Source organism: Streptomyces mashuensis (assembly GCF_014654785.1).
Taxonomy (GTDB): domain Bacteria; phylum Actinomycetota; class Actinomycetes; order Streptomycetales; family Streptomycetaceae; genus Streptomyces; species Streptomyces mashuensis.
The window spans coordinates 634,096-691,766 of the sequence record NZ_BNBD01000001.1; the positions used below are offsets into that span (position 1 = coordinate 634,096).

Annotated in this window: 55 protein-coding genes, 1 tRNA gene and 2 pseudogenes (2 of these 58 only partly in view); 31 read left to right on the forward strand and 27 right to left on the reverse strand. The window is 70.1% G+C overall.

Translation table 11 applies throughout. The annotated features are described in order from the left end of the window. The 3 genes in view from ispG to IE305_RS02475 are tightly spaced (at most 48 nt apart) and all read left to right on the forward strand, a layout consistent with a single transcriptional unit that may run on beyond the window. A protein-coding gene (gene ispG, locus IE305_RS02465) for a flavodoxin-dependent (E)-4-hydroxy-3-methylbut-2-enyl-diphosphate synthase (protein ID WP_190127671.1) crosses the window boundary here: on the forward strand, positions 1 to 35 show its 3' portion. Its footprint begins 1,114 nt before the window's first position; 35 of the gene's 1,149 nt are visible here — the last part of the coding sequence; its start codon lies off the left edge, out of view; its stop codon occupies positions 33 to 35. 48 nt (positions 36 to 83) lie between these two features. Next, positions 84 to 2,033, forward strand: a complete 1,950-nt coding sequence (gene dxs / locus IE305_RS02470) for a 1-deoxy-D-xylulose-5-phosphate synthase (RefSeq protein ID WP_190127672.1) — start codon at positions 84 to 86, stop codon at positions 2,031 to 2,033. Next, complete coding sequence (locus IE305_RS02475) at positions 2,030 to 3,466, forward strand: aspartate aminotransferase family protein (RefSeq protein WP_190127673.1); 1,437 nt, start codon at positions 2,030 to 2,032, stop codon at positions 3,464 to 3,466. Before dxs ends, IE305_RS02475 begins: the two co-directional genes overlap by 4 nt. A gap of 67 nt (positions 3,467 to 3,533) precedes the next feature. Here the strand turns inward: IE305_RS02475 and IE305_RS02480 are convergent, their stop codons facing one another. Beyond that, entirely contained in the window at positions 3,534 to 4,352 is an 819-nt protein-coding gene (locus tag IE305_RS02480) for a tyrosine-protein phosphatase (RefSeq protein ID WP_190127674.1), read from the reverse strand. A gap of 246 nt (positions 4,353 to 4,598) precedes the next feature. Here IE305_RS02480 and IE305_RS02485 point away from each other — a divergent pair, with 246 nt between their 5' ends. After that, entirely contained in the window at positions 4,599 to 5,354 is a 756-nt protein-coding gene (locus IE305_RS02485) for an SGNH/GDSL hydrolase family protein (RefSeq protein WP_190128178.1), read from the forward strand. Between the two features lie 66 nt (positions 5,355 to 5,420). Here the strand turns inward: IE305_RS02485 and IE305_RS02490 are convergent, their stop codons facing one another. After that, the gene (locus IE305_RS02490) at positions 5,421 to 5,882 is read right to left on the reverse strand and encodes an ATP-binding protein (protein WP_229890438.1); all 462 of its coding nucleotides are present in this window, start codon (positions 5,880 to 5,882) and stop codon (positions 5,421 to 5,423) included. A 152-nt stretch (positions 5,883 to 6,034) separates the two neighbouring features. Between IE305_RS02490 and IE305_RS02495 the strand changes: the two genes are divergently transcribed. From IE305_RS02495 to IE305_RS02505, 3 genes are all read left to right on the forward strand, one after another. Continuing rightward, entirely contained in the window at positions 6,035 to 6,901 is an 867-nt protein-coding gene (locus IE305_RS02495; protein ID WP_190127675.1) for a Sco1979 family transcriptional regulator, read from the forward strand. 5 nt (positions 6,902 to 6,906) lie between these two features. Further along, positions 6,907 to 7,170 (forward strand): DUF397 domain-containing protein, encoded by a 264-nt coding sequence (locus IE305_RS02500; RefSeq protein WP_190127676.1) that lies wholly within the window; start codon positions 6,907 to 6,909, stop codon positions 7,168 to 7,170. A gap of 139 nt (positions 7,171 to 7,309) precedes the next feature. Continuing rightward, positions 7,310 to 8,158: an SAM-dependent methyltransferase gene (locus tag IE305_RS02505; protein WP_268255852.1), complete on the forward strand. Its 849-nt coding sequence runs from the start codon at positions 7,310 to 7,312 to the stop codon at positions 8,156 to 8,158. 4 nt (positions 8,159 to 8,162) lie between these two features. Here the strand turns inward: IE305_RS02505 and IE305_RS02510 are convergent, their stop codons facing one another. Beyond that, on the reverse strand, positions 8,163 to 8,753 hold the full coding sequence (locus tag IE305_RS02510; protein ID WP_373311495.1) for a carboxymuconolactone decarboxylase family protein: 591 nt from the start codon (positions 8,751 to 8,753) through the stop codon (positions 8,163 to 8,165). Between the two features lie 75 nt (positions 8,754 to 8,828). Between IE305_RS02510 and IE305_RS02515 the strand changes: the two genes are divergently transcribed. Next, complete coding sequence (locus IE305_RS02515; protein ID WP_190127677.1) at positions 8,829 to 9,476, forward strand: alpha-ketoglutarate-dependent dioxygenase AlkB family protein; 648 nt, start codon at positions 8,829 to 8,831, stop codon at positions 9,474 to 9,476. Between the two features lie 88 nt (positions 9,477 to 9,564). Further along, positions 9,565 to 10,731 carry an MBL fold metallo-hydrolase gene (locus tag IE305_RS02520; protein WP_190127678.1) on the forward strand — a complete coding sequence of 389 codons (1,167 nt, stop codon included), beginning with the start codon at positions 9,565 to 9,567 and terminating at the stop codon, positions 10,729 to 10,731. A 9-nt stretch (positions 10,732 to 10,740) separates the two neighbouring features. Here the strand turns inward: IE305_RS02520 and IE305_RS02525 are convergent, their stop codons facing one another. Together IE305_RS02525 and IE305_RS02530 are read right to left on the reverse strand one after the other, a co-directional pair. After that, positions 10,741 to 13,236, reverse strand: a complete 2,496-nt coding sequence (locus IE305_RS02525; protein ID WP_190127679.1) for a DUF6185 family protein — start codon at positions 13,234 to 13,236, stop codon at positions 10,741 to 10,743. A 35-nt stretch (positions 13,237 to 13,271) separates the two neighbouring features. Further along, entirely contained in the window at positions 13,272 to 13,652 is a 381-nt protein-coding gene (locus tag IE305_RS02530; protein WP_190127680.1) for a hypothetical protein, read from the reverse strand. Between the two features lie 156 nt (positions 13,653 to 13,808). Between IE305_RS02530 and IE305_RS02535 the strand changes: the two genes are divergently transcribed. After that, complete coding sequence (locus tag IE305_RS02535) at positions 13,809 to 14,660, forward strand: chitosanase (RefSeq protein ID WP_190127681.1); 852 nt, start codon at positions 13,809 to 13,811, stop codon at positions 14,658 to 14,660. Positions 14,661 to 14,684: 24 nt separating this feature from the next. Here the strand turns inward: IE305_RS02535 and IE305_RS02540 are convergent, their stop codons facing one another. Beyond that, the gene (locus tag IE305_RS02540) at positions 14,685 to 17,948 is read right to left on the reverse strand and encodes an amidohydrolase family protein (protein ID WP_373311496.1); all 3,264 of its coding nucleotides are present in this window, start codon (positions 17,946 to 17,948) and stop codon (positions 14,685 to 14,687) included. Positions 17,949 to 18,224: 276 nt separating this feature from the next. Between IE305_RS02540 and IE305_RS02545 the strand changes: the two genes are divergently transcribed. Further along, a tRNA-Pro gene (locus tag IE305_RS02545) sits at positions 18,225 to 18,298 on the forward strand. Positions 18,299 to 18,494: 196 nt separating this feature from the next. Here IE305_RS02545 and IE305_RS02550 read toward each other — a convergent pair. Together IE305_RS02550 and IE305_RS32760 are read right to left on the reverse strand one after the other, a co-directional pair. Next, the gene (locus IE305_RS02550) at positions 18,495 to 19,712 is read right to left on the reverse strand and encodes a tyrosine-type recombinase/integrase (RefSeq protein ID WP_190127683.1); all 1,218 of its coding nucleotides are present in this window, start codon (positions 19,710 to 19,712) and stop codon (positions 18,495 to 18,497) included. Next, a complete protein-coding gene (locus IE305_RS32760; RefSeq protein ID WP_229890440.1) occupies positions 19,712 to 19,978 on the reverse strand; it encodes a helix-turn-helix transcriptional regulator in 267 nt (88 codons plus the stop codon). Before IE305_RS32760 ends, IE305_RS02550 begins: the two co-directional genes overlap by 1 nt. A gap of 453 nt (positions 19,979 to 20,431) precedes the next feature. On the opposite strand from IE305_RS32760, the gene IE305_RS02560 reads away from it, so the two are divergent. Continuing rightward, a complete protein-coding gene (locus IE305_RS02560; RefSeq protein ID WP_229890442.1) occupies positions 20,432 to 21,319 on the forward strand; it encodes a restriction endonuclease in 888 nt (295 codons plus the stop codon). Between the two features lie 111 nt (positions 21,320 to 21,430). Further along, entirely contained in the window at positions 21,431 to 22,312 is an 882-nt protein-coding gene (locus IE305_RS02565; RefSeq protein WP_190127684.1) for a DUF5655 domain-containing protein, read from the forward strand. A 22-nt stretch (positions 22,313 to 22,334) separates the two neighbouring features. On the opposite strand, the gene IE305_RS02570 is transcribed toward IE305_RS02565, so the two are convergent. From IE305_RS02570 to IE305_RS02660, 19 genes and pseudogenes are all read right to left on the reverse strand, one after another. After that, a complete protein-coding gene (locus IE305_RS02570) occupies positions 22,335 to 23,114 on the reverse strand; it encodes a transposase (RefSeq protein WP_190127685.1) in 780 nt (259 codons plus the stop codon). Between the two features lie 101 nt (positions 23,115 to 23,215). Next, positions 23,216 to 24,146 (reverse strand): annotated as a pseudogene (locus IE305_RS02575) (transposase). Positions 24,147 to 24,359: 213 nt separating this feature from the next. Beyond that, positions 24,360 to 26,219, reverse strand: a complete 1,860-nt coding sequence (locus IE305_RS02580) for a hypothetical protein (protein ID WP_190127686.1) — start codon at positions 26,217 to 26,219, stop codon at positions 24,360 to 24,362. A gap of 403 nt (positions 26,220 to 26,622) precedes the next feature. Continuing rightward, complete coding sequence (locus tag IE305_RS02585; RefSeq protein ID WP_190127687.1) at positions 26,623 to 27,570, reverse strand: hypothetical protein; 948 nt, start codon at positions 27,568 to 27,570, stop codon at positions 26,623 to 26,625. A 356-nt stretch (positions 27,571 to 27,926) separates the two neighbouring features. Next, a complete protein-coding gene (locus IE305_RS02590) occupies positions 27,927 to 29,051 on the reverse strand; it encodes a DnaB-like helicase N-terminal domain-containing protein (protein ID WP_190127688.1) in 1,125 nt (374 codons plus the stop codon). Next, a complete protein-coding gene (locus tag IE305_RS02595) occupies positions 29,048 to 30,853 on the reverse strand; it encodes a type IV secretory system conjugative DNA transfer family protein (protein WP_229890444.1) in 1,806 nt (601 codons plus the stop codon). The genes IE305_RS02590 and IE305_RS02595 overlap by 4 nt, the downstream gene beginning before the upstream one ends. A 340-nt stretch (positions 30,854 to 31,193) precedes the next feature. Then, positions 31,194 to 31,568, reverse strand: coding sequence for a hypothetical protein (locus tag IE305_RS02600; protein ID WP_190127690.1), 375 nt, complete (start codon positions 31,566 to 31,568; stop codon positions 31,194 to 31,196). Between the two features lie 142 nt (positions 31,569 to 31,710). Further along, entirely contained in the window at positions 31,711 to 32,127 is a 417-nt protein-coding gene (locus tag IE305_RS02605) for a hypothetical protein (RefSeq protein WP_190127691.1), read from the reverse strand. Positions 32,128 to 32,219: 92 nt separating this feature from the next. Then, positions 32,220 to 32,717 carry a hypothetical protein gene (locus IE305_RS02610; protein ID WP_190127692.1) on the reverse strand — a complete coding sequence of 166 codons (498 nt, stop codon included), beginning with the start codon at positions 32,715 to 32,717 and terminating at the stop codon, positions 32,220 to 32,222. Between the two features lie 158 nt (positions 32,718 to 32,875). Continuing rightward, positions 32,876 to 33,328: a hypothetical protein gene (locus IE305_RS02615; RefSeq protein ID WP_190127693.1), complete on the reverse strand. Its 453-nt coding sequence runs from the start codon at positions 33,326 to 33,328 to the stop codon at positions 32,876 to 32,878. 71 nt (positions 33,329 to 33,399) lie between these two features. Next, the gene (locus IE305_RS02620) at positions 33,400 to 34,398 is read right to left on the reverse strand and encodes a hypothetical protein (RefSeq protein ID WP_190127694.1); all 999 of its coding nucleotides are present in this window, start codon (positions 34,396 to 34,398) and stop codon (positions 33,400 to 33,402) included. A gap of 162 nt (positions 34,399 to 34,560) precedes the next feature. Next, positions 34,561 to 35,115 carry a hypothetical protein gene (locus IE305_RS02625; RefSeq protein WP_190127695.1) on the reverse strand — a complete coding sequence of 185 codons (555 nt, stop codon included), beginning with the start codon at positions 35,113 to 35,115 and terminating at the stop codon, positions 34,561 to 34,563. A gap of 11 nt (positions 35,116 to 35,126) precedes the next feature. Then, positions 35,127 to 36,640, reverse strand: a pseudogene (locus IE305_RS02630) (putative type IV secretion/conjugal transfer ATPase). Positions 36,641 to 36,672: 32 nt separating this feature from the next. After that, complete coding sequence (locus IE305_RS02635; protein ID WP_190127696.1) at positions 36,673 to 37,152, reverse strand: DUF6238 family protein; 480 nt, start codon at positions 37,150 to 37,152, stop codon at positions 36,673 to 36,675. 31 nt (positions 37,153 to 37,183) lie between these two features. Beyond that, positions 37,184 to 38,653, reverse strand: coding sequence for an SCO6880 family protein (locus IE305_RS02640; RefSeq protein ID WP_190127697.1), 1,470 nt, complete (start codon positions 38,651 to 38,653; stop codon positions 37,184 to 37,186). A 154-nt stretch (positions 38,654 to 38,807) separates the two neighbouring features. Next, positions 38,808 to 40,274, reverse strand: coding sequence for an SCO6881 family protein (locus IE305_RS02645; protein ID WP_190127698.1), 1,467 nt, complete (start codon positions 40,272 to 40,274; stop codon positions 38,808 to 38,810). Between the two features lie 33 nt (positions 40,275 to 40,307). Beyond that, entirely contained in the window at positions 40,308 to 41,012 is a 705-nt protein-coding gene (locus IE305_RS02650; RefSeq protein ID WP_229890445.1) for a hypothetical protein, read from the reverse strand. After that, a complete protein-coding gene (locus tag IE305_RS02655; protein ID WP_373311517.1) occupies positions 41,012 to 41,326 on the reverse strand; it encodes a DUF6112 family protein in 315 nt (104 codons plus the stop codon). The genes IE305_RS02650 and IE305_RS02655 overlap by 1 nt, the downstream gene beginning before the upstream one ends. A 233-nt stretch (positions 41,327 to 41,559) precedes the next feature. After that, positions 41,560 to 42,717, reverse strand: a complete 1,158-nt coding sequence (locus IE305_RS02660; RefSeq protein ID WP_190128185.1) for a C40 family peptidase — start codon at positions 42,715 to 42,717, stop codon at positions 41,560 to 41,562. A gap of 513 nt (positions 42,718 to 43,230) precedes the next feature. Between IE305_RS02660 and IE305_RS02665 the strand changes: the two genes are divergently transcribed. The 18 genes from IE305_RS02665 to IE305_RS02750 all read left to right on the forward strand — a co-directional run. Then, positions 43,231 to 43,992, forward strand: coding sequence for a DNA-methyltransferase (locus IE305_RS02665; RefSeq protein WP_190127699.1), 762 nt, complete (start codon positions 43,231 to 43,233; stop codon positions 43,990 to 43,992). Positions 43,993 to 44,123: 131 nt separating this feature from the next. Beyond that, a complete protein-coding gene (locus tag IE305_RS02670; protein ID WP_190127700.1) occupies positions 44,124 to 44,744 on the forward strand; it encodes a DUF4913 domain-containing protein in 621 nt (206 codons plus the stop codon). A gap of 25 nt (positions 44,745 to 44,769) precedes the next feature. Next, positions 44,770 to 45,231, forward strand: a complete 462-nt coding sequence (locus tag IE305_RS02675) for a hypothetical protein (RefSeq protein WP_190127701.1) — start codon at positions 44,770 to 44,772, stop codon at positions 45,229 to 45,231. Then, the gene (locus IE305_RS02680) at positions 45,228 to 45,884 is read left to right on the forward strand and encodes a DUF3631 domain-containing protein (RefSeq protein ID WP_190127702.1); all 657 of its coding nucleotides are present in this window, start codon (positions 45,228 to 45,230) and stop codon (positions 45,882 to 45,884) included. Before IE305_RS02675 ends, IE305_RS02680 begins: the two co-directional genes overlap by 4 nt. Beyond that, positions 45,881 to 46,573: a hypothetical protein gene (locus IE305_RS02685; RefSeq protein WP_229890446.1), complete on the forward strand. Its 693-nt coding sequence runs from the start codon at positions 45,881 to 45,883 to the stop codon at positions 46,571 to 46,573. The genes IE305_RS02680 and IE305_RS02685 overlap by 4 nt, the downstream gene beginning before the upstream one ends. Positions 46,574 to 46,612: 39 nt before the next feature. Further along, positions 46,613 to 47,407, forward strand: a complete 795-nt coding sequence (locus IE305_RS02690; protein ID WP_190127703.1) for a hypothetical protein — start codon at positions 46,613 to 46,615, stop codon at positions 47,405 to 47,407. A 139-nt stretch (positions 47,408 to 47,546) separates the two neighbouring features. Next, on the forward strand, positions 47,547 to 48,026 hold the full coding sequence (locus IE305_RS02695) for a hypothetical protein (RefSeq protein ID WP_190127704.1): 480 nt from the start codon (positions 47,547 to 47,549) through the stop codon (positions 48,024 to 48,026). 38 nt (positions 48,027 to 48,064) lie between these two features. Beyond that, entirely contained in the window at positions 48,065 to 48,487 is a 423-nt protein-coding gene (locus IE305_RS02700) for a hypothetical protein (RefSeq protein WP_190127705.1), read from the forward strand. Between the two features lie 10 nt (positions 48,488 to 48,497). Then, positions 48,498 to 48,905 carry a hypothetical protein gene (locus IE305_RS02705; protein WP_190127706.1) on the forward strand — a complete coding sequence of 136 codons (408 nt, stop codon included), beginning with the start codon at positions 48,498 to 48,500 and terminating at the stop codon, positions 48,903 to 48,905. Between the two features lie 13 nt (positions 48,906 to 48,918). After that, positions 48,919 to 49,857, forward strand: coding sequence for a winged helix-turn-helix transcriptional regulator (locus IE305_RS02710; RefSeq protein ID WP_190127707.1), 939 nt, complete (start codon positions 48,919 to 48,921; stop codon positions 49,855 to 49,857). A 274-nt stretch (positions 49,858 to 50,131) separates the two neighbouring features. Then, complete coding sequence (locus IE305_RS02715; RefSeq protein WP_190127708.1) at positions 50,132 to 51,886, forward strand: MSCRAMM family protein; 1,755 nt, start codon at positions 50,132 to 50,134, stop codon at positions 51,884 to 51,886. An 84-nt stretch (positions 51,887 to 51,970) separates the two neighbouring features. Continuing rightward, the gene (locus tag IE305_RS02720; RefSeq protein WP_190127709.1) at positions 51,971 to 52,474 is read left to right on the forward strand and encodes a CAP domain-containing protein; all 504 of its coding nucleotides are present in this window, start codon (positions 51,971 to 51,973) and stop codon (positions 52,472 to 52,474) included. A gap of 332 nt (positions 52,475 to 52,806) precedes the next feature. Beyond that, entirely contained in the window at positions 52,807 to 53,541 is a 735-nt protein-coding gene (locus IE305_RS33415) for an SPDY domain-containing protein (protein WP_268255853.1), read from the forward strand. Between the two features lie 306 nt (positions 53,542 to 53,847). After that, on the forward strand, positions 53,848 to 54,213 hold the full coding sequence (locus IE305_RS02730; RefSeq protein WP_190127710.1) for an SPDY domain-containing protein: 366 nt from the start codon (positions 53,848 to 53,850) through the stop codon (positions 54,211 to 54,213). A 45-nt stretch (positions 54,214 to 54,258) separates the two neighbouring features. Beyond that, positions 54,259 to 54,537 carry a hypothetical protein gene (locus IE305_RS02735; protein ID WP_190127711.1) on the forward strand — a complete coding sequence of 93 codons (279 nt, stop codon included), beginning with the start codon at positions 54,259 to 54,261 and terminating at the stop codon, positions 54,535 to 54,537. Next, positions 54,474 to 55,334 (forward strand): SPDY domain-containing protein, encoded by an 861-nt coding sequence (locus tag IE305_RS02740; RefSeq protein WP_190127712.1) that lies wholly within the window; start codon positions 54,474 to 54,476, stop codon positions 55,332 to 55,334. The genes IE305_RS02735 and IE305_RS02740 overlap by 64 nt, the downstream gene beginning before the upstream one ends. Positions 55,335 to 56,678: 1,344 nt before the next feature. Next, positions 56,679 to 56,918: a hypothetical protein gene (locus tag IE305_RS02745; RefSeq protein WP_190127713.1), complete on the forward strand. Its 240-nt coding sequence runs from the start codon at positions 56,679 to 56,681 to the stop codon at positions 56,916 to 56,918. 58 nt (positions 56,919 to 56,976) lie between these two features. Then, a protein-coding gene (locus tag IE305_RS02750; protein WP_190127714.1) for a helix-turn-helix transcriptional regulator crosses the window boundary here: on the forward strand, positions 56,977 to 57,671 show its 5' portion. 442 nt of this gene lie beyond the right edge of the window; the window shows 695 of its 1,137 coding nt (coding positions 1–695); its start codon is at positions 56,977 to 56,979; its stop codon lies off the right edge, out of view.

Here is a 57,671-nt window from a genome sequence, read left to right on the forward strand (position 1 = left end):
CCCGCTCCGGGACCCCCGCCGTCACCGTCCACTGACCGGCGGGAGCGAGACCACGAGCCAGACATCGAGGAGGAGGGGCCGGAGTGTCGTTGCTGGAGAACATCCGCGGTCCGCACGACCTGAAGGCACTGGACGGCGAGGAGCTGACCGACCTCGCCGAGGAGATCCGTCACTTCCTGGTCCACGCCGTGGCCCGCACCGGCGGGCACCTCGGGCCCAATCTCGGCGTGGTCGAGCTGACCATCGCCCTGCACCGCGTCTTCGACTCGCCCGCCGACAGGATCCTGTGGGACACCGGCCACCAGGCGTACGTCCACAAACTCCTCACCGGCCGCCAGGACTTCTCCAAACTGCGCGCCAAGGGCGGCCTGTCCGGCTACCCCTCACGGGCCGAGTCCGAGCACGACGTCATCGAGAACAGCCACGCCTCCACCGTCCTGAGCTGGGCCGACGGCCTCGCCAAGGCCAACGAGGTGCTCGGCCGCTGGAACCGGCACGTCGTCGCCGTCGTCGGTGACGGCGCCCTCACCGGCGGCATGGCCTGGGAGGCGCTCAACAACATCGCCGCCGCCCGCGACCGGCAACTGATCATCGTCGTCAACGACAACGAGCGCTCCTACGCGCCCACCATCGGCGGCCTCGCCGACCACCTGGCCACCCTGCGCACCACCGACGGCTACGAACGCCTGCTGTCCTGGGGCAAGGAGCTCCTCGACCGCACCCCCGTCGTGGGCCGTCCCCTGTACGAGTCGCTGCACGGCGCCAAGAAGGGCTTCAAGGACGCCTTCGCGCCCCAGGGCATGTTCGAGGACCTCGGCCTGAAGTACGTCGGGCCCATAGACGGGCACGACATCGCCGCGGTCGAGTCCGCGCTGCGCCGCGCCAAGCGCTTCCACGGCCCCGTGCTCGTCCACTGCCGTACGCAGAAGGGCCGCGGCTACGCGCCGGCGCTGGAGGACGAGGCCGACCGCTTCCACACCGTCGGCATCACCGACCCCCGCACCGGCGAGCCGCTCCGGCCCTCCGCCGGCACGTCGTGGACATCGGTCTTCGGCGACGAGATGGTGCGGATCGGCACCGAACGACCCGACGTCGTGGCGATCACCGCCGCCATGATGGGCCCGGTCGGGCTGCAGAAGTTCGCCGCCGCCCACCCCGGCCGCGTCTGGGACGTCGGCATCGCCGAGCAGCACGCCGCGACCTCCGCGGCCGGCCTGGCCACCGGCGGCCTCCACCCGGTCGTCGCCGTCTACGCCACGTTCCTCAACCGCGCCTTCGACCAGGTGCTGATGGACGTCGCCCTGCACAAGTGCGGCGTCACGTTCGTCCTGGACCGGGCCGGCGTCACCGGCACCGACGGGCCCAGCCACAACGGCATGTGGGACCTGTCCGTCCTCCAGGTCGTCCCCGGCCTGCGCATCGCCGCGCCCCGCGACGCCTCCCAGCTGCGCGCGCAGCTGCGCGAGGCCGTCGGCGTGGACGACGCCCCCACCGTCGTCCGCTTCCCCAAGGAGGACGTCGGCCCCGACATCCCCGCGGTCGGCCGCGTCGGCGGGATGGACGTCCTGGCCCGGCCCGGCACCGGCGACGAGGACGTCCCCGGTGCCGAGGGCGCCGACGTGCTGCTGGTGGCCGTCGGCACCATGGCCGGCGTCGCCCTGGAGGCCGCCGAGCTGCTCGCGGCCCGCGGCGTGACCTGCACCGTCGTCGACCCCCGCTGGGTCAAGCCCGTCGACGCCGCGCTGCCCGCCCTGGCCGCACGCCACCGCATGGTCGCCGTGGCCGAGGACAACAGCCGTACCGGAGGCGTCGGCTGGGCCGTGGACCAGGCCCTCCGCGACGCGGGCGTCGACCTGCCGGTCCGTACCTTCGGCATCCCCGAGCAGTTCCTCGCGCACGCCAAGCGCGCCGAGGTGCTCGCCGACATCGGGCTCACGCCCGCCGAGATCGCCGGGCGGATCAGCGCCGCCCTGCGCACCACGGAGCCCCGCCGGCGGGCCTCCGTGGCCGTGAAGGAGAACGACGACGCATGACGGCAGAGACCACCACCCCCGACGCCGGCCCCACCCCCACGGCGCGGCGTCCCTCCTTCGACCTGGCCCGGCTGCTGGCCGAGCGCGGCGCCGAACGGTACGAGCTGCACACCCGCCACCTCAACCACCAGCTGCCGCGCATGCTGCGCACCATCGGCTTCGACAAGGTCTACGAACGGGCCGAGGGCGCCTACTTCTGGGACGCCGACGGCCAGGACTACCTCGACATGCTCGCCGGCTTCGGGGTGATGGGCCTGGGCCGCCACCACCCCGTCGTCCGCAGGGCACTGCACGACGTCCTGGACGCCTCACTGGCCGACCTCACCCGCTTCGACTGCCCGCCGCTGCCCGGCCTGCTCGCCGAGCGGCTGCTCGCCCACACCCCGCACCTGGACCGGGTGTTCTTCGGCAACAGCGGCACCGAGGCCGTCGAGACCGCGCTGAAGTTCGCCCGCTGCGCCACCGGCAGGCCCCGCGTCCTCTACTGCGAGCACGCCTTCCACGGCCTCACCGCCGGCTCCCTCTCCGTCAACGGGGAGGGAGGGTTCCGCGACGGCTTCGGCCCGCTGCTCCCCGACACCGCCGTACCGCTGGGCGACCTGGACGCGCTGGAGCGCGAGCTGCGCCGCGGCGACGTCGCGGCCCTCGTCGTCGAACCGGTCCAGGGCAAGGGCGTGTTCCTGCCCCCGCCCGGCTGGCTGCACGCCGCCCAGGAGCTGCTGCACCGGCACAAGGCGCTGCTCGTCGCCGACGAGGTGCAGACGGGCCTGGGCCGCACCGGCGAGTTCTTCGCCTACCAGCACGAGACGGGCGTCGAGCCCGACCTGGTCTGCGTGGCCAAGTCCCTCTCCGGCGGCTACGTGCCCGTCGGCGCGACGCTCGGCAAGGACTGGATCTTCAAGAAGGTCTACTCCTCCATGGACCGGGTCCTCGTCCACTCGGCGAGCTTCGGGTCCAACGCGCAGGCGATGGCCGCGGGCCTGGCGGTCCTCGCCGTCATGGAGGACGAGGGCATCGTCGCCAACGCCCGCACCACCGGCGAGCTGCTGCGCTCCCGCCTGGCGGCGCTCACCGCCAAGTACGAGCTGCTGCACGACGTCCGCGGCCGCGGCCTGATGATCGGCATCGAGTTCGGCCGGCCCTCGTCGCTGCGCCTGCGCAGCCGCTGGACGATGCTGCAGGCGGCCCGCAAGGGCCTGTTCGCGCAGATGGTGGTGGTGCCGCTGCTCCAGAAGCACCGCATCCTCACCCAGGTCTCCGGCGACCACCTCGAAGTGATCAAGCTGATCCCGCCGCTGATCATCGGGGAGAAGGAGGTGGACCGCTTCGTGGACGCGTTCACCGCCGTGATGGACGACGCGCACAACGGCGGCGGCCTGATGTGGGACTTCGGCCGCACCCTGGTGAAGCAGGCGGTGTCGGGCGGGCGCTGAGCAGGCGGCGCTGAGGCGCGGTGCGCGCGGAGGGGCCGGCGCCGGCCCCTCCCGTACCCGCCCCCGGTCAGTCCGTGAGCAGGTTGCGCCGCAGCCGCTCGCGGGTCTCCGGGGCCAGGCCCAGCCCCTCGGCCAGGTACTTCTCCGTACCGCCCCAGGTCTCCTCGATCGCCGCGAACGCCGCCGCCAGGTACTCCGCGCGCGCCTCGAACAGCGGCGACAGCAGCTCCAGCGCCTCCGGGGAGCCGTAGCCGTCGGTGTCGTCTCCGCGCCGCACCCGGTAGCGGCGGTGCGGGGCGTTGGACTCCAGGTAGTCGGCCTCGATGACGTCGCGGCCGGCGCCCAGCGCCAGCAGCGTCACCGCCACCGTCAGCCCGGCCCGGTCCTTGCCCGCCGCGCAGTGCATCAGCGCGGGCACGGCGTCGTCGGCCAGGGCGTGCAGTACCTGGCTGTGCGCGGCCGTGCGGGTGGTGATGATCTCCCGGTACGAGTCGCACATCCGGCCCGCCGCCCGGCCCTCGCCCAGCACCGACCGCAGCTGCTCGGTGCCGCCCTCGCGCACCATCCGCCAGAACTCGCTGCCGTCCGCCGGGTCGCTCAGCGGGATGTTGACGTTCCGCACCCCCGCGAGGGCGACGTCCGGCCCCTCCAGCGCGATGTCGGCCGCGTTGCGGAAGTCGAAGACGGTGTGCAGGCCCAGCGAGTCCAGGAAGGCGGCGTCCGTCTCGGTGGCGTGCGCCAGGTGGCCGCTGCGGAACAGCACCCCCGGCCGCACCCGCCGCCCGCCGGCGACCGGCAGGCCGCCGAGGTCGCGGAAGTTGCGCACTCCCGTGAGGCCCGCCTCGGGGCCGGTTTCGGTGGACGGGACGTGCGGCGTCTGCGTCACGGGGGAGCTCCTCGGGTCTCTGGGGCGGGTCCGGCGGGTCTGGCGGGTCTCCGGGGCCGACGCGTCATCGTATTCCTGCCGTATTCCTGCCGGCCCGTATCCATCGGGGTGGGATACATCACGGCACGTCAACCCCTGGTTACGGTGGCGTAGGTCACTCCGCAAGGTGAAAGATGTACCGACGTGGCAGGCGATTCGTATTCTTCGACTACTTCGGGCACTCCGGCTTCTTCCAGTGCTCGCACGATCGGGTCGTACGCGGCCGTGGGGGACAGCTTCACCGAGGGCGTGGGGGACCCGGGGCCCGACGGCACCTTCATCGGCTGGGCCGACCGGCTGGCCGTCCTCCTCTCCGACCAGCGTCCCGAGCACACGTTCCGGTACGCCAACCTCGCGGTGCGCGGCCGGCTCCTCGACCAGATCGTCGAGGAGCAGGTCCCCCGGGCCAAGGAACTGGCCCCGGACCTCGTGACCTTCTGCGCCGGCGGCAACGACATCCTGCGCCCCGGCAGCGACCCCGACGACGTGGCCGCGCGCTACGAGGCCGCCGTGGCCGACCTGCGCGCCACGGTGGGCACGGTGCTCCTGTGCACCGGCTTCGACACCCGCGGCGTCCCGGTGCTGCGCCACCTGCGCGGCAAGATCGCCACCTACACCGCCCACGTCCGCGCCATCGCCGACCGGCACGACTGCCCCGTGCTCGACCTGTGGTCGCTGCGCTCGGTGCAGGACCGGCGGGCCTGGAGCGAGGACCGGCTGCACCTCTCCGCCGACGGGCACACCCGCGTCGCGCTGCGCGCCGCCCAGGTGCTGGGCCTGACCGTGCCGACCGACCCCGACCAGGCGTGGCCGGACGAGGACCGGCGCTCGCCCGCCGAGATGCGCTGGGAGAACATCCACTGGGCCCGCGAGCACCTGGTGCCCTGGATCGGCCGCCGGCTGCGCGGCGAGTCCTCGGGCGACAACGTCGAGCCCAAGCGCCCGGACCTGCTGCCGCTGTAGCAGGACGTACGGGGGCGCCGCCGCGAGCCACCGCGGCGGCGCCCCCGTTGCTGCGTCGCCCGCTGCTTAATGGGCCGGCGGCTCCTGGCACGGCAGCTCGGCCCACACCACGCGGCCCCGCCCGCTGTCGCCCGGCAGCACGCCCCAGGCCCGGGACAGCGCGCCCACCAGCAGCAGGCCGCGCCCGCTCTCCTCGTCCGCGGCGCTGCACCGCGCCCGCGGCTCCGTCGGTGCCAGCCCCTGGTCGGCGACCTCGATGCGCAGCGCGGCACCGCTCAGCCGCAGCTGGCAGCTGACCTTGTCGCTGTCGGTGTGCCGCACCGCGTTGGTGACCAGCTCGGAGACCACCAACTGCGCGTCGTCACACGCGACATCGTCCATCCCCCACTCCCGCAGCCGGGCGCGGACGCGCTGCCGCGCCTCCGCCACCGAGGCGTTGAGGGCCGGGAAGTGGAAGGCGTCCTGCAGACGGCCGGTGAGGACGCCGCCGCGGAACCCTAGTGAGGGTGCGTCGTAGGAGGGGAGCACTCCGCAACTATGTGCGATAGGACTCAGCTATGGCAAGGTTCAGTCTGTAAATTGCAGAATCGCAAGGACAGCCTGTCGGAACAACAGTCTGTTGGGTCAGCAGACTGCATGGCACACTGCTGGCACGGAACAGCCGGTGGAGGGGGTGGACAGTGGCGGACTCGCGGCCGGCGGGCGCCCCGACGGTCCTGCGGGTCGTGCTCGGCAAGCGCCTGCACGACCTGCGGGAGAAGGCCGGTCTCTCCTACGAGGAGGCCGGCCGCGCCCTGGACGTCACCCACGCCACGGTCCGGCGCATGGAGAAGGCCGAGGTCGGCCTGAAGATCCCGTACGTGGAGAAGCTGCTCCGCGTCTACGGGGTCACCGACCCGGCCGAGACCGACGCCTTCCTCGCCCTCGTCCGTGAGGCCAACAAGCCCGGCTGGTGGCACCGGTTCCGCGACGTGCTGCCCGACTGGTTCAGCGCGTTCGTCAGCCTGGAACAGGAGGCCAACCTCATCCGGGCCTACGAACCGCACTACGTCCCCGGCCTCCTGCAGACCGAGGACTACGCCCGCGCCGTCCTCCGGGCGGGCATGCCGCACGCCCGCGAGGCCGACGTCGAGCGCGCCGTCGCCGTGCGCCGCGAGCGCCAGGCCCTGCTGACCCGGGACCGGCCGCCGCTGCTGTGGGTCGTCATGGACGAGACGGTGCTGCGCCGCCCCATCGGCGGCCCGGACGTCATGCGCGCCCAGATCGACCGGCTGATCGAGGCCGCCGAGCTGCCGCAGGTGCGACTGCAGTTCATGCCCTTCGCCGCCGGCCCCCACCCGGCGATGTACGGGCCCTTCCACATCTTCCGGTTCCCCCTCCAGGAACTGCCGGACATCGCGTACGCCGAGAACCTCGTCGGAGCCTCGTACTTCGACCAGCGCGACGACGTGTCGTCCTTCCTGGAGGCCCTGGACCGCATGTGCGCGCAGGCCGCGCCGGCACACACCACCAAGGCGATCCTGGGTGGCATTCGTAAGGAGATCTGAACCATATGGATCCGGACCGCGTCTACAACGGCATGCCCGCCACGGACCTCGGCACCGAGGGCTGGAGCAAGCCGTGGAGCGGCGGCAACGGAGGCAGCTGCGTCGAGGTGATGCGGCTGGGGGACGGCCGCGTCGCGGTGCGCCAGTCCACCGACCCCGACGGCCCCGCACTGATCTACACGCACGGCGAGATGGCGACCTTCATCCGCGGTGCCAAGGCCGGCGAGGCCGACTTCCTGCTGGCCGCACCGGGTGTGCGCGCCGAGTGACGCGCGTGGAGTTACGCGCGTCGACCGACGCGCGCCGACCGGTGCGCACGGCCGGCCGGGCCGCGGCGGGGGGACAGCGACGAGAGGGGACAACGGCGTGAACGAGCACGGCACCGACGGCCCGGGGGGCGTTCCGGCGATCCCGGCGGCGGCCTTCCCACTGGAGGGCTTCGCGGCGGAGGAGATCGACACCAGCAGGCCGCACCCGGCCCGCATGTACGACTACTACCTCGGCGGCTGGGACAACTACGAGGTCGACCGGACGGCGGCCGAGCGCGTCATCGCCGCGCACCCGCAGGTACGCCTGTCGGCCCGCGCCAACCGGGCCTTCATGGGCCGCGCGGTGCGCGACGCGGTGGCGTCCGGCATCCGCCAGATCATCGACATCGGCACCGGCATCCCCACCTCGCCCAACACCCACGAGCTCGCGCGCGAGCTCGACCCCCGCGTCACCGTCGCCTACGTCGACAACGACCCCATCGTGGCCACCCACGCCGGGGCCAAGCTCACCGGCGCCGGCGGCGCCGGCTTCGCACTCGCCGACGTCCGGGACCCGGAAACGATTCTGCGGCACCCGGTCGTCCGCGAACTGATCGACTTCGGCGAGCCGGTGGCGCTGCTGCTCGTCGCCGTCCTCCACTTCGTCAGGGACGAGGAGGACCCGGCGGGCATCGTCGCCGCCCTCGGCGACGCCCTGCCCGCGGGCAGCCGGCTCGTGCTCTCGCACGCCACCGGGGAACCGTACGAGGGCTACGCCGCCGGCCGCACCGACCATGCCGCCCGCGACGGCGTCGTCGACGTCTACAAGAACGCCACGGCCACCCTCAACCTGCGCGGCCGGGCCGCCGTCGAGCGGCTCTTCGGGCCCTTCGAGCTCCTCGACCCGGGAGTGGTCCGGGTGCCGCTGTGGCGCCCGGACGGACCGGTCCCGGACCCCGAGGAGCTCAACAACACCATCTTCTACGGCGGTGTGGGGCGGAAGGGCTGAACCGTCAGGCGGGCGGGGTGCGGTGGGCGGGCCGGGCCGGGACGTCGCAGCTGTCCTTGAAGCCCTGGCTGGTCAGCCCCAGCGCCGAGTTGACGCGCGAGCGGAAGTTCTCCACCGCCACCATCGCCGTCAGCTCCACCAGCGCCTCGTCGCCGAGGGCGGTGCGCAGCCGGTCCGTCAGGGCGTCGTCCACGGTGGGCGGGGTGGCCGTCATCGCCTCCGCGTACTCCATGACGTCCCGCTCCAGCGGGGTGTAGACGTCGCTGTCGCGCCAGAACGGCACGTCGTGCAGCTTCTCGTGCGACATGCCGTTGCGGCGGCCCTCCCAGTAGCCGAAGTCCATGCACCACGAGCAGCCGATCGCCGCCGACGACGCCATCACCGCGAGGTCCTTCAGCCCGCGGTCCAGCTTGTTCCAGCGCGCCAGCGACTTCTCGAAGCGCGCGTCGGTGAGCAGCACGCGGCGGTGGTGCCCCAGCGCCAGCAGCGGCTCGATGACCTTGCCGTAGGCGCGCCTGCTGTAGCCGGCGACGAGCCGGTTCAGCAGGGTGCGCGGCGGGTCGAGGGGGATACGGGCCATGGTGCCGACCTCCAAGGTGACGAGGGTGCGTTGCTTTCGCCCGTACGACGCACCGGACGCCCCCGGATGTGACATGCGTAGCCTGGCGGCATGGACGGCGAGCTCTTCCCACGGCCTCCGGCGGAGATCGCGCCGGGCGCGGTCCACGTCCCCGGCTGGCTGGACACCGCCGCCCAGCACCGCCTGCTGGCGGCCTGCCGCGCCTGGGCCCGGCCCCCGGCCGGCCTGCGCACCGTCCGCATGCCCAGCGGCGGCGAGATGTCCGTCCGCACGGTGTGCCTGGGCTGGCACTGGTTCCCCTACGGCTACGCCCGCACCGTCGTCGACGGCGACGGCGCACCCGTGAAACCGTTCCCGGCCTGGCTGGACGACCTGGCCCGCGACGCCGTACGGGCCGCCCACGGAACCGGCCCGGGCCCGGACCCGTACGACATCGCACTGATCAACTTCTACGACGCGGGCGCCCGCATGGGCCTGCACCGCGACAGCGACGAGAAGTCGCCCGCCCCCGTCGTCTCCCTCAGCCTCGGCGACACGTGCGTCTTCCGCTTCGGCAACACCCGTACCCGGACCCGCCCCTGGACCGACGTGGAGCTGCGCAGCGGCGACCTGTTCGTCTTCGGCGGTCCGTCCCGCCTCGCCTACCACGGCGTCCCCCGCACCTTCCCCGGCACGGCGCCCCCGCACCTCGGGCTGCGGGGCAGGCTGAACATCACGCTGCGGGTGAGCGGGCTGTAGGGGGCGGGGGAGGGGCGGGCGTGGGGGCGGGCGTCGGGAAGATCCACACGGCACCGATAATGAAGACCCCCGACGCCCTGGAGGTGCCGTGTCCGGCTCCCGGCCCACCCGCCCGCGCTCGCCGCTCGACTCCCTGCGCCCGGCCGCCTTCGGCGCCGACCCGACCGGGGAGCGCCTGGCGCGCATCAGGCGGTCGCCGCACTTCGCCGATGGCGCCTTCGTCAACCCCGAGGGCCCCCGCCGCACCCCCGCCGGGTCCATGCTGCGGCTGCTGCCCGGCTACTTCAGCGCCGAGGAACGCCGCCGCCGCGCCCCCGCCCAGGCCGTGCCCGTCCACCCCACCACCGTCGCCGACCTCGCCCGGCCCAGCGCCTCGGGGCTCCGCCTCACCTGGATGGGCCACTCGACGGTGCTCGCCGAGATCGACGGCGCCCGCATCCTCCTCGACCCCGTGTGGTCCGAGCGCTGCTCCCCGTTCCCCTTCGCCGGACCGCGCCGGCTGCACCCCGTACCCGTACCGCTCTCCGAGGCCGGCCGCCCCGACGCCGTCGTGATCTCCCACGACCACTACGACCACCTGGACATGGCCACGGTACGGGCGCTCGCCCGCACCGGCACCACCTTCGTCGTCCCGCTGGGCGTCGGCGCCCACCTGGAGCACTGGGGCGTGCCCGCGGCCCGCATCACCGAACTCGACTGGCACGAACAGACCGAGGTCGCCGGCCTCACTCTCACCGCCACCCCGGCCCGCCACTTCTGCGGCCGCGCCCTGCGCAACGCCCAGCACACGCTCTGGGCCTCCTGGGTGATCACGGGCCCGGACCACCGCGTGTTCCACAGCGGCGACACGGGCTACTTCCCCGGCTTCGCGGACATCGGCGACCGGCACGGGCCGTTCGACGCGACGATGATCCAGGTGGGCGCGTACTCCGACCTGTGGCCCGACATCCACATGCGCCCGGAGGAGGGCCTCCGGGCCCACACGGACCTCCAGTGCGGCGACGCGACGACCGGCGTGATGCTCCCCATCCACTGGGGCACGTTCAGCCTGGCCCCCCACCCGTGGGCGGAACCGGCGGAGGGCAGCGTGGCGGCGGCGGAGAAGCACGGGGCGCGTGTGGTGGTACCGCGACCGGGCCAGCCGTTCGAGCCGGCGGAGGGGCTGCTGCTGGACCCGTGGTGGCGGCCGGGGACGGTGGAGGTGGCGGTGGGGACGGGGGCTACGGGGGAGTTGGGGTTGGTGGGGGACAGGTGATGCACGCGGTCACTTGGTCACAGCGATGATCTGACTCCAGATGGTCACCACGGCCACCAACTGCGCGAAGAGGAAGGCGAGCTGTCCGGAGAGCCCGTGCACGTGGTAGATCGAGGCCAGCAGGCCGAGGCGCCTCATCCAGTAAGGGCGTTCCCGGCTGAACGTGTCGGTGTCCATCCACATGCTCGTCAGGGTCAGCACCATGAGCATCAGGATGATGGACAGGACCTGCTCGCCCAGCTGCTGGTGGCCGATACCGAGATCCAGCCCGGCCACCACACCGATGGGGACGAGCCAGGCGACGAACAAGTAGAAGGCCCGTACGGGCCCGCGTTCCCCAGGGAGCACGCGCCACAACGCACCCAGGACGAGTCCGGCGCCGGCGAAGGACATCTCCTGAGCCAGGAACGTGCCCGCGGTGTCCGGAATACCGACCGGCGAATTGAGGGTGTGAGCCCAGTGGTGGGGCCCGTAGGCCTTCGCGTACCAGGCGGTGACCATGCTCGGGAGGATGCCGAAGAGAGCCGCCCAGCGAGCGGCGTTGAGGGCGTTCTCCCACCACCGTGGGTGTGGACCCCAGCCGAGAGCGACGTCCACCATGGACACGGAGTCCGGCAGGCAGTTGTGGCGGCACCGACCGGGGCGCCAGTCGTGCAGGGAGCGGAGTTGCTCCTCCAGGCCGTGTCTGTCGGCATCCCCCTTGCGCCCGTGGTCGACGAGGTGGAGCTGGTGGAGCAGGTCCCGGCACTTGCGGGCGTCGTCCATCAGCCGCTGGGTCCCGGCCGGGGTGCTCAACTCGGCGACGACACAGTCCTTCTCCGCCTTGTGGCTCACCCGGCCCAGAACCGACCATCTGCGTCCCACCTTCACCATGGCGTAGAGCGCGGCCATGTTCAGCGGCAACCACAGGCCGTACAGGGCTGCCACGCTGCCTGCGAACAGGGCCGACCTCAGCGCCACGATGATGGCGAAGACGCCGGTGACCAGCAGGAGATCCACCCCTTGTGGTCCGAGGGACGTGTCCGGTCTGGTCCGCGAACTGCTGTGCAACAGCGCCACAAGGGCGATCCCCGTCAGCATCCAGGTGTAGGCGTACACCCACTGCGGTCCCCTGGAGGCGAAGTCCGCGAGTTGCCGGCCGAGAGCGCCCGTGTAGCCGGACCCGAAGAGCGCCCGCGCCTGCCCCAGCCAGTCGGCGCGTTCCCACATGAATTCGAAGGCGAGGAGGCGGCAGGCCACCAGCAACGCTGCCAGGACGGCGAGTGACGACCCGATGACGGCGATGCGGCGGAGAGGATGCCTGACCCCGCTTCCCCACGCGGCGCCGCCCAGTTTTCCCTCGCTCGCAAAACGCCAGGCCCAGGCGGCGATGGCGGTCAGCCACAGCCACAGCGCGGACAGGTTCAGCAGGACCAGCCCGACAATGGCCGAGGTCGTCGGCGGGACGGTCGGCGTGAGGTTCCACTCCAGGCCGAAGAGGTGGGGAGCCGCGATGACCAGCAGGCCGAGCGCCGCCGCCGAAGTGGTGGACGCGACGATCGCATGGCGTGCCTTGATGCCGTTGCGGCTGTCATCGGCGCCCTGCATGAAGGACGACCACGGCTTTGCCAGCAGGACAAGAGCAAGACCCGAGGCAATGACGATGAGGGCTCTCCAGGAATGCACGCCGGAGGACGAACGAAGGAGCAGCAGGAGGGTGAGGCCAAGCGCTGCGCTCAGCCCGGCCCATTGCAGAACCGTGTTCGTCAGAGCCCGGGTGGCGGCCTTTTCGGGGGTGCCTTCGGCCTTCCGGCGAAAGCGCCATGCCGACGTGGCGATCACGCCGGATGCGGAGATCCACCAGGAGACGATGCCCAGGGAACCGATCCAGGCGACATGGGGGCTCAGCTGTGGGGCGAAATCCTGCGGCGGTACCAATCGGGCTTCGACGGGTGGAGGATGGTTCTTCCATGCTCTGCCGTGCCGGTCGATGTCCGCTTCCCCGGCGGGACGGGCAGCGCTGATGCCGAGGCCACCCGGGTCGACCTCGATCCTTTCCCAGGACGCCCCGGTCAAGGTTCGCGGTGCTTGAAGGGCGGCTTTCCAGTCATGGTCGGGCCTGACGTCGACCGTCCAGGGACCGATGGTGAAACGGCCGGCGGAATCGATCAGGTTCCACGACTCGTAGTGCAGGGTGACCCGGTCTCCGTGTTTGGTCGCCTGGGGGCTGGTGGTCTGCCACTCCGGAGGATGCCCTCTGGGTGTCAGCAGGCAGCGCATGGCCTCCCGGTACTTCGGAGATTCGGCGCTGAGGGTGAGCGCCTCTGCGATGTCGGCTCCCCACTGCTGTTCCGTCCCCCAAATGCTGGTGGTCTGCTCCACCTCGATGAAATCGGGGCGCTGCCGATGGAAGGCGAGCCTGGACGTCACGTGCAGCTTGTCGGGCTGCGCAAGGGAGCAGTCGGCCGCCGCCCCCGCCGCCCGTGACTCCGCCGGCTGACCCACCCACCACCCCAGCAGCACCACGACGAGCGCGAGCCACCGCCACCCCCGGCGGCGGGTCATCCCCGGGGCGGGCAGCCGCTGTACGGGTCGCACACGAGGATGACCTCGTAGGGGTCACCGGCGTACTCGTCGCGACGCGAGTGGTGGACGTCGGGCAGGAAGCGCCACTGGGACGGTTTGTTGTGCCGGGTGCGGCTCTTCTTCTCGACGCGGGTGTGGAGCGTGCGCGCCTCGTGGTCGGTCGTCTCGGTGAGGATCTCGTCCGCGGCCACGGGGAAGTGGTCGTGCAGCAGGCACAGGCCGAAGCGGTCCAGGTTCCCGTGCCGGTCCAGGACCTCGATCAGGTCCCGGACGAAGGCCGCGTCCTGGGGGCCCAGGGGCTCGGCCTGCTCGAACGGCGGGAGGGCCGCTCTCGAACTCGTCTTTTCGGTGCCCACCACTACCTCCGATGGCTACTCACAGTATTCCTATGGTCACCATATGTTCACTCAGGGTGGTGTGCAACCGAGAGGTCGCTGTTTCGGGCGGGGCCTCGGCAAGGAAGAGATGCCCCTGATCCCGTGATCCTGACGGGTCGCCAGAACGGAGCCCCCATGCCCCCCACCGCCGCCCGCCGCCCGAAGCTGCCGCTGCCGGCCGCGGTGGCCCTCGCCGTCGTGCTCACCCTGGCCGGCGGCGGGCCGGCCCTCGTCGCCGTCGGCCGTGCGGCCCACGCTTCCCAGGCCACACCCGCGACCGGTCTCGACGACCCGCGGAAGAAGGACATCGCCATGCGGCTGCTGTCCAGCGCGGAGAACTCCTCGCTCGACTGGCGCGCCCAGTTCGCGTACATCGAGGACATCAAGGACAGCTGCGGCTACACCGGTGGCATCATCGGCTTCTGCTCCGGCACCGGTGACATGCTCGGGGTCGTCGAGCTCTACACCCGGCGCAGCCCCGGCAATCCCCTGGAGCCCTTCCTGCCCGCCCTGCGCAAGGTCAAGGGCAGCACGTCGCACGCGGGCCTCGGGCCGCCGTTCGAGGAGGCGTGGCGCCGGGCCGCGCGGGACCCGGAGTTCCAGCAGGCGCAGGAGGACGAACGGGACCGCCTCTACTTCGACCCGGCGGTCCGCATCGCCAAGTCCGACGGGCTGCGTGCCCTCGGCCAGTTCGCCTACTTCGACGCGATCGTGATGCACGGCCCGGGGGTGGGCGCGGGCAGCTTCCGCGGCCTGCGCGCCACCACCCTGGCCAGGGCCCGGACCCCGGCCGAGGGCGGTGACGAGCGCACGTACCTGCGGACCTTCTTCGACGTGCGTACGCAGGCCATGCGCGCCAAGCACCCGCACCACGACACCAGTCGCGTCGACACCGAGCAGCGGGTCTTCCTCGACGAGGGCAACCTCGACCTCGAACCGCCGCTGCGCTGGCGCACGCACGGGGACGCGTACCGCATCGAGGAGTAGGGCTCAGTACTCAGTGCGTACGGCTCAGTGGCGGTGTTCCAGGTCGCAGCACGTGTCGCGGCGCAGCTGCCGTCCCACCTCCAGCCAGTCGGTGTGGAGGCGGCCGTGCCGGATCTCGGGCTCGCCGCCGCGCTCGTACGGCCGCAGCAGGTCCTCCTGCCGGAAGGCCACGCCGCCGCGCAGCACCGACGTCGTCCGGACGAGGGAGTCGAAGTCGGTGAACGGGTCGCCGTCGACGACCGTCGCGTCGGCCAGCTTGCCGGGCTCCAGGGTGCCGAGGTCGCCGTCGGCGCCGAAGGTGCGGGCCGGCAGGACGGTGGCGGTGCGCAGCGCCTGGGCGGGCGAGAGGCCGCCGTACCGGTGCAGGGCCCGCAGGCCCAGGTGCAGCGACAGGCCGACGGGCACCAGGGGCGCGTCCGTGCCGAGGGCGACGGTTCCGCCGCCGTCGAGGACGCGGCGGTAGACCTCGACCTCGCGCCGGAGGTCGGCGAGTTCGTCGGGGGTGGGGGCCTTGGCGGCGTTCTGCCGCACCGCCTCCACGTCCCACGGCGGCATCATGCAGGTGACGCGCGGGTCCTTGGCGAGGGCCGGGTCGGTGCCGGTCAGCGGCTCCGAGGTGAAGATGGTGGCCACCATGCGGAAGTCGGTGCGGGTGTAGATCTCGGCGAGGTCCTGGTACGAGCGGCCCGTGGCGGACACGGCGTGCCCGTACTCGAGGCGCTGCGTGGCCTGGAGGTGGGTCGTCAGGTCCTGGCCGAGCTGGACGCCGGGGGAGCAGAGGTGGCTGCCGGTGCGGACGCCCAGGCGGTCGTGCGCGAACGCGGCGGCCTCGCGCATCACCCAGCCGGGCGCCCGGACGTACGTCTTCACGAAGTCCCACTCGAGCGCGGCGGCCCGGGACAGCGAGCGGCGCAGGCCCTCGGGGGTGCGGTGGGCGCGGCCCATGCTGTAGGCGACGCGCGAGCCGTCGAGGAGCTCGCCGGCGGTGAGCAGCCGCGGGCCGGCGAGGGCGCCCGCGGCGATCGCCTCGCGGAGCCGGGCCTGCTCGTAGGCGAAGCCGCCGAGGGAGACGGCGGTGGTGATGCCGTACGCCAGCTGGAGCGCCGTCTGGCGCCCGCCGTACGTGTACTGCCAGGGGTGGGTGTGGGCGTCCCACAGGCCGGGGATCACGGTCTGGTGCGAGGCGTCGACGGTGGCGCGGGCGGCACGGCGGGGTCGGTGCGGCTCGACGGCGGTCACGCGGCCGGCGCGGACGACGAGGTCGACGTCCTCGCGGACCGTGGTGCCGGTGCCGTCCCAGAAGCGGCCGGCGTGGACGACGGTGTCGGCGGGGGTGGGGCGGCGGTAGTCCAGACTGACGGGGACGGTGCGGGTGGTGTTCGTACGGGTGTCGAGCAGCCGCAGCTTGCCGGCCGACAGGTAGAGGAGGTGGCGGCCGTCGGCCGACCAGGACGGGTGGTCGGCGGCCTCGTCCGTGAGCCGGCGCGGCTCGCCCGCGGGGCTGCCGTCGGCGCGTACGGGCAGCAGCCACAGCGCCGACTCGCTGATCACGGCCATGCAGCGGCCGTCCGGCGACCAGACGGGCCCGGAGTCGTAGCGGTCGGAGACCGAGGCGTGCGGGGCCACGGCGTGCAGCCGGTCGGTGCCGGTGGTGGTGTCGACGACGCGGACGAGGTTGTAGCCCTCGCGGAAGCGCCGGTTCAGGCGGTTGCGGTCGCAGAAGGCGAGGTGGCGGCCGTCCGGCGACCAGCTCGGCCGGCCGGGCAGCCCGCCGGCGCCCAGCGGGGCGGCCACCACCTTCTCCGTGGCGGCGGCGAGGTCGCGCACGACGACGTTGCCGGACATGTCCACGCAGGCCAGCCGGGAGCCGTCGGGCGACAGCGCCGGGTGCACGCGCCCGCCGTCGGCCAGCACGGTCTCGTCGCCGGTGGCCAGGTCCCGGCGGCGCACGGCGAGCAGGCCGTCGCGGTCGTCGACGTAGATCAGCGCACGGCCGTCCCGCGACCAGGAGGGCCCGAGGAGGTAGCGGGTGGGGTCGGCGGTCACGACGCGCCGGGGCGCCCGGCCGCCGGCCACGTCGGCGATCCACAGCGAGTTCAGCGCGGCGAACGCCACCTGCCGGGCGTCGGGGGAGAGCGCCGGGAGGTGCAGGGCACGGACGGGGCGGGCGCGGCCGTCGTCGGCGAAGTCGTGCTTCTTGAGCCGGTAGCGGGGCCGGTCGAGGGGGAGGCGGGCGGTGAAGGGAACGATCTCGGGCTTCTGCGCGGGGGCGCCCGGCCGGACGATGCGGAACTGCCCGCTCACGGTGATCAGCAGCTCGTCCCGCGACACCCAGCGCGGCGGCACGGGCTCGACGTCCCCGCCCACCGCCACCGGCGCCCCGTCGACGACCAGCGTGCACGTGGCGCCGGGCGCCGCGGTCGTCCGCAGGTACGCCAGCCGCCCCGCGGGGGACAGGGCGGGCGTCATGACTTGCGTACCGGCGGTGGCCTCGGCGTGCTCCACCCGCACCGGCCCGCGCCCGTCGGCGGGCACCGAGGCGACGGTCCGCGACTCCAGCCCGGCGGTCCGCACCCGGCCGCGCACGAACGCGATCCGCGTCCCGTCCGGCGTCCACACCGGGTCGAAGTCCTCCCAGGCCCCGTCCTGCCCCGGCCCCTCCTGGCCGGCGAGCCCGGTCACCTGCGTCAGCCGCCCGCTGCGCACGTCCACGACCCAGATCCGGTACGGGCTGCCGGCCACGGGGTCGCCGGCGCGCTCGGACGCGAACGCGATCCGCGTCCCGTCCGGCGACCACGCCGGCCCCCGGTCGTCCCACGGCCCGTCCGTCAGCTGCCGCAGCCCGGAACCGTCGGTGCCCAGCGTCCAGATATGGAAGCCGCCACCCCGGTACGCGCACACGGCCAGCCGTGTCCCGTCGGGCGAGTGCACGGGCCGGGTGGGCTCGAGATCGGCCGGCGTGATCGCGACGGCGTCGCCACCCTTGCGGGGGATCGACCACAGCACGTTCTGCACCTCGGCGACGAGCCGGTCCCCGCGCGGCGAGAGGCTGGCGGCCCCGTTGGTGGCCTCCCGGAAGGAGAGGACCTCCCCGGTTCCCGCCGGCCCCTGGGCGGCGGCCAGGGCCTCACCGGGCACGGCAAGGCCCACCCCGGCCACGGCGGCGGCCCCGGCGGTGGCCTGCAGGAATCTCCGCCGGGAGAACCGCCCGTCGACGGCGTCGACGGCGTCTCCGGCGCCCCTGGTGTCCGTGGCGTCCGCGGTTTCGGTGGTCTCGTTGGAGTACAACAGTCCTCCTGCGTCGGGCGATCGGGGGGTGCCGGTGCGATGCGCGAGGGGGCTCCCGGGGGAGTTTCCAGGGGGTGATGGTGGCACGCCGGGCATGCGGCGGTGCGACAGTTGAACAAGTGAGGACCTTGGGCGAGCAGAGACGGAGGGTAACGCTCCCGTCACGAACGCAAGACCAAGATCGACTACCGCCCGGGTGTGCGCGACCACGCCACGGAGTGCGGTATTGTTCTCATGCGCGGTCGGCGAGGGCGAAAGCCCGGGCCGGACGAGCACCGGGACGTGGCGCAGCTTGGTAGCGCACTTGACTGGGGGTCAAGGGGTCGTGGGTTCAAATCCCGCCGTCCCGACACGTAGAAACGCCCTCTGATCTGGGAGAAACCCCAGGTCAGAGGGCGTTTTTCGTTCTCTGGGTTCGGTGTTCATCTAATGCGGTGTCAGGCGCCCGGGGACCGCTTGGGGACCACGCTCCGGAAGAAACCCCTGATCAGACCCTGTTTCGCTGGGGACCAAGATGATGAGTGCTTTGGGGTGTTTGTGTGGTTCTCACAACGCCTGGAGAGAGGCGGCCAGCGGTCGGGACGGTGCCGGAGCGCCCCGCAGGTGGCTGCTGAGGGACCTGCCGGCGGCGACCAGGGCCCGGAGATCGGGGTGGAGATAGCGCTGGGTGGTCTGCAGTGATCCGTGACCGGCGATGATGCGCAGGACGTGCAGGGGGACGCCGGCGTCGGCCATCCAGGTCAGGCCGGTGTGCCGCAGGCCGTGGCGTCGCAGGTGCTCGTAGCCGAGCTCGGCGACGACCTCGTCCCAGTGGGTGGCGTCCCGCAGGACGGCGGTGGTGATGCGCCCGCCCCGTGGGCCGGTGAAGAGGCGGGCGTCGGGCTTGTGTCCGACGGCCAGGAGCCGCTGCGCGACCAGAGGGCGCACTTCCTCGATCAGCGGAATGCGCCGGGCCATCTTGCCCTTGGTGCCCTTGTCGATCAGGCCGCCCGGCCCAGGGGTGGTCTGTCTTCGTACGGTCCAGATCCAGTTCACCGGATCGATGTCGCGCGCCCTGACGCCGGAGACCTCGCCGATCCGGGCGGCAGTGCAGGCGGCGAAGGTCACCACGCTGCCCCAGCCCAGGTATTGGCCGTGGGACCGCCGGACCAGAGCATCGGCGAGGGAGACGAGGGTGTCCCAGTCGGACAGCGCCAGGGAGCGCGGGTCGTCGAGCTCGTCCTCGGCCTTCTTGTACTCGGCCTGCCAGCCGTTGACCCGTGCCGGGTTGACGGTGATGATGCCGTCGCGCTTGGCCTGCTCCATCACCCGGACCAGCACGGCCAGGCTGTTCTTCACCGAGGAGCGGCCCACCCCGTCGGCGATCCAGCCGTAGACACTGCGGTCGACGGCGCCGTTGCTGATCAGCGTCGCGGGGATGTGGCCAAGGCTCGGTACGACGCGCAGTCGCCACCCGGCGAGGTAGGGGTCCTTGGTCTTCTCCTCCAGCCCGCGCAGGGCGAGTCGCATGTTCGCGTCGCCGTACTGCGCGAGGGGCTGCATGGAGACGCTGGGGTCGACGCCTCGCAGCGACGCGGCGGTGACCGTGTCGATCCAGCCCTGGGCTTGGTCGACCGTGGCGCTGGACTCGGAAAGGGACCTGCGTTCGCGAGTGTGGGGATCGACCCAGCGGACGCGCGCCCGGTAGGGGAGCGGACGATCGGGGCGGTGCTCGATGTCGGGGGAGAGGGGGACGGCGATGGGCAGTTGCTCGACGTGCACCATCAGGCGGCCCGCGCCGGGTCGATGCGGTGGTCGGCCAGCCACCGGTGGACGTCGCGGGCGCTGTACACCACCAGGCGAGGGGACAGACGGACGAAGGGAGGGCCCTGGGGCGGGCGGGCGGTACGCCACCGGCGGGGGGTGGACGGATCCAGGTTGAGCATCCGGGCGAGCTGTTCGGTGGAGTACCAGGACTCAGCCGGCAGTTCGGGCTCGCTGCAGTGCGCGGCGGTGGGAGCGGGTATGTGGGGTGGTGCGTGGTGGGGCATGAATTTCCTGGATGGGCGGGGCCTGGAAGGTGTGGCGGTAAAGCCTGGCGAGTGATGCCGATTTGGTTGATCGGCCGCTCTCCGGCGAGACGCAACATTAGGTTCACGCCGTGGAAAGTCCACTCGTTCGGTGATGAGTTCTCCAGCGGAGAACACCGCCTTGAGATTCAGTCTGTGTGCCCGCCGCCGGTTTGGTTAACCGGCATTCATCAGCTATAAGGTCCAGCGCCAAGGACCCTCGCCACATCAAGCTGGCCGCAGTCCTGGCGCCGCTGCTGCGCCGGACCTCCCCCGAAGGGGGCGGCGGGTTCGGTGGCTCGTATGAACTCCGGCTGAGCGCGGAGGAGGCCGCCGAGCTCGGCGGCCTCCTCCGCGCTCAGCCGGGATGCTGCGGGCGCAAGGCGCAGGCGTAGACCGCGGGGCGAAGGCCGGCTGTGGATGTAGCCGGGCGCCTTGAAATACTCGCAGCTCGTGATGCGCGAGAATATGAAGTCGCTGATGCGGCACTCGAACCCAGGCCGGCGAGTCCAGTCGTGGCAGGACGCTGAGCACAATGCCGCAGCGTGGATGCGGCACTGGGGCTATACAGACGCCCGTGCGCAGCCGGGCGGTGCTGATGGCGGCATCGACGTGCGGTCGAGGCGAGCACTGGGGCAAGTCAAGCACCAAACAGCGGCGGTAGGGCGTCCGGAGCTCCAGCGCCTCTTCGGAGCGCGTGGCAAGGACATGGGTAAACAGCTGCTCTTCTTCACCGGCAGCAGCTATACCTCGACAGCCGTTGCCTACGCTGCGGAAAACGACATCGCCCTGTTTGTCTACCAGATGGACGGCTCGATGGATGCCGTCAACTCCCCAGCTCATCGCATCGCTGCCGCACGGCCGCCTTCCCGCATCACGCCGCCCGGGCCCGCGGCCCCACAGACGGTGCCATCTACAGCCAAGGGGTCAAGCCCTCGCGTCGGCCGAATAGTTCTCGGCCTCCTGCTGGCCGGCATCGCACTGGCCATTCCTGGCTCACCTGGTTTCGACCCTCTTCCGAACTGGGTCTGGGCGTCGACCATCCTCATGGTCATCCCTTGCATTCTCGTCTCATGGGGTGTGGCGGCCAAGGGGCGTCACAAGTTCTGGCCGAGCGGACTGGGTATGTTCTTGGTGGACGTCGCACTGGGCTGGATGTGCAATGCGAATCTGTGGCGAGGGAAGACCTCAGAGGTCATCATGCAAGGGGCTGTGACCGCGTTGACTCTGGCAGCTGCGCTCCTGCTGATCCGGTGGAACGCGTCTCTACGCCGCAGGAGCAACCCAGCTACGTTGAGCGATGGTGACCACGCCAAGCATTGAGCTCGAAGCATGCCGTTGCGCTGAAGTGATTTGACGCCGCCGCGCGGCCGGAAACAATCTTGTCTCTGCCGAACGTTATGACAGGCGGAGACAGGAAATGGGGGGCGGGACGTGTCGAGCCTGAAGCTGTTCCACGTCGGAGCGGGTGGTGTGGCTGAGGTTGCTGCCCGGCAGGCGGCGCGCGAGCGGCATCTGCAGGAGTTGGTCGAGAGGAACATGGAGACGTTCCTCCAAGTGCGCTTCCTGGCGAGTGAGTACAGCACCGGCCCGCGGCACGGCGGCCGCATCGACTCGCTCGGTCTCGACGAGAACGGCGCGCCCGTGATCATCGAGTACAAGCGAGGCCAGGACGCAGGCGTGATCAACCAGGGCCTCTTCTACCTGTCCTGGCTGATCGACCACAAGGCGGAGTTCCAGCACCTGGTCCGCGAGCGTCTCGGGGCAGCTGCTGCGGCCCGGGTGCTGTGGAGCGATCCGAGGCTGATCTGCATCGCCGAGAACTTCACTCGCTACGACGTGCACGCCATCGGCGAGATCCAGCGCACGATCGACCTGGTCCGCTACACGTACTTCGGTAACGACCTGCTCGCCCTCGAGCCTGTAGCGTTCGTTGCAGGACGAGGCGGGCAGACGCGCCGTCATCGGACTGTTGCTATCCCGGCCCAGCCACGTCGTGGTGCTGTTGAAGAACTGCGATCGGCTCTCGACGAGATCTTGATTTCGCTGGGCGACGATGTGGCGCAGGTGGCCCGCAAGCAGTATTGCGCGTACCGGAGACTGAGGAATTTCGCGTGTGTGAGCCGTACTCACAAACAGCAGCTACTGGTCTACGTGAATACCGACCCGCGAGAGGTGGACCTCATACCAGGGTTCACCCGTGATGTGACAGATATCGGGCATCACGGAACAGGATCCCTGGAGCTGCGTCTCCGCTCGGAAAAAGACCTTGAGCGCGCTGTCCCCTTCTTCCGCCTGGGGTACGCAGCCGCCTAAAGCTTGTCTCGTGACTCTGTGATCAGTGGCTGAGGGCGAGGTTGTGCATGTGGGCGACGCCGCTGGTGGCCCAGAAGACGCCATCGCCTTTCAGGCGGCAGTCCCGCAGGATCTTCCAGTTCTTCATGCGGGCGAAGGCGTGCTCGACGCGGGCGCGCACCCGTCGGTGGGAGGTGTTGTGCTGTTCCTTCCAGTCGGGCAGCCGGTCCTGCCCGGCCTGACGGCGGTGCGGCATCAGGACGCCGGTGCCCTGGTAGCCGCCGTCTGCGAGGACGGTCGCAGTGCCGCATGCGTCCTTGATGCCGGACTCGGCGAAGGCGGTGCAGTCGTTGCGGTTGCCCGGCAGGGGCCGGCCGACAGCCAGTACTACCCGGGTGTCCGCCTTGATCAGGACCTGAAGATTCGCCGAGTAGCGGTAGTTCTTCGACGAGGCCGACACCGTCCGGTCCCTCGTGGGCACCAGCGTGCCGTCCACGATGAGGACCTGGTGCCGTCCGGGTTTGCGTTTGCCCGGGGCCAGGGCCAGCAGGGGCCCGTGCCGGCTGATGATCCGGCCGACGGCCGCAGGAGAGATCCCGAAGAGCGGGGCGAGCTGGCGCATAGTGAGGTTCGTGCGGCAGTACATCGCCACCAGCAGGACCCGGTCCTCCAGGGCCAGCGCCCATGGGCGGCCTGGCCGGTCCGGGTCCAGGGCCCGGCCTCCGTTGCGGTGGACAGCCCGCACCAGACGTTGGAACTGGCGCGGGCGGAGCCCGGTGAACACCTCTGTGAGATCGCGGCGTTGAGCGGTGACGACCTGCATGACCAGCTCAACGCAGCACCCGACCACGAGTTACGAGACAGGCTTTACGATCTCGTGCACGGTTGGCCGTGGCGCGTCGTCGACCGCGGACGTACCCGTCTTCAGGCCGCGTGTGTGAGGGGCCTGGTTGCGTTTTGCTGGTGAGATACCAGGGCGGCGACGGCTTGGACGGTCTCGGGCAGTTGTTCACGGCGGCCGTGGTGGCGGGCGAGGGCCTTCCAGTTTTTGAGGTGGGCGATGCCGTGCTCGACGCGGATCCGTCGGGAAGAGTGCGCGTGCTTGGCCTGTGCGTGCATCTCCTCGTACCAAGGCGGCGGGTTCTTTCGGAACTTGCGGTGTGGCGGGGTGACGACCTGGCCGCCGGTCTGGGCGCCGAGTCCCTGGTAGCCGGCGTCGGCCAGGATCTCAACCCAGGGTCCGGTATCGAGGAGGTCGATGAGCCCGGATTCGCGGGCCTGGGTGATGTCCGGGCAAGCTGCCGGGCCGGGTCTCGCCGCAGAACAAGAGCCTGCCGGCGGCATCGGTGAGGACCATGGTCTTCACGGCGTTCTGCTTGCTCTTGCCCGAGATGAAGCGGTCCCGGCCGTCCGTTCCCTGGGCGGGGCGGCGGACCCGGATCTCGGTCGCGTCCAAGATGGCCGTGCGACCGCTCTCGCCCAGGTGGCTCACGACATCGGCCAGCGTTCGCAGCCGCATCCCGGGAGCGATAGTGCAGCCTCGCTCGGCCAGCAGTGGCCGGACTTCGCCGATCGCCCTGGTGATGGTGGAGCGGTCCACGCCGAACCAACAGGCCAGCACGTCGTGCGTGGCGCCGTGCCGGAGATGCACGAGTGTGGCCAGTAGCCGGTCGACGAAGACCAGCTTGTGCCGGGCCCCGGCACCCACAGCCCGCTTCCGGTCCCGGGAAACAAGCCGGGCCTGGTGTCGCTCGTGCCACAACGGCCCGAGCTCGGCAACGAGTTCAGCCAGCACCGTCGACGACAGGCCCGTGACCCGCTGGTTCCGAACGATCGCCGCCCTGATCCCCACCACGCTGAACACAACGATCAAGAAGCCGACGCGCCACGGCCAACCGTGCACGAGATCGTTAGCCTTTCGCGCTGGGTCCCTTTCGGCCTGCCTGAAAGCGGGATTCCATGATGCGGCTGGCAGCCGGTACGGCTCACCGGCGGCCCTGGAGTATGGATCGCCCTCGACTCAGCGGGGGCTTGGCACTGCTGCCGGCCCCGCTGCCGTGTGGGGACGTCAACTCGATGTACGCGTATCCGGGGTCTTGGTCAGCTCGGTGGCAGGAGGAACATCAGGCCACAGGTGTCGGGCGAGAGCGTCTGCTGCGACGGCCATCTGGGCGTGAGTGGGGTGTTCGGTCTGTGGGTCCAGGACGGTGGGCGGGTGTGGGCTGTAGCCGGGACCGCGGATGATTCCACGATCAGTGGGGAAGCGTCCCAGGATGGGGGTCCCGTAGCGGGCGAGTTGCTCCTCGACGGCCAGGTCGAAGTCGTCGGGCGGTACGCTCCCGTCGGAAGAGATGAGGAGCAGCATCCCGGTCAGGGGGTGTCGTGGGGTCCAGCGGCCCAGTTCCTGCTGGCGCCACTGCACGGCTGATTCGGCTGGTGTCAGAGTGATGGCCCTGACATCCTGCCCAGTTGTGGTGGGGAGTGGGATGTGTCGCTCGTAAGGGGTTGCCCGGTGCACGAGGATGCGTGCATCGGCGAGTCGGTCGAAGGGGTGTTCTTCGTAGGGCCAGTCGTCGTTCCTGCCGATCAGGATGACGCGGTCGTAGGCGCGTCGGGCATGCGCCAACGCGGCGGCGACCGCATCATCGCCACGCGAAACCTCCAGTGCCCAGAGCTCTCCGGGCGGCGGGGCGATGCGCAGCCGTCGCCACCCTTCGGCTGCCTCCGGGACCGGGGCTGTGGCCCATGCCGGCTGGCCCGGGTCGCCGAAGCTGAACTCGTGATCCCGGTTCCGGGTCAAGATGACTGCGGCGGCCAAGCCGCGGGCCGTCCAGACAGCCGCGATCTGCTCGGCCACCCAGGAGAGATCATCCCGGCGCACTCCGTCGGGGCGTGGTGCGCCGGTGAGCTGGATGACGGCGCCGTCGCGGTCTTGGGTGCGGTGGTCCGGGTTGCTCGTGTTGGTCTGGGGCCGGCTGACACTGAGGCAATCGCCGATCGCCGTCAGCGGCCGTGGGCCGGGCACCTGAATGTGCGGTGCGGACGGGGCGTGGCGACTGTGCACGGTCAGCACGCCCCGCCAGCCCCACACACCAGGCTGCGGCGCCAGCCGCACCGTGCACTCCTCGGTCCCGCAGGCATGGTCCAGGACACGCAGGCCGCAGCCCACGATGTGGTCGCTGAGCACCTCGATGAGACGAGTGTCATCGAACTGCCAGCCGGTCACCTGGCGTTCTACGATCCAGTCGAGTCCATAGTCGGTCAACCGGGTGTCTACCCGAATTCCGGCGTAACCGGACAGGCTGTCCCACAGACGCGGCCGCCGCAGCAGCGCACTGCCCATCGCGTAGGAGGCGCTGAGACGGCGCACCAGACTGCGTGTGACCGGTTCCTGCCGCTTGGGTCCGGGTTCGGGACACTGCGGATCCCACTGCACGCTGTGCCCGGCTGCACGGACCTGCTCTTCGTGAGCGTTCAGCAGCGCAGGCAGGTCTTCTTCATACGGTCCGGCCACCCATACCGACGGTTCAGCCGAGCGCCACGACCGCTCGTACAGCCAGGTGCGGAACCCGAACCGCAGCCGAGTACCGTCCGTCTGTACAAACAGTCCGCGCACCCCGCTCCACGGCCCCCTTTTAGGGCGGTACGGCAGCAGTTCGAACAACGCCTGCACGTCCTTGGCGCGCTCCACGCGCAGCACCAGGCCCTTGTCCACGGGCTTGGCCTCCCGTACCCCGAACGGCCGGGTCCGCCCGTCCACCGCGCCCAGCGCGGAGGCGAGCACGGACTCCAGTAGCGCCTGGTCCGCTGAAGCGGCAGGGATCAACCGGTCGAAGCGTTGAAGGGCGCCGAGGCGAAGGCGAGCGCCTTCCAAAGACTCACCGGTGAGCTGGGCGGCGGCATTGCTGATCTGGTCGAGGCTGTACATGGCGGGCTCCTTCCAAGCCGCCCCCGACCCGGGCAGCGAAGGCGCATGTCAGCACAGCAACAGCACGCAGAAACGGTGAAGGATGATGCGACGTAGGTTCTCTGCCAATGCCTATCGGTCGGGTCGGGCATCCAGAACTGGCCGCGTCCGAGGCCAGGCGGGAGGAATCTACCTAATCCACCCGACAGGTTCCAGCTACGTTGCGCGCTGATCCCTCAATTGGCGGTACGAGCTCGGGTCGTCGTCGTTCTGCACGGCCAAGTGATCACATGTTGGGCCGCTGGGCCCTGCTGGCACATCAGCGATCCCGCAGGAGTGCACACTGGGGCCTGCTCGCCAACCGGTATCCACTCGTGAGACTGCCTGACCAGCGGATGAGCTGAGCTCGCCCCGTCGACGGCGCTCAATCACTACGTGGCGTCCTCATCGCCCCACCGAGTTCGCCTTCCACCGCCTGCGCCAAGTCGTCCTTGACCTCATCAATCGAGCGGTCCGCCAAGCTGACGGTCTCGGTGTACCCGGCGAAAGGCATATCGGCCGCCGTCGCGCCGTACGGGAGAAGGAGTTCCTTCCGCCACAGGTCGAGCACCGTGGTTTCGACCGCCCGGGCCTGGTGGCCCAGCATCTCGATTGTGGCCACCGTCTGCCATCCGATGCTTATGTGCTCTTCGATGCGGTCGCTGCCGACTTTGGCGATTCCGATCTTGGCAGCGTTCAGGAACAGGTGCACTATCAGGTAGACCAGAGCGTCATCCTCGGCCCGAATGCCGTACCCGCCACAGTACTTGCAAGCGCCGGTATGGGCGTTCTTAAGGCTGTCGAATGCCGGGCTGACCTCCCTGCGGCACCGGTCGTTGAGGCAGCGGCTCCGCCAAGGCTTCTTGACACCAGGGAACGGTTCCAACGGCTCCGCTCCGGCGGTGCGCAGTATGTCCTCCGCGTCTTCCGGGCAGATCGCCCCGTTGCGGCGGCACAGATCGCATCCTGCCCCCTGTCCCTGCTTCAGCGCCTTGCGGATGCTGGTCAGAGTGGGGGCGGTGGTCCCGCCGCAGACGCTGCACACCGACGGCCAAGGCGTGTTGGTGCCTGGGTACGGACCGATCGGATCGAGGCCTCGCTGAGCCATGATTGTTCGCGCGCCTTCTTCGGTGCGTTTCTGCGCGCCACTGCATGGCCGGCAGGGCCCCTGGCCCGAGGTGACCACGTTGGCGTACTTCGGAGCACCGGGCTCACCGCAAACTCCGCAGGTGCCGGGCCAGGGCCTGAGCGCGCCGGGGTACTCGGCGCAGGGTCTCCAGCCTCGCGCGCGCATGCGCTCGGCGGCGACCACCGGGTCGATCTTCTTCGCCATGAAGAGGATCGTGCAGCGTTATCGTGACGCAAATCCGGTGAACTGGCGAACACATGCAGATTTACTGCTCACTGAAAGGTTCTCTCTTCGTCGGGACGGCGACCACAACGAACCGAGTCGGGCCGCAGGTGCAAAACCGGTTTGCCCGGCAGCCCGCATCGGGGCGTGATTCAGCGGGCCGGAGGCCTCTTGTTCGGGGCTCGGGCATCCTGGAACTGCACCTCAACCGTCCATGGCATGGCTGGTGGCAGGAGCCCGAGCAGCACATCGGTGGCTTTGTGGATCACCCGCCTCCTCGACGGGGTCGTGTGCGATCCATATCTTCTTCCCCGGCGCGCGATCACAGGGGACCGTGGCTACCGCGTCCGGACAACTCGGCTTTGTCCAATGGGAACGCACCTGCTGGTGGCTCTTGGTGGAGGGCGGTCGCGGGGGCGTTGGGGTGCAGTGGGTGGGCCGTATTGGGCGCGGAGCCAGCGCATCCGGGTGGTGGTGAGGTCACTGAGGGCGCGTTGGGAGGCGGCGATCAGTTGGTGGGGAGTGAGGGTGGAGTCGGCGGCGAGGCGGCCGATGCGGTCGCCGGTGGCGGAGGCTGTGTCCAGCAGGGAGTGACGCAGGACCCGCGTGGCCCAATAGACCGGGTCACCCCCGGAGAGCTGGCAGATGGCCAGGATGTCCTGAGGTGTGGTGTGCGTGAGGAGGCCGCGGTGCTGGGCTTCCCAGACGAGAGTAAGGGGGTCGATCGCCTCGCCGCGATGGTGCAGGGCGGCGAGGGAGCGGAAGAGCTCTGCGTGCAGGGGGTCACCGAAGTCCTCTGCATGGAGGAAGGCCCGGACCTCCTTCAGGGCCGAAGCCCGGGTGGTGGCTGCGGAAAGGAAAGCCTGCTCGTCGTCATGCCGTTGCTGATCTCGTCGTCGAACCTCTGGGACATCGGGAGTGGTACGAGCGAGCGTGGCAGGGTGGGGGCGCCAGTGGTGGGCGAGCGTGTCCAGGGCGCTGGTCAGAGTGTCGGCCCGTGCGCAGACCGCTTCCACGTGCGGTTCGCCGTCGCGGATGTGGCGGGCGGTCTGGGCGAGACGGGCGGCGTGCTCGGCGACCGTCCGGCGGGCGTGGCCGGCGAACACCATGCGCCCGTATGCCGGGGCGTGGGCAGGCTCGGGACAGATGCTGATCAGCGTGTGGACGTAGGAGGGCGTGAGGCCGGGGGCCTGTTGGGCTGCGTGGGTGGTGGCCTCGGTCACCCAGGACAGCCCCTGCTCGCTGGTCGGCCGGGTCTCGGCCGTGGCCGCGTGCCCGCGTTCGGTGAGGTCGAGCATCGCCGCGTACAGGGCGGTGTGCTGTGGGAGGTAGAAGTGCCCGGCCTCCAGCCATGGCGCGACCGTCGAGAGAGCGTGTGGCCGCAGGAGCAGGGCGCCGAGGAGAGCCTGCTCGGCCAGAACAAGCACGTTCTTGCCAGGCAGGCCCTCGATCGAAGCGCTCACGCGGCCTGCCCGAAGTCGTCCTGGGCCGGAGCTGCCTTGGCGATGGCGCGTGCCGTGATGGTCTTGGAAGCGCGGGCCGAGGCCGCGGACACCTCGTCCGCACCGGGCTCCTTGTACCAGGGGCGCAGGGTGAGCATGGCGGCGCGCATTCCGGTGGCGAGGCAGATGGCGGTGCCCTTGGCGAGGGCGCGGATGCGGTCGGCCGGCATGATGCGTTCCTGCCGCATGGAGACGGACTTGGAGGTGCCGGAGTCGGAGGTCGAGGTGGAGACGGTCTCGACGTCGTGGTCGCCGATCATCCGGGAGAGCTTGTCTGCGAAGTCGGGGTCGTCGATGCCGGAGCCGATGACCTTGATGGTGGCCGCGGACCACATCGCGTCCATGCCCGTGTCGCCCCATACCTTCTGGCCCTGGCGGTAGGACTGGAGAATGGTGATCGGGATGATCCCGCGCGATCCCAAGTGCGAGTAGAGATCCGGGAGATCGCTGATCTTGCAGACGTTGGCGGCTTCGTCCAGGATCGCGAGCATCGGCGGGTCGAGGCGTCCGCCGGCGCGTTCGGCGTGGGCGGTGGCGGTGCGCATCACGGAGTCCGCGCACGCGGCGATCAGCGCGCTCGCGCCGCCGCCTCCGTCCTTCGACAGCAGGTACAGGGTGTCGCGTGTCTGGACGAACCGGGTGGGCTTGAACTCGGGGACGTCGGCCTGCGGGGTGATCCAGGCGGCGATGTCGGCCGAGAGCAGGCATGCGGCGTACTGGCGGGCGGTCTCGTAGATGCCGTCCCGGGTCTCGGGCGGGCCTTCGACGGTGCCCTTGAGCTGTGCGGCGACGGCGTCGAAGCGGTGGTCGCGCAGTAGGTCGAGCGGGGTGCGGTCGGCAGGGAAGGCCAGCCACTGCATGACGTCGGTGATGGGGCGCTTGTCGACGGCGGCGGCGAGGAAGAGCTGGGCGAGCACGTTCTGGGCGGCCTTGGACCAGAAGTCGCCGGCGTTGGAGGCGTCGACGGACGCGGCGACGAAATGACCGGCCAGGCGGTTGGCGCCTTCAAGGGTGGTGGCGTCCGCGAGCGGGTTCCACCACATCTCGCGCGGGGCGTGGGCGATTTGCTGCGGGTCCATCGACCACGTCAGCCCCACCTTCCCCCGTGCCTCCAGGGTCGCGGTGTAGGCGTCGCCCGCGGCCTTGTTGGAGGTCAGCAGCACGGCGCCGGGGGCATTGAGCACTGCTGGGATGGCCAGGCAGGTGGTCTTGCCGGAACGCGGGGCCATGATGGCGACCGCTACGTCCTCGTACCCCATGCGGACTTCGCACCGGGTCCCGGCGAGGTCGCCGAGCAGGATGCCGGTCTGCTTCGGGTCGATCCTCTTCGGGTCGTTCTCGGCCAGGCTCGGCCGCAGGGACTGGGCCTTGGCGGTGATCTGCTTCGCGAGCAGCGGTTCGATGTCGCGCCGGGTAGCCATGCCCTTGACGGCCTTGCGGCCCTTGGAACCGGACTTGTGGCGCAGGTACAGGCGCGCGGCGAGGGCGGCGGTGGCCAGGAGCAGGGTGATGGGGAAGACGAGGGTGCCGATGGTCAGGGCGGTGTGGCCGGTGTTCGGCCAGAGCTCGTGGGGGTGCAGGAGCGCGTCGGCGGGCTGGAACGGTGCCCGGGGGCCGGTGTCGGTGAGGAAGGTGACGGCGTTCCCTCCGAGCCACGCGGCTGTGGCGAAGGGTATGGCTACGGCTATGCCGCCGATCAGGATGCGAAACAGGACGTCCGTAGCCGGTGAGGCGGATGTGGATGGGGTGGTGCGAGGAGGCAAATGAGGAACGTTTCTGTGGTGCGGGCGTACAAGGCCGGGCTGGGCTGGCGAGCTGCCGGAGGGCCTGAGTGGCGGGCGCAGCCGCATGCGGCGAAGGAACCGTCGGCGTGCGCACGATGTGAGGGTGGCGGTGCCGCAGCGGGACCGCCGCGCGTACCGGGTGGGCAGGGCCAGCGGCTCCCGCCGGGGGTGCAGCTCGGCTGGTGGGCGTGGCGGCTGATGCACCGATGGAGCAGACGGCGTGTCCGGAGGAAGAGGCGGCGGGTCAGACGAGCGGTCAGTCCGGTGATCGGGAAGGGGCCGAGAGGCATGGAAGGAGTGGAGGGCTACTTCCGGGTGCTCAGCGGCTTCTGCGGGAGCTGGGACTCGATGCCGCGCGCGGGGGCACTTGAGCCCCCTGGGCCGTACGGGATTTCAGCTGTGCTACGACCGCACTGTGGGTGGCCTTGTCGTACAGGTTGTGGGAGATGTTCGCGTCGTAGCCGGCCGCGGTAAGCAACAGCACGGCTCGCAGGGACCGCCGGTGAGTTTCGGCGTGGCTCAGCCCTTCGGGCAGTTCGTGCCAGGTGTAGATCGATGACGCCTTACGGATAAAGCCGAGGTCGTCGAGGTGGGTGAGGAGTTGTTCGGGGGCGCCGGTTCGGGTGTCGGCGTAGACGGTGCCGTCGCGTCGGTATATCTCGACATCTGTGCCGTATTCGTCGGCCAGGCTCAATGTGAGCTTCCTTCCTGGAGGGCGGGTGGTTACGGACGGTGTCGGGAAGTTCAGCGGGTCCGCCGCTGAGGGGCGGTCCCACTCGGATTCGCTGGCACGTAGTGCACGTGCTGCGGGGACCTGTCAGACCGGGTGTGGGGGATCACGCCGCTATCTCGTAGTCGTCGCGGTGGACGAGCTGATCGAGGCCGGTGAAGGTGTACCAGTCGCCTTCGGTGCAGCCCTGCGGCGGCAGCTGGGGCAGCAGCTCGGCGGCCAGGGCGCGGAAGAAGGCGAAGCACTCCGGGCAGTGCCGCTCGACGTGGATGAGGTATCGGGGATGCGCGGTGGAGAACGTGCGGGTGCCGCCGTGGGGATTGCGGGTGCGCCAGCCGTCCTGCCCGGTGGGGGTGTGCCAGGACGGGGCGACGATGGTCAGATCGTCGCCGTGCAGGTCGCCGTCCAGGCTGCCTCGGACGACCACGACACGGTCACCCGAGGCGAAGTGGTCGTGCGCGACCTCACGAGCGGGCGTGACGGTGTCCGTCGCATGGACGGGAAGCGGAGCGGAATCAAGCATGAGCAGGACCTCGACAGGGAAGCGGAAAGGGGGGGGCATCGGGCGCGGACGCCGTGTTCGTGAACGGTGAAATGGCGCTGAGGGAAAAGGCGTTACACGAAGGGGTTCTCGGTCGGCCGGTCGGCGTCGGTGGCCGCCGCGAGCAGCTCCGGCAGGTCCCCGCCCTCGGCATCCCGCTGGTCGATCCACCACCCCGCACGCGTGACGGTGCGCACCTGTTCCTCGAGCTCCGACCAGTCCGCCTCGTCCCAATCGCCCTCGACAACCAGTGCGGTATACGCATCTGCCACCAGCTGATGCCGGCACCGGATCGCCCACGCCAGAGCCTTCTCCGGGCCCTCCAGCGGGGGCATGTGGTAGCGCTGTTCCCACTCCGTCGCAGCCGCGTGCTCTTCGGCGCGACGGGTGGCGAGCCACTGCTGCTTGTCCACGGGGCTGCTCTCACGGGCGGCCTTCCAGCAGTCGGAGCACTCACGATCCCCGAGCCAGCGGGCGAAGCCGGCTCGGCGGTCGGCGGCGCGGTCGGACAGGTCGCGTTCGACCTGGTGGCCGCATGTGTGATCGATGGCCCAGTGCGTACGGACAGCCATGAAGTTCTCCTGTTCGCGGGTAGTTCGAGCGTGGAATGATCAGTGGCGGCGAACTGGGCACGGTTTGCCCAAGGGCGTCGGGGGGCGCGACGCGGGCCCGGGCGGATGCCCGGGTGGAAGCGCGCGAAGGCACCCCGATCGGCCGACGCCGGAGGTTCTCAACGCCGCATCTGGCTGCGGGGCGCCCACAGCGGAGGGTGTTTCGGTCGGGGCGGGATGGGCTTGAGGTCGGTGCGGCTCTGCCACGCGGCGGACTTTGTGACTGCGGCCTGGGCGGTCGGAGTCGCCCGCGGCGCGGTGCCTCGCACCATGGTCTGCCGGTGTTCGTCGGTATGCCGCCGCACGGGTGTTTGCTGGGGCTGCGTGGGATCGAGGCTGATGTCGGCGGCGACCTGATAGCGGGCGGCGCGCAGGGAGGCGATCGCTTGCTGGGCGCGGCGCTCGCCGTCGTTCTCGGGATTGGCCAGGGCGTAGAGCTTGCTGTCGGGGACCGGCTGGAAGCCAAGGAGCTTGAGCACGTGATCGGCGACGAACAACTCCTGCGGGTTCAACGCGACGTAGCCCAGTTCGGGGTGGCGACCGACGATGACGTGCGGTTCAGGGGTATCCACAGGGCTGTGCTCCGTGCTGGGAATGGCGTGATCGGCTCACCGGTGGTGGCGGGCTTCAGGGGGTGCCGGATTCAGCGCCCGCGCGGGCCGCTCTGGGCAGAGGAGTTCGCGACGACGGGGTGCGAAGCCGTGGCGGCGGTGGAGACTGTGCGGGTGGCCTGGTGCTGGCTGTTGAGGAGGTCGGTCCAGATGCGCTCGCCGTGGGCGTGCGTGAGTGTGGCGATCTCGCCTATTCCGAGCCGCAGTTCGGCGACGTCACGGGTGAGATTCTTGAGGCGGTCCGTGATGCGGTTGAAGGATGCGGTGAACTCACTGCGCAGGGCGGGCGGGCCGGTATCGGCGGCCCGGGCGGCGGCGAGACGGAGGACGCCCTCCAGGGCCGGAAGTGCTCCGGTTGCCGGGTGGAGCATCTCGTCGAGAACCGCGGCTACCTCTTGCAGATCTGTGGCAGCGGTGGCGTGGTGGGCCAGCTCGGTCAGGGAGGACACGGCACGGGTGGCCGCAGCTGGCTGTTCCTGAGAAGAGGGGGCGTGGCCAATGGAGACGTCGGTGCCGAGAGCTCCGAGTTGCAGGGCCGCGGTTCGCAGTCGCTCGTCACGTTCGGCCATGGTGAGCGTGGCCGGCAGGGTGAAGGTACCGGCCGCACGTGGATCTCGGTGGAAGCCGGTGCGCTCGAGGTGCTCGGCAGCGCCGGGATGGTCCGTGGTGGCGGTCAGCGTGCCGTCAGCCTGCCAGGCGAAGGACACCCGCGCCGTAGGCCGTGTCGCGGAAGCCCGCTCTGCAGCGGCTTTGCGCCGGACGTGGGCGAGGGCTTCCTCGTAGCGGGGCAGCAGACGGCGGGTGACGGTGGTGGCGGCGCGGACGGGGTCGGTGCTCACGGTGACGCCGTTCGGCTCCTGCACGCCTCGGAAGAGATGGTCTTGCACTCCAGTCGGGGTCAGGGCGGCGACGATGAACTCGCGCTGCTTCAGGGGCCGGTCGATGACGTACAGGCGCATGCCGTCCGGGCCGTTGAGGACGGCGTCGTGGGCCAGGACGAACTCGGAGACGGCCCACTGGGCGTGGCCCATGTCCCACAGTTCCTCAGTGATCGGGAACTGGTCGGGGTAGGCGGCGTGCGGGTGGTGGTGGCTGGTCCAAGCGCCGGGCAGGCGCTCGGCGAGTGCGGTGGCGAAGGCGGCCAGATCGGCTCGATGAGACAGGGGAGACTCTTTCCGGTTCAGGCGGCGGGGTCACAGGGTCGGTCGGCGCTGGACACTCGTGGCGAGGGGCGCTGCCACGGGCGGGCGCTGGGCCAGCGGCATCGCGGCGGCGGAGCGCGGTGGCGGCTGGACGAGGTGTCGGGCGTCCGTCTCCAGTTGGTCGGCGGTGTCGTGAAGGGCAGCGCGGGCCTCATCCACGTGATCGCGGATGACGTTCCAGGCGGCATCCCGGGCGTCGGCGAGATCCGGGAAGGTCGGCAGGTTGGCGTGTTCGTTGAGGAAGGCGACTTGCCGGAGGGCCTCGGCCAGAGAGCCCATAACCTGTGCCGTTCCCGCTGCGGCGGCAGCGAGCGCGCTGTGGCTGCGTAGCTCCGCCCGGGCGGTGGAGCGGGGACCGGTGAGCCGGTAGAGCAGGGCGTCGGACATCTCCTCGGCCATGCGGCTGGCTGCCTTCAGCCGGGCTCCGACGGTGTAGGCCACCATCTCCTCGGTGCTGTGCTCGGGGGCTTCCAGGCCGGCGGTCAGATCGCGGATCTCCCGTGCCACGCTGCGCAGGTCGTCGGTGTGGCGTACGTAGATCGACACATGGGCCCCCATCAGTGCATGCGGGCGTCGGTGTCGAAGAGCGCCAGTTCCTGGGCGTGGAGGAGGTGCTGGACGATGAAGGAGCGCCCGGCGACCTTCCACAGGCCGCGTCCGCGATTGAGGTGGGCGATGGCCTCGGACTCCACCGAGGTCAGTCCCAGCAGTCCGGCGGCGGCGAGGACCTGGTCGGCTTCCTGCCGGTAGACGATGCGGGTGGAGCAGTCGGCGAGCAGACCTTCGGCGAGTGCGCGTCCGCGCGATCCGGCGTCGCCTGCGGTGAGCAGGTCGGACAGGCGGTGGATGACCATGAGGTTGGCGATGCCCAAGCCGCGGCTCAGCTTCCACTGGGACTGCATGCGCTCGAGCAGGCCCGCGTGCCGCATCAGCCGCCATGCCTCGTCGTAGACGACCCATCGCCTGCCGCCGTTGGGGTCGGCGAGCGCGGACTCCATCCAGGCGCTGGCGCATGTCATGGCGAGAACGAGGCCGGTGTCGTCGCCGGAGCCTCCCAGGCGGGAGAGATCGATGGTGAGCATCGGGCTGCGCGGGTCGAAGACGACGGTGGAGGGGGCGTCGAACATGCCGGCGAGGTCGCCGTGGACGAGGCGGCGCATGGCGTGGGCGAGGTCGCGGGCGGCGTCGCCGAGGCGGCCGGAGAGTTCTCCGCCGGCGATGTCGAGCAGCCCGGAGTTGTTGAGGGTGGCGGCGATGTCGCCGAGCAGCGGAGTCCGGCCGGTCCGGGCGGCGTGGGTGACCACGCAGTCGAGAGCCACGTCGAGGGCGGTGTGCTCCATCGGCAGCAGGTCCCGTCCGAGCACGGTACGGGCCAGGGAACCGAGCAGCATCAGCCGACGCTTACGGACCTCACTGGACCAGTCTTCGGAGGAGACGCCGTCCGGCTGCGGCGGGGCATCCAGCGGATTCAGCTTTCCCGGGAGACCCGGACCGAGCGCGATGGTCGTACCGCCGAGCGCCGAGGCGACTGCCGTCCACTCGCCCTTGGGATCACAGGGCACGTAGATCCGGTAGCCGAAGGCCACGCTGCGCAGCGCGAAGCTCTTGGCCAGCGCCGACTTGCCCATGCCGATGACCCCGGCGAGCAGGACGTTGGGGTTGGTGAAGCCGTCGAGCTTGCCGTACAGGGCGAACGGGTCGAAGGTGAACGACGCCTCGGCGTGGACGTCGCGGCCGATGTAGGTGCCTTCGGCGCCGAGGCCGCCTTCGGCGAGGAAGGGGTAGGCGCCGGCGACGGTGGCGGTGGTCATGCGGTGGGCGGGCAGGGACAGCTTCCCGCCGCGCGCGGAGGCCGGGCCCGGCCGGCCGCTTGCCGGGTAGAGCGGCATGGGCCCCTGATCGTCGGCCCGGTTGCGACGGCGGGAGGGCGCGGGGCGGCCTTGCGGGCCTGTTCGCGGGCGTCGTGGAGGCGGCGGCGGTCGGCGCGGCGCTGGTCCCGGTCACGGCGGTGGGGTGTGAAGAGCGGGGAGGCGCTGGCACGGCGTGTCGTGCGGGCGGGCCGGTGAGTCATCGGGGAAGTGCTCGGCTTTCAGCAGTAACGGTTCAGCTGGTGCGGTGACGGGCGTGACCGTGGAGGGGGGAGTGCAGGTCGGCGGGGGTGGTCTGCTGTCGGACGAGGGCGCTGGTGCGCACGTGACGCAGGCAGATCGTCACGAACGGCGGCCCGGTGTCGATGTCCTGGCGGCAGATGCCCTCCTCGACCACGTCCGGATCCGGAGCGGGGGAGCGGGATACCTGGTGGAAAGCGTCGTGGAGGTGTTCGCTGGCCTGCCACAAACGGGTACGTGCCGCGGCCAAGTGACTGCTCTGAGCTGGACGTGCGGCCCTTGTCTGTTCGGTGAGCCGGCTGAGCAGGGTGTGGAGTGCGGTGAGGTGGGCATGGAGGGCGTCCATCTCGCTCCGGGTGGCCCGAGGGTCGCTGTCGGGGGATGTGGTGGTGCGGGTGTGGTGGCGGATGCCTGTGGTGGCTGCGGTGAGGTAGGCGAGCGGTTCGCCGTGGGTGAGAGGAGTCGGGGTTGTCACGAGAGGGTGGTCCTTCCTGCGGCTTGCGGTGTTACAGGGCGGCGCGGGCGAGCGGCAGGGCGGCGGTGGCGAAGGCGTCGGGCTGCTGGTAGTCCAGGCGACGCAGGTCGACCTGGGCGGAGACGGCGGCGGTCTCGATCTGGGCGCAGGCGGCGTCGAGTTCGTCATCGGTGTCGGCGGAAACGGTGAGCAGGCCGGTGAGGGCGACGTCCGCGTGACCGGCGATCAGCTGGCGCTCGCGCTGCTTGACGTCCGCGTACTCGACGTTGTCCTCTTCGGAGTCGACCTGGCCTCGACGCTGCCGCTCGGCGGCATCGGCGATGATCGTGGCCTTGCGCCGCTGGACGTCCTTGAGCGCGGCCTCCAGCTGTTGCGGCACATAGATGAGGGAGAAGGATCGCCGGACACCGGCGGAGAACAGCACGGTGTGGAGGAAGCCCGCGCCGACTTCGGTACGGGGCCAGTTCTCGACCCAGTAGGTGGCGTGGTGTGCGCTGTCGGTGATGATCCGGTCGGACTCCTCGACCTGGACGACGGGCCCGGCGGCTGCCGGATCGGCTTCGGCGCGGCCGGTGTGCGACCACTGCTGGAGGGCGGAGAGCGCCTTGGGGTCGTAGGCGGTGCGGATGACCGCGGCGATCTCCCGGGCATCGAGCCAGCCGGTGACGGTGAGACCGGCGTTGCGGGCGGCCTGGGTGAGAGTGGCGGTGGTCTGCTGGAGCACGGTGAACCCGCCGGCCAGTCCGCCGCCGGCCTGGGAGATGAGCCGTCGGGCGGCCTTCATGTCCAGGGAGACGGCCAGGTATGCCTCGTGCGGTGCTGCGGCGGGGCCGGCGGCGGCGACGAGTTCGGCGTAGACGGTGCCGGCGACGGGTGCCTGGGGGTGGCCGTGCTCGTTCCAGTGCCGGGTGAGGGCGTCGCCGGAGTCGGGGACGGTGCGTTCGAGGATCTGGATGGTCTTGATGTGGCCGGTGCGGGCCAGGCTGGCGAGGGTGCGGCCCCAGCCCGCGACGTTCGCGTTCTGGGTGGCAGGGTCGAGGAGGGCGAAGGCCCGACTGGAGATGCGGGTGACGGCGGTCATGGTGCCCGCGCCGGGGTCGTGGATGGCGGCGAGCTGCCGGTCGGGAGAGGTGAAGACCCGCAGCGAGGCGTCGGTGCCCGGCAGGTGGAGCAGGCCCTCGGCATGGGGGCGGGTGGTGGGACGGGAGAACCACATGTGCTGTCCTCGGGCGCGGCGGATGAAGTAGCGGGCGATGACCGGAGCCCAGTCGATGAGCGAGCGGCCGCCTCGGCGGATGAAGACGAGCGCGGTGACGGCAGCCCACAGAGGGGTGAGGGCGAAGGCGCCGGCGAGGCCGGTGCTGACGACGGTGAGCATCAGCACCGCGAGGGTGGCGGCGGTCAGGACGAGCTGGGGCAGGGAAAGCCCGAGCAGAATGCCGCGGCGGCTTCGGTGCGGGAACTTCACCATCACCGGCACGGCGGCGGAGTGATCAGACATGACAGACGAAGGCCGTTCTGGACGTACACGGGCTGTGGCGAGGTAGGAGCGCGGCGCGCTCGTGGCCGCTGCGGCCGGGTGGGACCCGGGGGCACCCGCCGCCGAAGCCGAAGCAGCAGGCGGGCGGGTGCCCCGGGGATGAGGGAGGGACGGATCAGTTGCCGGTCGCGGGAGGTGACGGCGGGGTGGCCGCGTCGCTTGACCGGGCGGCGGGCTGCGGCCTGGGGGCGGAGACCGCCGGGCCCTGTGGGGTCGGGGCCGGAGCGGCCGGTCCCTGCCCGATCAGACCGGAGCCGGAGGCCAGGCTCGCGCCAGGGTGGGTGCCCGCAGCCATCAGGCCGGACTGCTGCGGAGATACACCGCCTCCTGTGCCGGCCGCTCGGCTGGACTGCGGGGTGGATCCGCCGTTCGCCGTGGTGAACGGAAGGGGAGCAGCCGGCGTCGGCTCATCACCCGTGCCGCCGTCACCCTGGCCTCCCGGAGATCCGGACCCGGAACCGGGCTTCCCGGACTTTCCGTCAGGGGAAGAGGAACCGCTGTCCGATTCCGAATGGGAGTCGGTGCCGGAGGAGGGAGCTGCCGTGGCGAGCAGCTGACCGGGGACCTGGGGCGGACCCTGCGGCGCCGCCGAAGCCAGTGCCGCACCACCGCCACCCCCGGCCGACATGGCCACGGCCTTGCGCCCGACGCCCTGGGCGGTACGGGAGGCAGCCGCCATTCCGGCGCCGCCGGAGCGGTGGAGGTCCTCGCCGTGGCCGTCAGCGGCCCAGTGCACGAACCGGTACGTGATGTACGGGCAGAGCAGCACCATCACCATGACGACGATGCCGGCCATCGCGTCGGAGACCGCGGCGAGCCCGTCCTTGGCGTCCGTCTTGCCCATGGCGGAGACGCCCAGCAAGAAGACGATGGTCATCAGCAGTTTGGAGACGACGAGGGTGGCGGTGGCTTCGATCCAGCCCCGGCGCCACCGCTTGGCGACCTCCCAGCCGCCGCCTGCACCCGCGAAGCAGGCCAAGGTGACGAGGACGAGGATGCCGACCTTGCGGACCATCATCACGCACCAGTAGAGGAACGCTCCGACGGCGGCGCCGATCGCCACGAACGTCGGGACGAGCCAGCCGAGTTCGTACATACCGCCGTACTGACTCACCTTGATCATGCGGCGGACGGAGTCCGCGATCGAGGAGTGCCCGGCTTTGAACAGCCCGTCGGACAGGGCATCGACGACGGTGAGGGCGACGGTGGTGAACGCGATGGCGCCGAAGGCGAACATCACGCCGACGAGGGTGCCGCTGAATGCCTGGGCCAGGGCTTGACCGTCGCGTTTCCACGCGGCCCGTATGAGCTGGAGGCAGAACGTGCCGACGATCACCAGTAGGGCGATAGGCAGAACGAGTTCGTAATTCTCTCTGAACCAGCCTGCGTTGAGATCGACCTTGGTGGTGGTATCAACGGCTTTGGCGGCCAGATCGGCGGCCGAAGCCGCGAGTTCGCCGACACTCTTGGCGATCCACGCGCCCAGGCCCTCGGTGATGGATTTGCCAGGGTCTGCGACGAAGTCGATGGCGTCGACAGCCTTGCAGACGTTGTCCACCAGGGGCAGATTGCAGATTCCCACGGGTTTGTACCTCCTTCCTGTTGGGTGTGGGAATCAGGGCGCGACGCGGGGAGAGACCCCGGACAGGGCACAGTTGTGATCGGGGCGGCACTGGACGGCCAGCGTGACAGCACGGCCTTCGGCGCCGGCTCCGCCGCCGCGCCAGGAGATGGACTGCTTGCCGCTGACGGTGACCACGTAGACGTACGCCTCCGTGATGGCGCCGGGGTTGTCGCCGAGCGCCTTGGTGAACGCCTGCGGCATGTGGCCTTCCGAGACCTTCGCGGTGGCGTACTGGCCGTTGTCGTGCATCCGCGACCACAGGGTCGGGTCCGGGACCTGCGAGGCCACCGACTCCCAGTCGGTGTACTTCGTCTCCGGTGACATCCACGCCTTCAGCCCGGCGAGATGCTGCTTCTGGTTGATCTGGCGGGTGTCGTAGGACCACAGGGTGCCGGCGGCGGCCTTGGCGAACTCCACCGGGTCATGGGTGGAAGGCGGCGAGCCGACGGAGCCGCTGCTCCCGCTTCCCGCCGGAGGTGCGGGGGACGGGCTGCTCGTGGCAGCTGGTGCCGGGGCCTTGGTGGGGTCGTCGGGGCCGGCGGTGAGGTAGGCGGTCAGTCCCGCGGCGCCGGCGAGGATGGTCAGAGCCGCGATGCCGGCGGCCAGGCGCCGGTTCGTCGACCACGAGGCCGTACGGGACATCAGTGCGGCGGTGCGGGGCTGGAACCGTGGCTTGCTGTGACGTTTCTTCGGCATTAGTGGACCTGCGTCCCCAGGGTGCTGAAGAAGCTGACGATGCCGTTGGCGGCGCCGAGGCCGAGCGCACAGCCGGCACTCACGACCGCGCCCTTCTTTCCGTTGGCCTCGGCCTGGTGACCGCCGGTGTAGTGACCCCAGGCCCACACGGCGAGGCTGACGGCCAGGGCGCCGACGATCGCGATGATCGCGAAGAGGTTGATCGAGGAGATGACGTCCTTCAGGACGGACAGCCCCGGAAGACCGCCCTCCTTCGGACTGATGCCCGGGTTGTAGGCGAGGTAGCGGACATGGTCGAGCGTGGGCACAGGCAGAGCTCCTTGCGGCACGCCGAGACGGCGTGCGGAAAGCGAAGAAAGAAGGGGGAGAGGCGAGGCGAGCGCCTCGGAGAATGGGCCGCGAGAGGGCGCTCGAGGGAGGGGCGAGCGGCTGTGGAGGCCGGGGAGAAGGCGGCTCTCAGAACGGGTTTGCTGTGATTCGCTTCATCGGCGCGCCGTGCAGCGGTTCGCGCGGCCCGACGGGGCGTTGCAGCGGGTCAGCCGGCCGGTCAGGTGAGGATGCGGCGGGCCGCAAGAATCTGGGGCTTCCAGTTCGCGAGCGTGGTGATGCGGACAACGTCACCGGTCTTCGGTGCATTGATGATCAGGCCGCTTCCGATGTACATCCCGACGTGTTCGGGCACGCTCGGGGTGCCGCGGGTGAAGAGCAGGTCGCCGGGCTTGAGACTGCCGACGGAGACGGCCTTGCCTTCGTTGACCTGCGTGTACGTGGTGCGGGAGATGTTCACGCCGGCGGCGTGGTAGGCCATCTGCATCAGCGAACTGCAATCGCACCGGCCCATGGGGTCCGGTCCGTGGCTGTTCTCGCAGGTGCCGCCCCACTGGTACGGGGTGTCGAGCTGTCCGAGAGCCCACCGGATCGCGGTCTGAATCTTCTTCGGAGCGTCCTTGGGGATCTCGTAGCCCTTGGGCACGGCGCCCGGCGGGATCGTGCCGAAGTTGCTGCCGTCCGCCCCCGTGGAGCAACCGCCCTTCGGAGTCTTGGATTTGTCTTTCGTGTCCTTGTTCGCGTTCTCGCTGGCGTCCGAGGCGGTCTTGCCACCGTTGGGAAGGGTCTTGATGATCGCTGACTGCAGGGCGCGGGCGAGCGGCTCCCACTGCGCGTATGCGTTCGGGAACGCTGATATCTGGACGGCCTGCGCGGCCTGGGTGACGGTCACCGACTCCCACCCGCGCACTTCGAGCAGCCCCTTGTAGAACTTGGTGCTGGCGTAGACCGGGTCAAGGATCTGAGCGGGGGTTCCCCAGCCTGCGGATGGCCGCTGCTGGAAGAGCCCCAGCGAATCGAGGTCGCCGTAGCGCAAGTTGCGCAAACGGGACTCCTGCATGGCGGTGGCCAGGGCGACGATCTGCCCGCGCTCGGGAATGTGCATCGCCACGCCCGTGGCCACGATCGTCTTGGCGTTGGGTATCTGCTCGGCGGGCAGTTCGAGCCCCTCGACGGTGACCTTGCCGCCGGCCTTCCCGCTGAGGATGTCCTTGACCTGTTTGGTGACTGCTTCGACGTCGACCGATCCGGCCTCGCCGCCGCAGTCTCCGTGAGCGGCATTGGCCGCGCCGCCGCCGGCTGCGGCGACCGCGGCGGTTCCGGCGAGCAGCAGGGGGCTGAGGACCGCGACACCGATGGTCGCGACGACGGCCTTCAACGCCACCTGCCCACACGGCTGTCAGCTCCGCCCGGCGGCGGAGGCATGGCCGGATGAGGACATGGGTGTGCCATGAAAGGGCCCTTCGGGGTGAGTGGAGCCGGTCCGGGCCTGCGTTCTTGTCCAAAGGAGCCCGGAACGGATCTGGTGGAAATGCATCGGTGACCGGCGCGGGGGAGTTGCAGCTCCCGGAGGGCGCCGGCACGAACGACGTCAGGTGTGCGGAGACATGGCGAGGAGAACTCTCCTTAAGGAGGGCGGTGGGTAAGGGGAGATGCCGCCCGGTGGGGCCGGTGCGGCATGACCAGAACTGTAGGGACGGACCGCCGGTTGCCCAAAAAGTTCGGCGCCCGGAACCGAAGTTTGAGGACTTTCCGGTTCGACCAGGGTCAACCGGGAATCGGCGTCTACAGTCTGGAGCCGCTGCGCCACCGCCCGCTGAATTCCCCAGGGCGAGCCTCTAGGCCCAGCACCCTCCACCCCGCTTTCCCCACCCGTGAATGGGGCTTCCTCATGCCTTTTTCCCTGCACCAGGGCGACGCCCTGTCCGTGCTTGCTTCGCTACCCGATGACAGTGTGGATGCCGTCATCACCGATCCGCCGTACAACAGCGGTGGCCGGACGGCCAAGGAGCGCACCTCGCGCACGGCTCGTCAGAAGTATGTCTCCGGCGATGCCGCCCACGCGCTGTCGGATTTCCCGGGCGAGAACATGGACCAGAGGTCCTTCACGTTCTGGCTGACGCAGATCCTCACCGAGGCGCACCGGGTGACACGGCCGTCGGGCACACTGCTGCTGTTCACCGACTGGCGGCAGGCCGGCTCGATGTCGGACGCGCTGCAGGCCGGCGGCTGGACCTGGCGGGGCACGCTGGCCTGGCACAAGCCCCAGGCCCGCCCTCAGAAGGGCCGCTTCACGCAGAATTGCGAATTCATCCACTGGGCGTCCAAGGGCGCGGTGGACGCTGAGCGTAACCCCGTCTACCTGCCGGGTATGTACTCCGCGTCCCAGCCGCGCAAGGACCGCAAGCACATCACCCAGAAGCCCGTTGAGGTGATGCGGGAGCTCGTGAAGATCTGCCCGCCCGGTGGCACCATCCTCGACTTCTGCGCAGGTTCCGGAACCACCGGCGTCGCCGCCCTGCTGGAGGGCTACGACTTCATCGGCGTCGAAAAGACCAAGCACTACACACAGATCGCCACCGAGCGGCTCACCGAGACACTGCGCCAGGTTTCCCGGCAGCAGGACTACACCCTCGCTGGCCCGGCCGAGTAACGCAGGAATGTATCCGTCTGATACCGGCAGGCCCGGCATTCGCATTCCGGCGCCGGGTGACGGAATTCCCTGCCGGGCTCATTCCGGGCGTTGAACGCCACCGAACTCGTCCCGTTCACTGAAGAGGACCTGTGTCTGATTCGCACGACCCGGCCGCGGGAGAGGCTCCCGAGCCGGTCCGCATCACCGATCTCGACTTGGCCGATCTGTCCGCCAGTGTGCGCAAGCTGATCGACCAGAGCCAGGAACAGGCCCGCGTCTTGGACAGCCTGGCCGCCGATCCGCCGCCGATACCGCTGCCCGGTCCCGACTTCACCGCTTTCGGCGCGGGACCGGCGCCCTCCGGGGGCGGGGAGCCGCTGTTCATCATGGCCATGGAAGGCCAGGCGTACGAAGCCGAACTCGACTCGCTCACCGACTGGGTCGACGACCTTCTTCTCCCCGTCTACGGCCGGGAGGTCACCTCCAGTGCGCCGTGGTGCCCATGGTGGGACCAGCACCCCGAGGCCGTCGCCCGCCTGCATGCTCTGTGGCTCGCCTGGCAGCAGCACATCGATCCCGAGGCCGGACCGTCCGGTCCGGCCACTTGGCACCGGGACCACCTCGACCACACCATGGCCCAGCTCCGCGCGCCCAACGGCCCGTTCGCGGCGTGCACCACCAACCCGGCCCGCCTGGCGCACCGCCTGCTGCCCGGCCCGAAGCCCACCACCGACCCGGTCCCCACCGCCGGCCACACCCTGGCCGCGTGACGCCGACGTGAGTTTCCCCAAGTTCATGTTCGCCGCCGACCCCCGCGCCCTGGACGACCTGCGCGAAGCACCGACCGACATCCGCGACCTGTCCCTTCTGGCGCTACAGGACCTCGTCCACGGTGAACAGCGGGGGCAGCGCCTGGACGAACGGTGGGGCCAGGACCTGTCCGACTGCCGCAAGCTTTACGTCGACGCCAAAGTCGACTGGCGCATCGTCTACCAGGAACGCCCTGCCCCGGCCGGCTCCCTGCACAAGCGCGAGATCTTCCTGATCGCCATGCGCCCTCGCGCCGGGTTCGAGGCGTACAACACCGCCTTCCACCGGCTCGGCAGAACCCGCACCACCACCCCGCGCGCCGAAGCCGCCCGCGCCCGCTCTCCCCGCAATGTGCCCCTTCGGGCGAAGGCGGCTTCCAGCGCACCAACGCCGGCTCGCACCCCAGCCGGGACCACACCCCATGCCCAGAAAGGCTCCTCCCGATGACGCTCCTCGTCGATCTCCTGCTCGACGCCCCGAACCCTGAGCAGCACTGTCCCCGAAGCGGAGTCGCGAGCACCCGCGGACGGGACATCTTCGAAGCCATCGAACGGGTCCGCCGCGCCGACGAGAACCTGGCCCAAGCCGTCGCCCGGGCTCTGAGCACCGACGGGACTGCGGTCAGCGAGAATCCCGTCCTTGACGAGGCCATTGAGTGGCCGATGCAGGTGCTGGTCGGCGTCGACCTGCTCGTCGACCCGATCGCCTTCGACGACCAGAAGAGTGCAGGGCGCGCCGTCCATCCATCGCCGACCCTATGCGCTTGTGAAGCGCCCGGCACAGGACCCCTCCGCGAGATCCTTCGGGCATGCCGCGGTGCATTCTCCGCCCACGGCGACCCCACAGCGCTGTCGACGACCGCCCTGCTCGACTCCTGCCACCCCGGCATGCTGGCCCAACGCGCGGATACGACGACCCCTGAGTTCACCGCACGCGACCTGGCCGAGCAGCTCAAGCCGCTCGGTATCCGACCCGGCAACGTCACCGTCTCCCGCGGCGTGCGACGCAAGGGCTACCGTTACGCCGACTTCGTCGACGCCTGGCTCCGCCATACCCCCGACCTGTCGGTGGACCGCCACGTATCCGGTTGCCGCCCGTGAGCACCGGACGGACAGCCGGAGCCCCGGCCGCCACCGTGCCGACGCACCTCGACGCCAGGGTGGAGAGCGCCACCGGGTGGACCATCGAAGCTCTGTGGTCGACCGGCATGCACGCCTGCAGCGAACTGGCGGAGGTGGCCGCCGCCCACCGTGCCTTGTCGGATGCCGAGCGGGCCGTCACGTTCCATCGCACTCTGCTGCACCGGATCTCCAGCAGCGAGTTCCACGTCGACCAGGCCCTGTTCACCCGGATTCACCGCACCGTCGCCCAGCTGCAGGACGCCGCCGCACACCGCGACGCCCGAGCCGCTGACCTGCTGCGCGCGCTCCAGCCCATCGAAGAGCGCAACCGCGAGCAGCAGGTGTACTCCAGTGTCGGCCTTCTCCAGTCCGACTACGCGGCGCTCGTGGCCCTGGCCCCCGGCGGGGCAGTACTGCGTGAGCACCTGCTGACCCACCGCATGTCCATCACCACCTCGTCGGGCGGCCGCATCACCTGGCCGACGCTCCAGCGACTCGAAGCCCAGGGCCTGGTGAGCCGGGATGCCACGCACTCCCTCCAGGCCGGCCAGCCGATCGCCCTGACCGACTCCGGTCGCGCCTGTCTGACGCGCCGCACGACACCAGCAGCACGTTCCGCACGGACAGCAGCCGTCGGTGTGCGTACGACTCGACACCATCGACGCTGACGAACCACGGCATGCCGAAACCACGACTGAAGAACGCCGTTGAACACGCCCGACCTTCACCTGCCCGACCTCTTCGCACAGGACTTTCGCCTCGACGGCTACACCCTGGCCACCGGGAGCGACGAGGACCACTTCCTCGGCCTCGTCACCGACCACGACGACCTGACTCCGCTGATCGCCCACCACACCCCCGACGGCGCCCGCAGCTATCTCGTCCTGCACGACGGCGCCGCCATCTGGGACGTGCCGGGCACCGCGCAACTGATTGCCGTAGTGGTCAGCCGAGACCTCGGCAGCCAGACGCTTTGTTTTGAGAGCGAGCGCCACCCCGTTCTCCCGCTGGCGCAGCGGTGGCTGATCGCTCACGGTGCGGTCCCGGACGCTGTTCGCCTCCCGGCTCAGTGGGGCGGGCCCAAGCCGACTGACACCCTGACCAGTGTGCTGGAGGAGCAGCTGCTGACCTCCGGCGACCGCTATGAGGTTCTTGACCACTACACCGGTGATTGCGGCGAGTACGAGACATACGTGCTGGTTCACGACAAGGACCCCGCGAGCGCCGGGCAGCCGTACCGCCTCTTCCTGGAACAGATGGCGTCGGCGAGTGACACCTACACCCTGCGCGAAGGCGCCTTCCGTACCGAAGACGGCGCGCGGGAGTGGATGGCGGAGCGCGGCGGGCCGTTGCCGGCACCGCACATGGTTCCCGGCGCGCTCGCGGTGCCCCGGACCCAGGCTGCCCGGGCGGCCACCCGCAGGACCTCCTGCCCGTCACCCGCCCCTTGGCCGCCGGCCGCGCCGTTGCCGCCCGCTCCAGGGCCCGGTCGCCACCGCTGACCGAGAAGGCCACGGCCCTCTGGCGGCCCGACTGCCTGGGGCATGAGGTGCCTGGTTATAGCGCGAAATCACCGGTTACCCAAACCGGCTGAAATCCGGACCCTGGAACTTCCCGCGCATCCGGTTCAGGAGTGGAGCAATGAACGACGACGAGGTGATGGTGCTGCTCGGCGAGCGGATCGAGCAGTCCTTCGGCAGCGACCTCACCGACCTTCGGCAGCCGGCGCCCGGTGTGCCCCTCGCGGAGATCGCCGAGGCGTACGCCCGGCTCGTCGAACTGCAGCAGACGCTCGAGGGGCTGCACCACGTGCTCCTGGAGCGTCTGGACGGAGCGCAAGACGGCGACCTGACCGAGGTCGGTGGGCAGGAGCTGCTGGAGGCGGCTTCCGCGGTCACCGAAGCCATGGCTTCCCGTGACGCGCAGGCCACGGCCTTGCTCCAGCTCGTCGACACTCACGCAGCCGCCCCGCCGACCGGCCCGGTATCGGAGCAGGCAAGGAGGGCAGCGGCTGCCGCCGCCCACTCCCCGCACTACCCGCTCACCACCCCACCCGCTCCTGCCGCAAGTCCGGGTTCACCTGCAGCCGTGCGTTCGGGTGCGGTGGCCCGTCGCCGCTGACATGCAAGTGCCGACCCGTAGTTGATGAAGAGGTTCACGTGAGCACTGCGCTCCGCCCGTCCAGCCGGGACGCCGCTATCGAGGCTGCCTTCGGCCACAGCATCCAGGACCTGAACCAACAGCAGGCCATCGCACCGGCCTCGCCGGCCTTGCAGCGCATGCTGGAAATGCGGTCGTTCCTCACCGCAGTCGAGAGCCACCTGGACGAGGTACTCAACCGCATCCACACCGCTACCGCCCCGGGCCAGGAGCCCGTGGCCGAGGACCTTGCCGTCGACCTCCAGTGGCTGACGGCTGCCACCAGGACCAGAGATCAATACCGGCAGTCCATCGACCAACTGCTGCGCGTCATGCCCGCCTCTTCCGCCCGCACCCACCTTGCCCGCCCCACCGCCGCCCCCGCGCCGGCGCGGCCGGCAGCGACCGCTCAGGCCGGTCCGGCAGTACGCCGGATGCGCTGACCCCCTGACCGTGAAAGCTCTCCCTGGTGTGGACCACGACGCCGCCGAGATCCAGCGGCACATCGAAGACGCCTATGGATATCCCCTGCCCCGCCTGCGCGAATACACCCGGACTCACCCCGAAACGCCCCCTTCGCTGACCGCCCTCCTGACCATCCACGGCGACCTCGAACTCGCCGAGCGTGCCGTCGATTTTCACCTCGACCGCCTGCGCGGTTTCGTCGAACCCGGGCGACCACTCGGCGGCTTCGACACCAGCCACATCCTCGACTGCGCACAACGCCTCGCCCAGGCCCATGCCACCCGCAAGGCACACGTTGCCGCCGCCACCGTCCTGCTCGGCCCCCGTGTGGCCACAGCCACCACACCCGGCACGCCACATCCCGCCCCGCGGGCCTCCTCCACACGCACCCGCTGACCTGGAGCCATCGATGACCATGAGCACGTTCACGTCCACCAACACGCGCATCAACGACCTGCGGCGCGTGGAGGAGTCGCTGGCCATGATTGCTCCACGCTGGAGCGTGCGGATCCTGCACACCCTGGACCAGGACACCCCCCTGCGCTTCACCGAAGTCAAGCAGTGCCTGCCGCAGATGCAGGACCCCTCCCTCTCCCAGCGCCTGGCCGCCCTGGCCGACCACGGTCTCGTCGACCGCACAGCGTCCGGCAGGCGTCCGGTCTACTACGAACTCACCGAGCGGGGACGCGACCTCGCTCCCGTACACGACGCCCTGACCGCTTGGGCCACCGCATGCCTCGAACACACCGGCCACGCAACCGAGGCCGAGCACGCCGAGGATGCACTCAAACTCATCAGTCCACGTCATGCCACCGCCGTCCTGTGGGCCCTTCAGCAGAACGGGCCCATGCGCAGTGGCGAACTCTCTCGCGAGGTGACTCCGGGCATGTCACCGATGGTAATGACCTCCCGCCTGCGCCACCTAGGAGCCGATGGCCTCGTCGAGCGCGTCACTGATAGCCACCGTTCCCCTTACCGACTCACCCCTGCCGCACATGCCCTGGGCCCGGTCTACACCGCGCTCTCCGCCTGGGCTGCAGGCAGGCCAGCCACCTCCGCCCACCATCCGGTCTGGGCACCGGCGCACACGTCACAGCAGCGTTCGTCGGCCCCGGCCCTATGGAAGAGGGAGCAGCGGCAGGAACAGCGAACCGTTGCTGCGGCGGCCACGGCCACCAGTCCGGGCACCCCCGCCTTCTCCAACGCCACGCCCATGCCGCCGCGCACGACGCCTGCCATCAATGCCCAGCGGGTCGCCCCCGCGTGGCGGAAGGTTGACCTGTTCTCCCACGGCACCCGCACCCTGCTGACGAACCAGGCCCTTGTGGCCAGCGGCCGGTCCCGATGACGAACGCCGCAGACTTCAGAGGTGCCGAGGGGGCACGGGCCGCGCGCGCCATCGTGGCCCGTGCCCCGTTCCGGGCCGCCGCCGGCCACGACGACTACGTCCGCGGGCCGAACACCTGGACCACCCGTCCAAGCTGCTCCGCCTGAATACGGAGACCTCGCTGGCCATGCCCGGCGCTCTCACACCGCCTCCGGCTCGTGCTGGGGCCGGACTGCACTATGCCGCCCCGTTCGAGGTCGGCTGTCCACCGCATCGCAGGAGTACCACCCACCACATGCGCACACGCACCACCTTCCGAACCGCCCGCCTGGTCTCCACAGCTGTTGCCGCCGGCGTCGCGGGCACCCTGGCCTGGACCCCGGCTGCCCAGGCCGCCGATGCCAAGCCCGTCTCCTTCGGCCCCGGCTATACCATCCCAGACTCCGACGGGAACGCCGCCGCCTCCCACATCGGCGCCTACGGTCCGCCCGGGATCACCGTGTGGGGCGAGAGCGAGACGTACTGCGCGGACCCGGAGCGAAAGGGTCCGCAGGCCGCCGGCGGCTACACCGGCCCGAAGACCGTCTCCCACTGGATCTCCTCCGAGACCGGGCAGGCCGTGCCCGACGCCCATGTCGCCTATGCGAGTTATGTGATCGCCAAGTACGGGCAGACCCGCTCCGACGAGCAGGCCGCTGCCGTCGACGCCACCGTCTACGAGTTCCTGGCCGCCGGAAAGTACGCGCTCGAGGGCTCCCGCGGCAAGCAGCGCCTGGCCTACCCGAACGTCTCCCGGACGGCGCGCACGCTGGCCGAGGGCTACATCGCCGAGGCGAAGAAGCTCGCCGGTCCGTACACCCTGCACATCAAGCCCAGCGTGGAGAAGACCGCCGCCGGCACGAAGGTGGCGGTGTCCGTGGAGGTCACCGCCACGCTCTCCGGCGCGAAGGTACCCGGCGTGAAGGTCGCTCTGTCCGAGTCCGGGGCCGGCACCGCCAGCGGCACGGTCACCACCGGCAACGACGGCACCGCCCGTTGGGAGTTCACCACCAGCACGGCAGGCGAGGCCACCGTGAAGGCGACAGCGAGCGGCCTGCCGGGTTCCCAGCTGAAGGTCCTCGAACCCCGCGACAGCTCCGCACAGCGGATGCTGCTCGCCGGCGACACCACGGCCGCCGAAGACACCACGAAGGTCACCGTCACCCCGGCCACCGGCGGCGTCGAGATCCACAAGACCGACCCCGGCAAGGCGAAGATGGCCGGCGCCGCCTTCCAGCTCCTCGACCCGGCCACCGGCAAGGTCGTCGCCGAAGGAAAGACCAACACCGACGGCGTCCTCGTCTTCGGCAACCTCGCGCCCGGAAAGTACCGTCTGCACGAGACCGACAGCGGCGATGCGATCCACGCCCTGGTCCCCGACCAGGACGTCGTCATCACCGAGGGGCAGTCGGCGAAGGCCCACCCGATCACCGTCGTCGACCCCTTCAAGGAAGCCGACCTGCTCGTCAAGAAGATCGACAAGAAGTCCGGCAGGGCACTGCCGGGTGCGGTCATCGAGATCGACACCGACACCGTCGACGCCGCAGGAAAGCACCAGCCGGGCAAGAAGGTCACGCAGGTGACCACCGGCAAGGACGGTACCGCGAAGATCAAGCTCGGCGTCGATCTGAAGGACGGCACCCGCTACTTGGCCAAGGAGACCAAGGCCCCCGACCACTACGAACTGAACACCGTCCCCGAGCAGTTCACTGCCAAGCCGGGCGAGCAGCTCGTCGTCACGGTCGCCGACACCCCCGTCCCGCCCACCACGCCACCGACGACCCCGCCCACCACGCCTCCCACCACACCGCCCCACCACCCCGACAAGCCCAAGACCCCTGACACGCCCGACACCCCCGGCGGCGCCCTGGCTCACACCGGTGCCGAGACCACTGCCTGGGCTCTGGGCGGAGCCGCCGCGCTGCTGCTCGCCGGAGGCGGAGCCCTGTGGGCGACCCGCCGCCGGCAGAAGGCCGCCGCCGAAGACGAGACCCCTGACTCGGAGCAGTAAGCCCTCCCCGTCCGCGGCCGGGAGATACCACTGCTCCCGGCCGCCGGGACGGACAGCACCCTCAACCCCTGGAGCGAGTCCCGCATGCCTTCCTGCATATCCACCCGCACCGCCCGCCTTGTCATCGCCACGGCCGCCGCCGGAGTGGCCGGCATCCTGGCCTGGGCCCCCGCTGCCCAGGCGGCGCCCGCCGCAGCCGTCCCGCAGGATGGGGCCCGGCAGAAGATCACCGACCTCGTCAACAAGGAGCGCCACGAGGCCGGATGTGCCCCGGTGCGCCTGAACGACCAGCTGAACCTGGCCGCTCAGCGCCACTCCGACGACATGGCCAACCGCCACTTCTTCAGCCACACCAACCCCGACGGCCCCGGCCCCGGCAAGCGCATCACCGCCGCCGGATACCGATGGACCGCCTACGGCGAGAACATCGCCTACGGACAGCCGACCGCGGCCGACGTCATGAACGACTGGATGCACAGCGACGGCCACCGCGAGAACATCCTCGACTGCTCCTTCACGGAGATCGGCGTCGGTATCAACCACGCCCCGGGTGGGCCCCGCTGGACACAGGAGTTCGGCGCGCGATAGCCGACGAAGCCCCGCGCCTCGCGCCGCTCCTGGCGGCCCTGCCGCGCAGCCCGCCTGCCTCCCGGCCAGCACGGCGCTCCCGACAGGACCCGGCTCCCGGCCAGCCCCGGCCGTCAGCAGCAGGGCACAGGTACCCCGATTCCCGTTCCATGCCGTAACGCGGCGCCCCGCCTCGCCCCGAGCGGGGCGCCGCACATCTCCGGAGGCACGCAATCCCCCCGTCTCCCTTCAAGGACCCGTACCAGGAGTACCTCGTTGCCCCGCGCCACCTCGCCGGCTCCACTGCCATCGGCGACCTGGGACTTCAGCCCCTGCGCGACCTGGGCTGGTCCCTGCACAACGACGACCTCGGCAACGTCTACCTCTCCTCTCCCGACCACCGGATCCGCCTCGGCTACATACCCGAGGGCGAAGACGACGCCCTGTGGCGCATCAACGCCCACGACGACGCCTTCGGCCCCACACGCTGGGCGGCGACCTTCAACACCGCAGCCCCCACCGAATTCGTCACCGCCTTCACCACCGCCCTCGCGACCGCGTACACCCAAGGCCCCGACGCCTACCTCCACGCCGCCCGCGGACCCGCGCACACCGCCGTAGAACCGCTGCTCGCCCAGGGATGGACGACCGCACCCTCACGGACCGCCCTCTTCGACGTCCGAGCTCCCGACGGCAAAGCCGGGCTCGCCTACGACCGGCGCGTGCTGGACCACCACCGGGAGATGACCACCAACGACACCCGCTGGTACCTCTGGGGCGGCACCACACCCGACCGGCCTGACTGGTACGCCACCTTCTCAACCGGCACCCCCGTCCACCTTGTCGCCGCCACCACCACAGCCATCGCCGACCCCACCCCCGTCATTCGCTACACCGGCGAGATGAGCCGCTTCACCAAGACCCACGCCCAGCTCACCCCCATCCCGCCGCCCATCCCCACCCCGCTGGACGTACGACGCGCCCACGCTGCCCGGGCCCGCACCACCGCTGTCCGCCACCCCAGCACCACGGTGCCCCCGACGGCTCCGTCGCCGACTTACGTGCCTGCGGGCCACAGGAGCCGGTGAGATGCGCCAAGGGTTTGCCGCCGAAGGCGCTTTGAGGCAGATATCCGGGGGCACCGCTCGCGCCCCCCGTTCCCCCGACTGCTGAATACTTCGTATGAAGGCCCTCAACCCAAGCGCTGCTTGGGTTGAGGGCCTTCGTCGTGCTGGCAAGCGTGGTTCTCCCGGCATAGCAGAGAATCGCCCGGACATTGGAGATCAGCTGACAGCAGACGCGCAAGGGCCGCACTGGAGTGGTGAACCTCCCGAGACCCATGTCAAAGTCGCTTTGGCGAGAACAACCCCAGGTCTAGAAAGGGAGTTAGAGCAATGGCAATCGAATTGCCCACTCCGGGATTCCGCACCACCATCCAAGCCCTCCGCTTGCGCGAGTGGCCACTCGGCCCCGGCAACGCTAATAAAGTCATGGACCAATTCCATGACACTGACTACAAGTTCGTGGTCGATGACAGAGCAGACGTTCACATCGCTTCGAAGGACGGCCGACTCTACCTCGGGTACTTTCCCGACGGGCGGCCAGGAGGGCAAGGCGAGGGATGGAAAATCGCCGTCACCGGCACCGAACACGTACGCGGCTGGACAGCAACCTTCGAGCCCGACACCCCGGCCGAGCTCGTCGCCGCCTTCGTCAACGCGGTGATCTCCGGCTCCCGGCCACGCTCCTACGCCGCGTAAACCATCCAACCCAGACCCCACCGCCCGTACCCCGAGGAGAACTCCATGCCCTGTGACATCACCGTGCGTGAGCTCATCCACCGCCTGCAGACCTACGACGCAGACCGCATCGTCCGTCTCGCCATCGCCCCCGACTTCCCCTTCGCGCATTACCTCGGTGCCCTCACCGAAGGACACGACGACGCCGGCCTGCACTGCGTCTTCCTCGGCGACGGCGGACAGCAGAGCTACCTGCCCCGCCCGGTCGCCGTAGCCCTGCGGTGGACCCCCGACACCACCGGTCAGCGAGAACGGCGGCGCGCAGTACCCGCAATCTCACGCTGACCCAACCCATCACCGACCACCCACACCGATCAACGGAGCCGTCCCTGCCCCCGACAGACCCCGACCCAGCCCACAACGCTCGCTGTACCGCCCTCCGGCCCGACACGCACGGCGCGTTTCTCGTCTCCCCGCGCTACCTCGCCGGAGACGACGGCCTACTCGGCGACAGCGTCACCGACGCCCTCGTTGCCGCCGGATGGAGCTGCTGGACCACCCGCAGCCAGACACGCCACCTCTTCGATACCGACCAACTCCGAGGCGCCGAATGGCTCCCCGGCCATCCCAACGTCCTCTTCGACGGAGATCCCGTGCTCTGGGAATTCTTCGCCCGCACCGACCCCACGGCGCCGCCACAGTGGACCGCCTACTTCACCGCCCGCGTCCCCCACGAACTCGTGACCGCCTTCGCCACCGCACTGGCCACCGCGCCCGACGTCACCCGAGGCATCGAACCCGGCTGTATTCCGCTTCAGCCCCTCGCCGACGCCCACTGGTCCACCGACCCCACCGACGCCGGCAACACCTACTATGCCCCGAAACTCCAAGCATGGGTGACCTACGGAGCACTCTCCGAGGCGATCGAAGACGGCAACCCCCTGCCCGGACTCCCCGGATACCTCTCCTGGGCCCAGACCGACGACCACCTCCCGCACCACTGGTGCGCGGCCTTCAGCCCCTCCACCCCGCAAAACTTGGTCACCGCGTTCACCACCGCGCTCGCCGACCCTGCCCCCGTGCCGCGCTCCGCCCTACCTGAGGGCAGCATGGGACACATCACCATCAGCCTGCCTCGCTGACCTGCGTGCGCGCTGGTTGCACGCCACACGGTTCGCCCAAGGAAAACCCGCGCCCACCACTCTGCTGTGCGTTGTTCGGCAGCGGTGGCCCTGACCGTTGTCACTGCACGGGCGGAGAATCGGCGGATGGCCTTCGAACCGACGGCGGCTGGCGAGTCCGAGACCCTCGCCACTGCCTTACGCGCGTACCTGTCCAAGACCCGCTTCACCTTCACTGGCTTGACCGGCAAGGAGACAACCCGGTGCATCACCCGCGCGGTAGCGGAGTGGGCGAAGGCGTCCGGATGGAGGATCAGGTGTGAGGCGCCAATGCGCTACATCGACCCGCCTCGTGCACTGGGCGCGGGCTGCCGTATCTGCTGGTCGCCGCCCTGGTCCGCCTACCTGGATTTCCGCTTGGTTCGCAAGGACGGCCCTCCAGTCGCCCTTGAGATAGACCGCGCGGAGGACAGTACTGCCGTGGACAAGCTCCGTGATGAGGCCCTGCGCGGGCACCCTGCGCTGTGGGTCCGCTGGCACGGAGCGCTGCGTGCCGAGCTCCCGGCCGGTGTTGCCCGCCTACACCTGCCGGCACGGTCGAGCCGCTCTCCCGTCCGGTACTCGCTGGCCCCGGTCACCGGCACAGCGGCGATCACCCTCGGCGAGGCTGTCACGCCCAAAGCGCGAGCAGACGCCCTGCACCGGGACCAGCAGCGGATAGCGGAAGAGAAACGCGCTGCCGCCCTCCCCCGGGACGGCGGCCCCATCCGGTGCCCTTAGGGGTTTCAGCACAATGATCCGAAGGAGGCGGCCCAGGAGAACGGAGCGGCTGATCGTCTGGCACACCCGGTGCCTGAGGCTGGACATCGTAGAGGTAGCCACGGATCCGTCAGCGAGCCGGATGAGCAGGGAAGAGCCGCTCATCCGGCTCGTGCCGCACTGGTCGCGTCAACAACCAAGCGGGGATGCCAGGGGGCCTTGTCCGGATCAAGAGACAGGGATGCCCAGTGGCACGTCAGCATCTATGGGACGCCCGACGCTGAAGACACTTTGCCGTGCGCCGCCTAAGACCTGTCAAGGTGATCCCTGACAGCCGCCCCCTCAAGACCTGCCCTGACCTGGCCGTTCTCGTCCAGAGAACGATTCTTCAAAATGCGCTTCAGGCTACAATTTTTGAAGAAAGGAGACGCACATTCTTCAGACTCTGTCAGAGTGGGTTGTTGGCTGGCCTCGAAGCGTAGAAGATGACAGTGATCGGCCGGGCGGCGTCAACCGTCCCGGCTGAAACAAGTCCTTGTCCGGATCAGTAGACCCTCCATTGTTCGGGGCGGTGCATGTGCCGTCCCCCGATTGTGAAGGATGCTCGTGTTCGACAATAGTGCTTCTAGCCTCGCCGGTTTTCTTCTGTGCGTCCACGGTCCTGCCGAGCAGGGGGAAGGGCAGGTGTCTTTGCGTGATCTGCCGTTGGTGGCGCTGGCCCTACTGAGCCTCATCCTCGTGGCCCTGCTCCTTCTGGCTGCGCTGGGGTGGTCGGCATCCGCTGCGCTGTGCGCAATTGGTAGCGCCGGCCTCATTGCAGCGGAGCTGCGGAACCGTCTGGCCTGACCGCCGGGGGCGCCGACGGCGGCGCCCCCTTCGGGCTTCCTGGACGGAGGTAAAAGCCGTGGCCCGCTTCAGTAGCAAACTTCCAGCGACCGATAAAGCGCCCCACCGTGTTTTGCTTGCCCGACAATTACGTGAACTGCGGCATTGTCAGCGCCTGACACAGCAGCAGCTGGCGGAACTGTCGGGTCTGTCGACCGGCACCATTTCGACAGCGGAGAGTGGTCTTCTGGCACCCAGTACGAGAACGGTGACGGATTACGTGCTCGCCTGCGGCGAACTCGACCTCAGCCCCTGGCTCACACGCCGCGAGGCTGCAGCGCGCGAGTATGCGGCCGACCGCGCCGAGCAGAAGATGCAGCAGCGGCGAGCCCTTGCGCGTGACGACCGTCACCGTCAGGTGTGGCGCTCCACGTGGGAACGCTGGGAGCGAACGAGGAAGCTCACGCCTCCGTCCCACGCCTGTGGTTCCAGCTCCTTGCCGTTCTGGCTGGAGGGCCTGCGTAATTACCGATCACTTTCGTATCGGGCTCTTGCGCGTAAGAGTGACTACTCTCATTCGACTCTGACCGCCATGGGTCGTGGGCATCAACCTGTTACGGTCCGAGGGCTAACGGCTTTCTTGCAGGCGTGTGGTGTCCTCACCTTCTCCGAGCAGATCGAATGGCTAAATCTTCTCGAACGCACCAGCTCCAGTCCTCGCCGAGCGATGGACGCAGCGCTGGAGCAGGAACGACTTAGAAGCCTCATGGATCC

Excerpts from the sequence above, each read along its gene's own strand:
- IE305_RS02500 (WP_190127676.1), top strand. The coding sequence starts at position 6,907 with ATGGATCCGGACCGCGTCTACAACGGCATGCCCGCCACGGACCTCGGC.
- IE305_RS02715 (WP_190127708.1), top strand. The coding sequence starts at position 50,132 with ATGCGCACACGCACCACCTTCCGAACCGCCCGCCTGGTCTCCACAGCT.
- IE305_RS02665 (WP_190127699.1), top strand. The coding sequence starts at position 43,231 with ATGCCTTTTTCCCTGCACCAGGGCGACGCCCTGTCCGTGCTTGCTTCG.
- IE305_RS02535 (WP_190127681.1), top strand. The coding sequence starts at position 13,809 with ATGCCCCCCACCGCCGCCCGCCGCCCGAAGCTGCCGCTGCCGGCCGCG.
- IE305_RS32760 (WP_229890440.1), bottom strand. The coding sequence starts at position 19,978 with ATGCCCCACCACGCACCACCCCACATACCCGCTCCCACCGCCGCGCAC.
- IE305_RS02550 (WP_190127683.1), bottom strand. The coding sequence starts at position 19,712 with ATGGTGCACGTCGAGCAACTGCCCATCGCCGTCCCCCTCTCCCCCGAC.
- IE305_RS02620 (WP_190127694.1), bottom strand. The coding sequence starts at position 34,398 with ATGGGCCACGCCCAGTGGGCCGTCTCCGAGTTCGTCCTGGCCCACGAC.
- IE305_RS02605 (WP_190127691.1), bottom strand. The coding sequence starts at position 32,127 with ATGCTTGATTCCGCTCCGCTTCCCGTCCATGCGACGGACACCGTCACG.
- IE305_RS02640 (WP_190127697.1), bottom strand. The coding sequence starts at position 38,653 with ATGTCTGATCACTCCGCCGCCGTGCCGGTGATGGTGAAGTTCCCGCAC.
- IE305_RS02710 (WP_190127707.1), top strand. The coding sequence starts at position 48,919 with ATGACCATGAGCACGTTCACGTCCACCAACACGCGCATCAACGACCTG.
- IE305_RS02720 (WP_190127709.1), top strand. The coding sequence starts at position 51,971 with ATGCCTTCCTGCATATCCACCCGCACCGCCCGCCTTGTCATCGCCACG.
- IE305_RS02585 (WP_190127687.1), bottom strand. The coding sequence starts at position 27,570 with ATGGCGAAGAAGATCGACCCGGTGGTCGCCGCCGAGCGCATGCGCGCG.
- IE305_RS02570 (WP_190127685.1), bottom strand. The coding sequence starts at position 23,114 with ATGCAGGTCGTCACCGCTCAACGCCGCGATCTCACAGAGGTGTTCACC.
- IE305_RS02650 (WP_229890445.1), bottom strand. The coding sequence starts at position 41,012 with ATGCCGAAGAAACGTCACAGCAAGCCACGGTTCCAGCCCCGCACCGCC.
- IE305_RS02675 (WP_190127701.1), top strand. The coding sequence starts at position 44,770 with ATGTTCGCCGCCGACCCCCGCGCCCTGGACGACCTGCGCGAAGCACCG.
- IE305_RS02735 (WP_190127711.1), top strand. The coding sequence starts at position 54,259 with ATGCCCTGTGACATCACCGTGCGTGAGCTCATCCACCGCCTGCAGACC.
- IE305_RS02695 (WP_190127704.1), top strand. The coding sequence starts at position 47,547 with ATGAACGACGACGAGGTGATGGTGCTGCTCGGCGAGCGGATCGAGCAG.
- IE305_RS02475 (WP_190127673.1), top strand. The coding sequence starts at position 2,030 with ATGACGGCAGAGACCACCACCCCCGACGCCGGCCCCACCCCCACGGCG.
- IE305_RS02515 (WP_190127677.1), top strand. The coding sequence starts at position 8,829 with ATGGACGGCGAGCTCTTCCCACGGCCTCCGGCGGAGATCGCGCCGGGC.
- IE305_RS02580 (WP_190127686.1), bottom strand. The coding sequence starts at position 26,219 with ATGTACAGCCTCGACCAGATCAGCAATGCCGCCGCCCAGCTCACCGGT.
- IE305_RS02680 (WP_190127702.1), top strand. The coding sequence starts at position 45,228 with ATGACGCTCCTCGTCGATCTCCTGCTCGACGCCCCGAACCCTGAGCAG.
- IE305_RS02610 (WP_190127692.1), bottom strand. The coding sequence starts at position 32,717 with ATGGCTGTCCGTACGCACTGGGCCATCGATCACACATGCGGCCACCAG.
- IE305_RS02730 (WP_190127710.1), top strand. The coding sequence starts at position 53,848 with ATGGCAATCGAATTGCCCACTCCGGGATTCCGCACCACCATCCAAGCC.